Below are 48,043 nucleotides of genomic sequence, written 5' to 3' on the forward strand. Positions count from 1 at the left end.
CAATCAGGTGTTCTATAATATAATTTAGCGTTGCACTTGGTGTGTTAATCTAAGAAATAAAGCATAAAAATAAAAGCAAAATAAATATCAATAATTGCAAAAGCAATAACTATAAAAGACAATAACTATAAAAGAGAGGTATTTGATTTGGCTAAGTTAGCAAAATTACATCGCTCGCAGAATCATCGTATGATAGCAGGCGTGATGGGGGGCATAGCAGAATATGTCGGCTGGTCACCAACTTGGGTTAGAGTGCTATTCGTCATTATCTCCTCGTTGAGTGCGGCCGTACCCGGTATTTTAATCTATATCATCTTATGGATAATCATGCCAAAAGCAAGTAGCCAGTCTTATCAATGATAATAAATGATAAATTTATAGTAGTCTGTTCAGCAGTAGAGATTTACAAATTGCAGTACCTTAAAAAATAAAAAGCCTGATAAATCAGGATAATAGAGATATACTTTTCCTCCTGCCCAGATGCTCACGCATTTGGGTATTTTTTTATTCATGGCTTTGAACGCCTTTATCAATATAATACCATTCACAAAAATTAGAGTAGCAAGGAAAACGAGTGCAAGTACAACGCGTTGTAGACTAAACAAGTTTGACATAACTTATTAATGGAAGCTTCTTAATATAGCAGACTCACTTTACAGCTAGTAGCCGGTTATTATAACCGTATCGCTTTTATTCTGAACCGATGATAGCTAAGTCCCAAAGCCAAGCATTTCTATCTGCGACGTAAATTTAGTTACGGTAAATATAGATAAAATAGTCAATTTTTAGTAAGGTGAGCAGGCAAATAGCCTCGTTGCCAAATGGGCTATACGAGCGCTATCAAAGATTTATTTAATCATACTCATTCACAGTGGTTTTACTATGACAACCGAAGCAAAAAATTCGATGATACAAGACAAAGACCCTCAGCCGATGACTTTTCAGGATTTAATCCTAACCCTACAAAGCTATTGGGCTGATAAGGGCTGTGTCATCTTGCAGCCTTATGATATGGAAGTTGGCGCGGGTACCTTCCACACAGCGACTTTTCTACGTTCATTAGGTCCTGAGCGCTGGAATGCCGCTTACGTGCAGCCATCACGTCGTCCAACGGATGGCCGCTACGGTGACAACCCAAACCGCTTACAACATTATTATCAATTCCAAGTGGTGCTAAAACCCAATCCACCTAATATCCAAGAGTTGTATTTAGGCTCACTTAAAGCCATAGGTATCGATCCGCTGGTACATGATGTGCGTTTTGTTGAAGATAACTGGGAGTCACCAACGCTTGGCGCATGGGGACTGGGTTGGGAGATTTGGCTAAACGGTATGGAAGTGACGCAGTTTACCTACTTCCAGCAAGTGGGCGGTATCGAATGTTTTCCTGTCACGGGCGAGATTACCTACGGACTTGAGCGCTTGGCCATGTATGTGCAAGGTGTCGATAGCGTTTATGATTTGGTTTGGGCCGACGGTGAGTTTGGTCGTGTCACTTATGGCGATGTCTTTCATCAAAACGAAGTTGAGCAGTCGACCTATAATTTTGAACACGCCGATGTGCCGATGATGGGTCAGATGTTTGACTTTTACGAGCAACAAGCAGACAAATTAGCTGCTGAGGGTCTACCACTACCAGCATACGAGATGGTGTTAAAAGCTTCACATGCCTTCAATTTACTTGATGCGCGTGGTGCAATTTCCGTCACTGAACGTCAGCGTTTTATCCTACGGGTACGTACGCTGGCGCGCAAAGTTGCGTTGGGTTATGTTGAAGCACGCGCCAAGCTAGGCTTTCCACTGGCGGATGAGGCGCATCGTCAAGCAGCACTTGATAAGTTTTTGCCAAAAGAATTGGTTGAGAATACAGACACTGACCATTCTACCGATACTAACCAAACGACTAATAATAAATAGGAGCATCCCATGAGTACTATTCTATTTGAACTGGGGTGTGAAGAGCTGCCTCCAAAGAGCCTAAAACCTTTACGTGATGCGCTACAAAAAAGTGTCACTGAGCAATTAAATGAAGCTGATATTAGTTTCGATAGTATCAAAGCCTTTGCCGCACCGCGTCGTTTGGCGCTGCAAATTCAAGGTATTAGCGACAAGCAGCCGGACCGCAGCGAGCAGAAACGCGGCCCTGCGATTAAAGCGGCATTTGATGCGGATGGTAATCCAACGCGCGCCGCGATGGGTTTTGCCAAAGGCTTGGGGGTTGACGCTAGTGAGCTGATGACCATTAACACCGATAAAGGTGATTATGTTGGTTATGAGCAAACCATTCATGGTCAAGCGACGACTGAGCTGCTGCCGGCTATTTTTCAGACCGCGCTTGATAATCTACCGATTGCTAAGCGTATGCGTTCGGGTACGAGCCGCAATGAATTTGTGCGTCCGGTACAGTGGGTCGTATTGATGCAAGATAGTGCGGTGATTGATGCCACTATCCAAGGTCATCAAACTGGTATGCAAACCCGTGGTCATCGCTTCCATAGCCCTGATTACCATGACATTGCTCATGCCAATGATTATGAACAGCTGCTTGATGGTTTAAAAGTGGTGGCGGACTTTGACAAGCGTCAAATGCTGATTAAAAACCAAGTCAAGGCTTTAGCAGATGAAGTTAGTGCTGATGCAATCGTGCCGCAATATCTATTAGATGAAGTCACAGCATTGGTTGATTTCCCCATTGCATTGCGAGCAAGCTTTGAGCCGTGCTTTTTACAAGTACCGCAAGAAGCGCTTATCTCAACCATGCAAGCGGATCAAAAGTACTTTTGCTTGACCGATAAAGCAGGCACATTGCAGCCTTACTTCATTTTTATTACCAATATTGAGTCTAAAGATCCCAATCAAATCATAGAAGGTAATGAAAAGGTTGTGCGTCCACGCTTAGCGGATGCAGAGTTTTTCTTCTTACAAGACCAAAAGCAGCCATTATTTGCGCTAACAGAAAGCCTGAAAACCCGTGTATTCCAAGATACATTGGGTACGATTTGGGAGAAGTCTGAACGTATTGCCAAGCTTGCCGCTTTTATTGCTGCCTTAATGCAGCAACAAGGTCATGATATTAGTATTGATGAAACGGTACGGGCTGGTATTTTGTCTAAGGCAGACTTGGCAAGCTCACTGGTTGGTGAGTATCCTGAGTTGCAGGGTGTTGCTGGGACCTATTATGCTCGCTTAAATGACGAGCCAGAAGCGGTAGCAGCAAGTATAGAAGAGCAGTATCTACCCAAATTCAGTGGTGATATCTTGCCGAAGACAGCTGTCGGTATTTGCTTGGCGCTGGCCGATCGCTTAGATACGCTAGTGGGTATTTTCGCCATCGATCAAGCGCCAACGGGTTCAAAGGATCCGTTTAGCTTACGTCGTTCTGCCATTGGTATTTTGCGTATTTTAATCGAGAAGCAGTTGCCGATTAACTTGGTGGCTTTGGTTGAGCAAGCGATTAAAAACTATAGCACTGCCGATGATAGCAAGATTACCAAAATGGGTGATACCTTTACCCAAGTGATGGCGTTTTTAAATTCGCGCTATCGGGCCATGTATACTGAGCAAGGTGTCAGCGTCGATACCATTCAAGCAGTACAAGCGATTCATCCGCATATGCCACTCGATTTTGATCAGCGTATTCGTGCGGTACAAACGTTTAGTGAGTTGCCACAAGCCGAAAAACTGTCTGATTCTAACAAGCGTGTTGCCAATATTTTAGCTAAGTCTGAAGTGAGTGTCGCTGATGAGGTCAATGAGGCGATATTGTCTGAGCCTGCTGAGAAAAACCTGTATAGCAGCGTTCTGCAAGCACAAACCGCTGTTGAGCCTTTACTCGAACAGGCTGACTATACGCAAGTATTGCAAACCTTGGTCAGTTTAGATGAACCATTGACAGCGTTTTTCGCTGATGTAATGGTTAATAGTGAAGACGCAGCACTCAAAGCCAATCGCTTGGCGCTACTTAAACAGGTTCGTGCTTTATTCTTGACCGTCGCTGATATTAGTGAGCTACAGTTATAGTGCTATCAGCATCAATAATTTACTGCCAATTTGATTGTTAAGTAATTTTGGTTTTTAGATAATAAGACTGGCTCACCGTAGCCAGTTTTTTATGTGCGTATTATGAATGGTTCAGTTTATAATGTCTTAAGTCATATTAGAGGGAGCACTGCCGTGTTAGCTGTTATCATTATAATTATCATTATTTGGATTGTGATGTGGGGGTTTTATAAGTTTATGTACCCGCGCGCGCCAAAAAGTATGATGCCAAAAAAAGGTGATGTGATCACACCGCGCCAGTGTGATTTTTGTGGCAATAGCCTGGCTGAGTATCGCGGTGTGCTTGAGACTAATCCTAGCTTAGCGACAGAGGCAGAGAGTGAAAGCAATAGCAACATTAACGCCAATAAAGAGCTGTTCTTTTGCAATTATGAGCATCAAGCAGATTTTCATGCAGGCGAGACGTATAAACCAGACCTCTAAATACATTATGTATTATTGATGCTTAAAAATAAGCGCTTAGTTCTGGTGAGCTAAGCGTTTATCTGTTCCATACGCCATAATAACGGAGCGGGTCTATTTTATTTGGTATCGACTAAGTCATTATTGATTTATAAAATAGACTGGGCGTCTTTCATAATTTTACTTAGCAAAGCCCCAGATTGCTTATCTTGCTGCAAACGATCTTCTTCGCTTATTTGGTTGGTATGAATTTTTTCGTATAAATTCAAGCAGCATAGGACAAGGATGCTTTCTTGGCTGAGGCTGGGCGCGTCTTTTCTTAGGGCTAAAGCCTTGTCATTGATATAAGAAACCGCTGAAAGCAGCTCTTCTTGCTCATGCACTGGGCAATAGATCGGGTAGGTGATGCCAGCAATCGCGATATCGACCTTTTTAATTTGTGGTTCAGTGGTTTTATCATCAGGTTTCGCAGCGGTGATTGGTGTGTACGAACCATTTGATGCTGCCTGTTGCGGCTTAGGTCCAGTATTTTTTGCTTGGCTGTTTTCTATTTGAGTGCTGTTTTGTGGCTGTTTTTCTACAGATTTTTTATGGTCATCGGTCATGATAAATCCTACAATATATGTTATTAAAGAGAATAATATAAAATATCACTGCTATAAATTTGCTGGCTTCATAAGTAAAAAAATAAGCATTAAACGTTATCAGTGGCAATGATTGATTAACTTTCTGCCTGATCAATACGCGTCAAGCGCTGCAATACCACTTGGGTACGCTCAGCGGCCAATTCGTTTTTCTTTTTCAAATCACTATTTTGCTGTTTAATATCGCTATACTGCTGCTTTAATTCATTGTTATGCTGCTGCAGCTCGCTGTTTTGCTGTTGTAATTGCTCAATCTGTTTGTTTAATTTGTCTTGCTCTTCACCGATCATATGATGCGCTTCAGCAAGACTTTGATAACGTTTATCAAGATCATTTAATTGTTTTTTCGCACCATCGCGCTCTGTATGGCTGCTATCGAGCTTAGTCTTAAGAGCCGCAAGTTCTTTTGGATCGGTCTCAGGTTGTTTTTTGAGGCTGCTAAGTTCAGCACTGACAAGCTGATATTGCTTTTTGATGTCGAGTACCATTTTTTCTAATATTCTAAGTTGGTCATACATAGTCAGTTTTTATCCTTAACAAGTAAGCGTGAATGAATTTTGTTCTCTGCGTTTAATAATGCCATAGGTGACCGCATAATATCTATATCAACAAAGTAATTGTATGACGCTTTATGACACTTTGTTTCTATTAACTATTAACTATTACTAATCAATGACTAGGACATCTATTATGAATGACAATATCTCGGGCTGGAATACATGGCTGACGGCGTTTGATGACTGGACTGACGTATCTATTAGTGAGGTACACGGCTTGATGACAGGGCTGATAACTGCCTGTAATGCACCCGATGAGCAAGTGTGGGCAAAGGTGTTTGAGGAGCTAAGTTTTGCGCCATTGCCTGATCAGGCGTTGACCTTACTGACTGAAGAAGCAGAAGATACGGTATTCCAGCTAAAAGACAAAGATGATGCTTATTCTTATACGCCATTAGTGCCAGATGATGAACATGACTTGTACGAGCGCGTGATGGCATTGAAACAGTGGGCAAATGGTTTTATGACCGGTTTTGGTATTACCGATTGCGGTCTAAGTAGCGAAGAAAACGAGATGCTGTCAGATTTGGCAAAGATTGGTGGCATTCGGCTAGAAGACGATGAAGATTTTGAAGGCGGCGAAGAGTCTTATTTGTATATCTATGAGTTTGCGCGCATGGTGCCAGTGAGCTTTGCTACCCGTAAGCGTAAACCAGTTAAAGATATTGCACTGATTGCTGGCTTGTCTATCGATGCCAAAACTACCAAAGAATTACAAGCAGAAGGTAAATTACCCAAACCAATGCCGCCAGTCGTTGATGCGATGAATCAAAATAACCCATCGTAAATGATATAGTTGGGTTTATATAAAAATATGCAGCGGGACTGGGATGGATTTTTCGTAGCTTCTGTCGGCGTAAGCACAGCAAGCGAGAAAAATCTATCCTAGGGCATGTCCTCAATCTGAACAAAATCAACTAAATGGGCTAAAAAATGGCTAAATCTTGCCAAACTGCGTTAAATAGCTGGCTAATATCTTGATATTATCTGTGCTACTTTCCTTGTTTGACAGCAATTAAAGAATAATAAAAGGGAGACTATGATGACAACTGATAATGATATGATTCATTTGCGTCGCTGTGTGGAGCTGGCAGCTGAAGCTTTAGAAGCGGGCGATGAACCGTTTGGCAGTGTGCTGGTTGATGCCGATGGACAAGTGCTACGAGAAGATCGTAACCGTGCCAATTCGGTCGATGCCACTTATCATCCAGAAATCGCCGTCGCCAAATGGGCCGCAGAAAATATGACAGCGGATGCGCGCACTAAAGCCGTGGTTTATACCTCAGGCGAGCATTGTGCTATGTGCTCAGCAGCTCATGCATGGGCAGGGCTTGGTCGTATTGTTTATGTCAGCTCATCAAAACAGTTGGGTGAGTGGATGGATGAGATGGGGGTGAAGTCTTCATCGCCTATCAATTCATTAAGTATCCAAGAAGTCGCCCCTGATGTAGCCGTCGAAGGTCCGATTGCAGGCTTAGATGAAGAAGTCAAAGCGCTACAACAGCGTTCATTCCAAAAAGGCTGAGGTCTTTTTATCTCATATCGTGATAAGGATATCTTATGACTGTGATAAATCATAATAAAGGTGAAAAACAAGCAACGCCTACAGCCAATTACCCCAATGATAGTATTGACTGGCTGACGCGGTTGATGGCGTTTGATACGGTTAGTCGCCATTCAAATTTGGCGTTAATCGACGATGTGAAAGGATATTGCGAGAAGTTAGGGTTGAGCGTAGATTTAACCTTCAATGAGGTTAAAAATAAAGCCAATCTATTTGTGACGGTGCCAGCTGGAGAAAAAGCTGATATTGTGAATAATGGTCTGGTGTTATCTGGACATACTGATGTGGTGCCAGTTGATGGTCAAGAGTGGACGTCTGAGCCATTTACTGCAACGATTCGTGGTGACAAGCTATATGGACGCGGCTCTTGCGATATGAAAGGCTTTATCGCTTGTGCGTTAACGCTGTTACCGCAAGCCGTAGAGTTATCTAGTTCAGGCAAACTACGTCGACCGCTACATTTGGCTTTATCATTTGATGAGGAGGTGGGCTGTTTGGGCGCGCCATTGATATTAGCCGACTTAAAAGCACGCGGTATCACACCTGATTATTGCATCGTTGGTGAGCCAACTAACATGGCCATGGTCGTTGCTCATAAAGGTATTGCTGTTTATCGCTGCCGCGTCCATGGCAAGTCTGCGCATTCATCATTAACGGCGCAAGGGGTTAATGCCATTAGCTATGCCAGCCAATTGATTGGTTATGTTGATACTTTGGCTGAAGAAATCAGTCATCGTGATGATAATGATCCTATATTTGATGTGCCTTATTCCACATTATCTGTAGGCACCATACAAGGCGGCACAGCGACCAATATTGTGCCAAATCTGTGTGAGTTTACCTTTGATTACCGGAACTTGCCACACATGACGCAAGAGGATATTGTCGCGCCAATTCAAGAAAAAGTTGCGGAATTAACCGCTCAGATGCAAGCACGAGCACCAGAAACGGGCATTGAGCTGATGCAAGAAGAAAGCGTACCGGCTATGACTGATAGCGACAGTGCCGAGCTACAACAATTAATCGTAGCGCTGACAGGTGATGATCAACGTCATAAAGTAGCGTATGCGACTGAAGGCGGGCAGTTTACCAATAGCGGTATTCCAACGATTATCTGTGGGCCTGGCAGTATCGAGCAGGCGCATAAAGCCGACGAATATGTTGCATTAAGTGAGATTGAGCGCTGTGACAGTTTCTTGCAGCGTCTCTTAGAGAGTTGTACTGCTAATACTAGCAAATAAACCGCGCAACCTAAGTAGTGATTGGTATAAAATACACCGTCTTTATGGCGGTGTTTATTTTTTTACGCATATTAGTTGAATTTTAAATAAGACAGTAGGGGTTAGTTGATGTCTTGGCATCTGTTTGCGGTATTCTTTGCAAGTACCTTTTTTATCTCAGCGACTCCCGGTCCGAATATGCTCTTGGCATTTCAGTACGGTCTAAATTATGGCGTGAAGCGCACTTTATGGACGCTGGCAGGTCTTAGTCTTGGACTTTTCGTTTTGTTGCTCTCGACATTACTGGGACTCGATGTCATTAGTCGTCAATCACCATGGTTATTGACGGTGATTAAGGCCGTTGGTGCAGCGTATTTAATTTATCTGGGTGTCAGCTCGTGGCGTGATGCTAGTGATAGTAGCTTGATTAGTGATGCCAGTACACTGAGTGCAGAAGTTCATGCAGATCTGACAACGACTGATAACGTATTAAATAAACCTCAGCCACGCTCGCTCTCTAGTGCCGCTGTCAAAGCGCCGCCTAGTGAATGGTTGCTATTTCGAACTGGTATGTGGGTATCTTTATCGAACCCCAAAGCGATTTTATTTTTTGCCGCCTTTTTCCCTAAATTTATCAATTTTAGCGCGCCATTATGGCCGCAATATATCATGCTGACGTTAGGGCTATTTTTGAGCGAAACGATTTGGCAGGTGGTATATACGCTAGGTGGTAAAAAGCTGGCAGGTTGGCTTGATGTGGGTGAGCGGTTAGCGTGGCTCAATCGTGGTTGCGGCGTTATCTTTATTTTAATTGCCGCGGCTCTATTGGCTGAAGTGTTGAATGGTTTTCTAACTTAGATATTATATAGTTAAAATACTTTAAAAACGCTACGATACTGCTGGTATAGTTTTTTTGTAGCCTCTGTCTGCGTAGGCACAGCAAGCAAGAAAAAACGGTACCTGCAGTACGTGATGTATCGATTTTATTTTTCACTGACTATAGTTAACTCGTTGTCTACCATAGCCCCAAAAATTAATATTTACTCATAAAAAAGCCGTTCGTTATTGATAGCGAACGGCTTTCTTTATTGAATTAAAGTTATTTTATAACCTGTTAAGCCAGTACTTCGATTAGCTCACCTTTGACCATATGCGGACTAACAAAATCGGTCACACGTACGCTAACGATTTTACCGAGTAACTCATCCATTTTATCAGTGTCATAAGGGAACATAACGGTGCGGGTATTATCCGCTGTACCAATTAAGCAGTCAGGGTGACGATTGGCGACTTGCTCAACCAAAACCCGAGTCGTGGTACCAACCATTTCATGGGTTTTAGCAAGGGTTGAATCAATAATAACTTTTTGAAACTCTGCCAGTCGAGCTTTTTTGGTGCTAAAGCTGACATCATCGGGCAATTCTGCGGCTGGTGTACCCGGACGTTTGGAATAAATGAAACTGTACGAGTGGTCAAAGTTTAACTCTTTTGCCAAATTCAATGTATCTTGAAAGTCTTGGTCAGTCTCGCCCGGGAAGCCAATAATAAAGTCGCTTGATAAGTAAATATCTGGGCGAATGGCTTTGAGTTTATTAATCTGATTGATATAAACATCAATGGTATGGTTGCGTTTCATCGCTGCCAATATTGCATTTGAGCCACTTTGAACCGGCAGATGCAAGTGAGATACCAACTCTGGCAATTGCGCATAAGCATCGATGATGTCATCGGTGAACTCTAACGGGTGGCTGGTGGTATAACGAATACGCTCAACGCCATCGACGTGGGAGACATAATGCAATAATTCAGCGAAACGGCAAATACTGCCGTCGTCTTTTTCACCACGATAGCCGTTGACGTTTTGCCCTAATAGATTGATTTCACGGATACCTTGCGCGGCTAGGCTATCAATTTCAGCCAATACATCGTCAAGTGGGCGGGACAGTTCTTCACCGCGGGTATAAGGCACCACACAAAATGAGCAATATTTTGAGCAGCCTTCCATGATAGACACAAAGGCTTTGTAACCTTCTACTCTTGGCTCTGGTAAAAAATCAAATTTTTCGATACTCGGGAACGAGACATCAATCGTGCCAATACGATTTTTGGGCGAGATATCACGTTGTTCATGAGATTGATCGTATAGTTCTGGCAAACGGTGCAAAGTTTGTGGACCAAAGACCATATCCACATAAGGGGCGCGTTTTTGGATATTGTCGCCTTCTTGTGAGGCCACGCAGCCACCCACACCAATAACTAAGTCAGGGCGTTTTTCTTTTAGTTTGCGCCAGCGACCCAATTCTGAAAAGACCTTTTCTTGCGCTTTTTCACGAATCGAGCAGGTATTCATTAATAGCACATCGGCTTCGTCAATATCGTGTGTCACTTCCATGCCGTGTGAGTCGCCGAGTACATCGAGCATTTTGCCAGAATCATAGACGTTCATCTGACAGCCTTGAGTGGTCACAAACACCTTTTTAGTCGCCGATTTTACAGGGGCTTGAGCGGAACTTGGCTCTTTGAGTGCAATAGCAGTAGGCGCAGTAACCGCGGTGTCAGTGACAGCAGCGTCATCGATGCGGGGATTAAATACAGTAACACTCATAAGGATAAGTCCATGATTGACTAAAAATATAGCGGGGTAGCGGATTAACAGGTGGCATATTTTATCACAACCTCACGCCAATGTGAAAAGTTAGCGTGTGCTTGGGATGTTAATTATGCTAGATTATTTATAATAGTATCAATTGCTTAACAGTTATTATTAAACCGATGTTATTAGAATCAATAGGATTTACCAATGATTGGTGCTTAATAACACCTTTGTGTTACACCCTGCTATCCAATTTATTAACGAAAAGTAAAGCTTATGGTTGAAAGTGCAACGAGTATAGTATGATAAGCGCCATAAGCTTAGCGGTACTTGGCACATCGCTGTTCACACATTCGTAAAGACATAATAAAGAGAGTCAGTATGACAAAATTGCGTGTTGCTCATAGTACCAAGGATCGAAAAGCTATTCATCAAAATGATGGCTCAAAGCGGTTTAAAGAAAATAGACTACGAATCAGTGTGCTGAGTCTAGCAACGGCGGTGGGTACGTTAGGATTGTCACAAGTTGCTTGTGCAGATCTGACGTGGGGCGATAATGAAAGCTATCAAACCGAAAGCTACGAATCGGGAAGCTATCAGCAAAATACTGGCTATCAGTCAGATAATGGTGCGAGCTCATTCACCGCGGCGGCTATCGCGGCAGATCGCGGTGATATCAATGCGCTTTATGAGTATGAGCAAGCGATGAGTGGTGGTTTGTTTGCCATGTATCCAACTTACTGGCGCATGAATCTGGATTTGAACTCGCAAAGCTCAGCGGCTGTGTCACAGTTTGTCCGTCAATATCCAGATACAGTCATGGCAGAAAAGCTGGTTGCTGATTTTGCTGAAGCCAAAGCGGGTTCGAATGATTATGCGTCAGTACGACAAGTGGCCAACTTGATTACCAATGCTGATGCCAGTGAGCGCTGTGCGGTGGCGCTTGGGTTTAATAATGGCGGTGACACCATGCGCGCCATGGCAGCAAAGTCTGATGTTTGGCTGGTGACCAAAAAGCAGCCAGCCTTGTGTGACCAATTAGCGATGGAGATGAATAATAACGCGCTGATTAGTAATCAAGATAGAGTGTCGCGACTGAAACGCATGCTGCGTAAAGGCAAGACTGGCGACATCATGGCGTTGTCCTCACGTTTGGGCGCCTCTATTCCTTATTCGTCATTGAGCGAAACTCAGCTAAATCCGTCGTCGTTTTTTAGTCGTTTTTCTCGCGAGCCTGCCACTCAAACCAATCAATATTTATATCAATATGCCATAGGGCGCTTAGCAGAGAAGTCTTATCGTGAAGCCGCTCTGCAACTAGATTTTGATATTAAGCAAGACAACCAGCGCGCCTCTAAATTGTTAAATGAAGATACCCGCCGAGCAGCCTATCGTACGCTTGGGGTGCAGCGCATGAATCATAACACCGATGATGGTTTTAATGCTGAGGCAGTTGATTGGTTCCGCAAGAGCTTGGATGATGATTTTAGCTTTGAAGAAGCAGAATATTATGCCATAGCCGCGATCCGTTTTAGCCGCTGGGATGACGTGGTTGAGGCGATCTCCCAAATGGATAGCGAGATACAAAGAGAAAATCAGTGGCAGTATTGGTTGGCACGTGCGTATGAGCAATCAAGCGATGCTAACAAACGTAATACCGCTAAAAAGATGTATAAAAACTTGGCAAAAAGTAATGAGTACTATGGTTTGATGGCAAAAGATAAGGTTGGGCAGCGTTTTGATGCCAGTCGTTTGGGTGGTAATAATTTACCAAACGTCAGTAATGCAGACCGTGCTCGCGTTATGCAAAACCCACACTTTGCCCGAGCATTTGCTTTATACAATGCCGATGCCAGTCGTGCTTATGCCAACCGTGAATGGAACTGGGCGGTGAAAAAAGCGCGTGATAATCGTGATGATAAGTTAATTGTTGCTGCTGCTCGTCAAGCTCATGATATGGGCTGGCTCGATCGTGCCATTTATGCTGTGGATAACACTGATTCGGTCAATCACTTAGCGATATCACATCCGATGCCACACCAATCGGCGGTAGTACGTCATAGTCAGTCCGCAGGTATCGATCCGGCGTGGGCTTATGGCATCATGCGCCAAGAAAGCCGTTTTGTGACTTCGGCACGCTCTAATGTTGGTGCCAGTGGCCTAATGCAAGTCATGCCGGCTACGGCAAAATATATTGCCCGAAATCTGGGTGAGACTTATAGTGCCAGCCGCGCTAATAGTGGCGATACCAATATCCGCTATGGTACCTGGTATATGGGTGATATCTTTGGCAAGCTACACAGTCAGCCGGTATTGGCAACAGCAGGCTATAATGCCGGGCCTAACAACGCCAAACGTTGGCAGCCTGTTTATGGCTCATTGGCTGCGGACCAATATGTCGAATCGTTTGCCTTTCCTGAAACGCGCAATTACGTCAAACACGTGATGGAAAACGCCACTATTTATAGCAGTCTATTAGGTCGTGGTCAGCCGATTAGTCAGCGCATGGGTGCTGTACCTGCCGCTTTTTAAGGCAATCATTTTTAAGACTAACAAACCATTAGCGAGCAATCGTTAATGGTTTGCTTTTATAAATGGGGCTCAGATATTTTTACGTCACTTCTGCAATCATTAGCCTGTGTTTACGTTTCTGCTATATATTAAAAAAAGTGTTTTGCTACCATTACCATAGGGTTTGTTTAGCTATCGGCAATTCTAAAAGAAATCGGTATGTTGGTAGCCACGTGCTACTGTTATAAAATTTTCTTGCTTGCTGTTCGCAAGCGTGACAGAGGCGACGAAAAATTTACTCCAGTAGCACTCGTATCGATTTTAAAGTGAATTAACTATATCGGCAGTCCTAATATTTGAATGTTTAACTATTTAAATGTTCAACAAACCTTAATCAATACCCATATTTTTTAGCTCTATTCTTGGTTCGATGAGTGTTTATGTTTTGTGCACCTTGAGCTAAGCGATAGCCCATGTTTTATCATTGCTAGATGCCTTTTGCCCTTATGATTAAAAAATATTTTAACCTATCCATGGTGCCGAAAACGTCATCAAAAACGAAGCATCAGCCCATTATGCAGATGCTTTCTTTATCGAATCCGATGTTGTCATCGAGCCTGATGTCAAATTTGAGCCAATCGAAAACAAAGCTAAGCGCGCAACCAAAAATAAAAGCGTTTAAGCTTTTAGATCAGTATCGTGTCAGCTTGATAGGTAAATGTTATATAAATAAGGCTAATGCTGCGACGAGTATCGGGGCTTTATTGATACTACAAGGTATGATGCTGACCCCAGCCCATGCCGCCAGTGCTGCCAAAACTGGACAGCGTGTGTTGATGATCGAGATGACGCCAGCATTATGTAGCATGCAACCGACACGTGCTCGCATGCGTCAATGTCTAGAAGGCTATTCATTGACAGTATCAGGTTTGGATATGGGCTATGGTGAGCGCTGTGGGCGAGGTAGTGAGCCACGGCTGACACCGCTACAGCTCAAAGTCGTCAACCGTATCATGCCCGACACGACAGTACGTAGCCAAGCATGGCAGCGCTATGGAGACTGTAGCCCACTCAGTGCGAGCAGTTATTTCCGTCAGATTACCAATTATGCAGGGGCACTGAAACTACCGAACGAGCTGAATACCGGTAATAGTTATACGGTTTCTAAGTCGCGATTTATCAGTCAAATGACCCAGCTTAATAGTGGCATGTCCTCAAGCAGTATTGACCTGATTTGCCAAGCAGGTAGCCGCCGTCAATCAACTTTGACCGATGTCCATGTTTGCTATGAAGGTAGCGAATTTGGTACGTGTCATAATATTGTAGATAACTGTGGTACTAAATTTATTATTTCAGGCGGCAAATAACCCTTTCTATTTTAGCTCTTTTTATCATGTTCTCTGGCTTGCTGTGCCTACGCAGACAGAGGCAGCAAAAATTATATTTGAACGAAAGCAGAGCTGTATTGTTTTAACATTGGCTCAATTATATAACTATTCAGCCTGTCATAAACGTCTCTTTATACCGCTCTAGCGCTTTACTTATAAGCCTTTTATGGGTTTAGAAACCTTGTCGTATAAAATGTAACAATATAGTCGTGATTAGCCTTCTCGCTTTCTCTAGACGGTGAATAGGCTGAGGTGCTACACTAACCTTCGGTTTATGGCTGCTGCTATGTAGCAAGCAAGTCGATATCTACAACGATAACCATCAATTACAATCATGAATTATCTAATCAATAATTAGGGAGTATTCAATGTCAATGAAACAGCCTTTACGTGTTGCCGTTACTGGTGCCGCTGGAAATATCAGCTACGCGATGCTATTTCGTATTGCCTCTGGTGAAATGCTAGGTAAAGATCAGCCAGTTATTTTGCAATTGCTTGAAATCGCCCCAGCGCTAGACGCTCTAAAGGGTGTGGTCATGGAATTAGAAGACTGCGCATTCCCTTTATTAGCTGGTATTGTGCAGACTGATGATGCGACGGTTGCATTTAAAGATGTCGACTATGCTTTGCTAGTAGGTTCACGTCCTCGTGGCCCAGGTATGGAACGTAAAGATTTGCTAGAAGCCAATGCAGCGATTTTCTCAGCACAAGGTAAAGCATTGAATGACGTTGCAAGCCGTGACGTAAAAGTCTTGGTTGTGGGTAACCCTGCGAACACCAACGCGCTTATCGCTCAGCGTAATGCACCAGATCTTGATCCGCGCAACTTCACGGCAATGACTCGTTTAGATCACAACCGCGCCATGGCGCAGTTGGCTGGCAAAACGGACAGCACTGTCAACGACGTGAAAAAAATGACCATCTGGGGCAACCATTCATCAACTCAGTATCCTGATCTGACTGCTTGCACTGTAAACGGCAAGCCAGCATTAGACTTGGTCGATCGTGACTGGTACGAAGGTACTTATATCCCAGAAGTACAACAACGCGGTGCCGCTATTATTAAAGCTCGCGGTGCATCATCTGCCGCTTCTGCTGCTAATGCTGCTATTGCACATATGCGCACGTGGGTACTTGGTAGCGATGAGAATGATTGGGTATCAATGGGTGTTTACTCAAACGGCGAGTACGGTATTACAGAAGGCTTAATCTACTCATTCCCATGCACGTGCACGAACGGCGACTGGGCTATCGTAGACGGCGTTGATGTGTCATCAGACTTCTCAAAAGAGAAAATGGCGGCAACTGAGCAAGAGCTTAGCGAAGAGCGTGATGCAGTCGCACATTTACTACCATAAGTGATTAACTTGCTAACGCTGTTATATAACAAGTAGTATAAAAAAGCCCTCCTAAAGTGTGAGGGCTTTTTTGTCTGAAAGATATATTATCTGTCATTTATCGCTGTAAGCCTAAATCATACCAAACCCAAAAAGTACGATTAGCTGTGTCAAAGCCGTTTAGTCTACAGTACGTAGCACTTGTTCTCGTTTTCCTTGCTACGCTAATTTTTGTGAATGGTATCAGTTATCACTTGAGCGTTAATACAATTGATAACGTTAGATAAACGTTGGTTAACAGCTATTAAAAAAAAGCTTGCTACAATAAAGTGGAAAGTTTAAATAATAAGCAGAATAAAATCTGCGTCATTTAAGGAGAAGTTTTATGTTGGGTGAACCTGAATACAATATGAATGAGCTGTTTGCTCAGTTAGGACTTGATAGCTCTGATGAAGCCATTGATCAATTTATTGACAAGAATAAACTGTCAAAAGAAGAAAAATTAATAGAAGCTGACGTTTGGAGCGATAACCAACGCGCTTTTTTACAGGAAGAATGGAATAAAGATGCAGCATGGGTCGAAATTATTGATGATTTAAATGTGCGTATGCATCCAGATGCATAGAGAAGAGAAAAACTAGCATATAGGCAGTTCTAAATAAAAGCGATACGTTGGTAGCACTCGTATCGGTTTGAAAGTGAATTAACTATAGAATAAAAACCCACAAACGTTATAAACGCTGTGGGTTTTTTTGTAAATCATAAATATCGACGCTCGCATGTAAGTTGATTGGCAATCTAATTAGGTTGCTGCGCTCGCCACTCAACCAATGCTTTTACGTCATTATGGATACCAGTTTTCAGCGCTTCTAAACTTTCATAATGCCGCTCACCATGTAAATAATGCAAAAAGCGTACCTGTAAAGTCAATCCATATAGATTGGCGTGCAGTTCTGGAAAATGTACTTCCAAGCGCCAATCATGCTCTTTATCCACAGAGGGTCTGATGCCCAGATTGGCCGTACCAAATAAGCTGTGCGGACGCAAACCTGCGATACCTTTATTTGCGCTATCCGTGAGAGCCGTTAAGCCGTTCGGTACCACATTGCCTTCATCATCGAGGATGACTACATCAACGGCAAAGATGCCATGTAAAGCAGGTTTTAAGCGTTTTAAGTCAATATTAGCAGTGGGAAAGTCCATGGTGCGACCAATTTTATCGCCGCCAATCACCATGCCAGTCATCGTATAATCGCGACCAAGTAACGTATTAGCGGCATCAATGTCACCGGCTAATAATAAATCACGGATACGAGTCGAGCTAATACGTGCGGCTTTATTACTATCGTCTTTGATCGTATGTAAATTGGTCACATGCAAACCATAATCTCGTAAAAACTGGCTGTCTCCAGTGCGATCATGACCAAATTTAAAATCATCACCCAATACCAACGCTTGCACATTTAAACGCTGCGCTAAGATATCTGCAAATGCTTGTGCAGACAATGAGCGAAATTCAGCATCAAAGCCTGCGACAATCAATGTCTCAACACCGTAATCTGTGAGCAAGGCTTGTTTTTCAGCAAGATTGGTTAGGCGAGCAGGCGCCGTATCTGGAGCGAAGAACTCACGTGGCTGTGGCTCAAATATCATTACCGCAGGGCTAAGCTCACGTGCTTGGGCAAGTTCGCGAACTTGAGCGAGCATCGCTTGATGACCCAAATGCACACCATCGAAGTTACCGATAGTCAGCACGCAGGGTGCTAAATCTACTGGGTTAGTATTGGCTGGCGAAGTGCTTGGAGACGCCATCAGTTGCTCAAGAAAATAGGTGTTCATAAATTTCAGCTATGATAGATAAAAAACAAAAAACACTTCTATATTTAAAATCGAGGCGTTCAAAATCAGTCATTATAAAGTAAAATAACCATACTAACATCCTATAGTCTGCTGATAATCAAACAACAACACTATCAAGTTTAAAAACCCATGACTTTATCTGGCCTGCGCGAGTTTTCTTGCTTAGCCATTTATCTGTCCATAGATTGAAGTGATGACACGTCCAAGTCATTAATAAATTAATGCTCATTTTCTATTAATAATAAATAGCCATCATGGAGATGCTATGTTTGACGCTAGCTCTAATCCTGTTTTTAATGCTGATTTTAATGCGGCTTTTAATCTTAGGCACTCTGTTTTGGCAGTAGATACGCTCAACGATGGTTTTATGGTGCAGCGTGCAAGTGTAGAGGATTTGCCAAAAATCTTGGCAATTTACAATCAAAGTATCGCCGGCAAGCAAGCAACTGCCAATCTAACGCCAGTGACTTGTGAGGAGCGCACAGATTGGTTTGAGGAGCATTTAAACAATAAGGCGCGTCCTATCTATGTGGTCAAAGCTGTTATTCATGTTACGGTCGAAGCAACTCAAAGCACGCAGTACACAGAAGCGCCAATAATAGCGTGGGGCAGTTTTAGTGATTTATATGCGCGCACGGCTTATCATATCAGTACTGAGATTAGTATATATCTGCATAGAGATTATCATGGTCGAGGGCTAGGCAGCTTACTAACACGCTGGATGATCGCTCAAGCGCCAAGTTTGGGTATTCATAATGTGGTTGCACTTATCTTTGCTCATAATCAGCCAAGCTTAGGTTTATTCCGTAAGCTTGGTTTTGAGCAGTGGGGATATATGCCAAAAGTCTGTGATATGCAGGGTTTTATCGCTGATGTGGTGATGCTTGGCAAAGCAGTGACAACAAATCAGATGATATAGCCAAACTTAGATAAAATGGATACGGTATCAGGCTCGCTTAGCCCAATATTTTCCATTCATCATTGATTTTTTGTAGCTCGTAAATCAGTGGTGCAGGTTCACTTTGTTCTTTTAGCATCAGCTCACCAGTGATAGTGGCATGGGTTTTATCGTCATTATATGTGGTATCAGTGATAGTGACACTATCAACCGTTTGTTGAAAAGCAGACTGGGTCTTAGCAAGCTCTTCTTCGAAGTTTGCCATATCTACTTTGTAGTAGGTGGCGGCTTGCTTTACATCACCGTAATACAAACTATCCAGTGCTTGTTTGACGGTATCTTCAGGCGTGTTGGTTTGGGTTTTATTGGTCACTAGGCTTTTTTGCTTGGCTGAAGAAGTAACTGGATTAATATTATCGCTATCAATATCAGTTTTGTCTTTAGCATTATTAGCTGGTTGCTCACTGTCAGCATTGCTATCTAAGGCTTCTTTTTCTTGAGCAGTTGTGCTCTCTTCTGGAGTGTCAACGACGGCTGCCGTATCGTCGCTATTACCGGCCGTATCTGTGCTCTCTGTATCCATATCATTATTGCTACAACCGCTTAAGAGTAGCCCAGCGCTTAGCACACCAGCAGTAAATATGATTGGTAAGCGTGGTAATGTTGATTGTTTGGTTGTCATATTAGCCCTCAAAATTCAGTTATGTATTAACGACCAATTATGGCAACTATCAACAGCATTAGCTGTCAATTCTCATATTAGGCTTGTTTTGGTTTGGTAAGTTAAGGCTTATTTTTTATCCATGTCTTAGTTGGTGAGGGCGGAAACCTGTCGCCAGTAACACCACCCCATAAACCAGTGCCCCAACCGCACACATAATCAGCAAAGCCGCGACACGTCGCCACTGAGCACCATCGGTTGGGAAGTAGGGCAGCATGATATAAAGTACACCAACCATAGAAGCGGTAGAAACCGCAAACTGGGCGAACAGTTTTTTCCAATGACTCCCAAAACGGAAAATCTCGCGCTTATGCAAGAAGTAATATAGCAAGCCGGCATTCACAAAAGCTGCACCTGTGGTTGCAAGCGCTAAACCACCGTGCAATGGTATTTCTAAAAAATAGAATATACCGATAAAAATGACACTAAAAACCATATTGGCGAAAACTGAAATGATACCGATTTTTACCGGTGTTCTGGTGTCTTGGCGAGCAAAAAAAGCAGGGGCAAATATTTTAATCAACATAAAGCCTAATATACCACCGGCCATACTACGCAGTGCCAGCGAGCTCATTTGCGCATCACGCAAGGTAAATTCACCACGCAAAAATAGCGCCTGCATCAGGACATCGGCAAGGATAAATAGTGCCGCTGATGCTGGAACACCCACCAAAATAATTAAGCGTGCTGCCCAATCAATGGTCTTTTTAAAGCTAACATCGTCTTTTTGGGCTTCACTTTTTGACAAGCTTGGCAGGATAACGGTACCAATTGCTACACCAATCAGTCCTAACGGCAGCTCGCTCATACGCTCTGCGGCATAGAGCCAAGAAACCGAACCACCAATCATTAAAGACGCAAAAATAGTATTTAATAATAAATTAATCTGAGTGACAGAAACACCGAAGATAGCAGGCAGCATGAGTTTTAAAATACGGCGCACGCCTTCGTGTTGAAAGTCGACCTTTGGGGCGACCAGCAGCTTTTGTTGCCATAGCTGCGGCAGTTGTATCAAAAATTGTAGTAGACCGGCGATAGCGACCGCATAGCCAAGCGCCATAATAGGCGTATCAAACATAGGCGCAAAAATCAGCGCACCACCAATCATACACAAGTTTAATAACACGGGTGCAAAGGCAGGTGCTGCAAAACGTCCGTAGCTTTGCAAGATACCGCTGGCAAAAGCGGTCATAGAAATAAATAGCAAATAGGGGAAGGTCAGGCGTAGTAATTCGGCAGTGATGGCAAATTTATCAGGTTGGTCGGCAAACCCGGGAGCAAATAAGGTTACCACCCAAGGGGCAATTAAAATAACCACCAGCGTCAACATAGATAGCACTAGCAGCAGCGCGCCTGACGTGCGACTGACTAGAATCTGTACCTGCTGTAAACTGTACTTTTCTTTGTACTCAGACAGTACGGGTACAAATGCTTGGCTAAAAGCTCCCTCTGCAAACAGCCGGCGCAAAAAGTTGGGTATTTTAAAAGCGACTAAAAAGGCATCCATCAGGCCGCCTGCACCAAACACGCCTAACAAGACGACGTCGCGTACTAGACCTAAGATACGCGATAACATGGTCATGCTGCTGACCACCATGGTTGAACGAAATAACCGACTTTTTGCCATGATAACCTATTGTGCTAATTTGTTTAGGGATGGTTGTTTACTGATGGTTGTTTGCTGATTTGCTGGTATTAAAAAACTGACAGATTATAGCACTTTCATAATTGAGATAACTAAACTAGATAAATGAATTGGTTATGCAAATGCTCTGTTGTATGAATACGACTCAGTGGCTGAGGTTGTCGGCGACCTTTTCACGCAATTTTGTCCATTCAAAATAATCACCGGGGTCAGTTTTGCGACCGGGAGCAATATCACTATGACCAGTCAAATGACGACGAGTTTTAGGGTAGGCCGTGTATATTGCAGCGATGACTTTTGCCAGCGTGTCATATTGTGCGGCGCTGAAGGACACAAAATCTGACCCTTCAAGCTCGATGCCAATGCTATAATCATTACATTCACGTCGGCCCAAATAGCTAGAGCGTCCGGCATGCCAAGCACGCTCATCAAAATTGACAAACTGTGTAATATTACCGTCACGCTCGATAAGTAAATGCGCTGACACCTCTGCGCCTTTAATCGTCTGAAAATAAGGATGGGCATCCCAGTCAAGTTGGTTGGTAAATAATGCTTTTACGTAATGCACACCGTCATTAGCACATACGCCAAACTCATTGGGCGGCAGGCTGATGTTATGAATAACAATCGTGTCAATAATAGTGTTTTCAGGTCGTTCATTATAGTTCGGTGATGCCAGCCATGTAGCCGCTGATAATCGACCGTCGTTAATAATCATTGGCGATGCTATGGACATAATACTCTCTTTTATAATGTTATTAGGGCGCGCCCTAATAAGCGGGCAATAAATGTTTTTTATCATTAATTTTATACAATCAGGTCTAAATAAAAACGATACTAGCAGAGTGCTATTTTGAATGTAGCGCTTTTAATGGACCTCTTTTATCGTAGGTTGGCTATAAATGGCAAACAGACCTACAAAAAGATGATCGTTCAGAATATACATTCTGCTAATTTAACAGACTTAATCACGCGATAAGCGTATGGTTTCCACAGTGCGAGATTTTACTTCATGTTTATAAACTCAAGCCTTATGGCAGTATATGGTCGGCCCACAAAGATAAGCAAACGCGCGCGTCTGCCATTGACGATTGCAGGGTTACTGTTGACTGCACAGGCGCAGGCATTTTTACCCACGCCAGCATCGCTAATGGCTACAGGCGACTTAGCACTAGACGCTGATGCTAAAGCTCAAATAGGCGCTAAGCAACAGAGCTCTGATACGGATTTGACTGAGCCTGTTGCGCTAAATAGTAACATCAAGTCAAATAATGCCTCAAATAAAGATGTCACTAATCGTACGCCCGCTAATCAAAATATTAATAATACCAGTAACGCCAATATTGATAATGGCAATGTTAATAATGCTAAGGCCGATCAGCTATTAACAGCATGGCGCAAGCAAGCAAAGACAGGAAACCTTGCTCAGCATGCGACATGGCGACGGATGCTCTACTTCATTGATGATAAAAAAGGCTTGTTTGGAAAAAACAAGGGGAAAAGTCTGGTTGATGACCAAGATTTCTTTTTGAGTGACAACGGTCAACAGGACTCAGCAGCAGAGCTGGATGCGCTATTAGCCGCGCTTGCACAGGAAATGACGCAAGGAGCCCCGCCAGCCGCTGACGAATCTAATAACGAAGCCAAAAGTCATGACAGTACGGCTCAGACCACCTCAAGTAGTGCCATCTCAAATAGCCCTGTTTTAAGCAGTTCTGTATTGTGCCGTTTCCCTGCGCGAGTTAAGTGGCTCACCGACAGTTTGAATGTGGATATCTCAGCGCTGAACGCCAGTTGCCCAGAGCTTGATGGTTGGATGAAAGAGTTGGCTCCCGAGCAGCTGTCAGTTATGTTCGCTCAAGAGTACTTGGACAATCCTATTTCTGCTTTTGGTCATACTTTATTACGTATCGACTCAAAAGCCAGCGCCGCAGATTTTAGCCAGATTCATCATGCTTATGCGCTTAATGATACGGTCGATGGCGACAGTGATGATAGCTTTTTAATTTATGCCATCAAGGCGACAAGCGGCGGCTACGATAATGCTATCGAAATTGACCCTTATCCCAAAAAGCTGGCCGATTATTTAAAAAAGGATGAGCGCGATACGTGGACGTATCAATTAGACCTGACCCCAGAAGAAGTACAGCAAATCATGCTACACGTTTGGGAAACCAAGGATCTGGCATTACCGTATTACTTTACAACGGACAACTGTGCGTCTGAGATTTTACGCCTTATCGACGTGGTGCGTCCAGAGCAGCATTTACTAAGTCAGCTGCCTTATGTGGTTATTCCATCGGATGTGATCAACTTGCTCAAAGATGAAAAGTTGCTGACAAGTACGCGTTATACACCTGCAGATAGTACGGTGCGGCAAGCGCAATTGAATGAGGCGCAGCAGGCAGCAAAGCTTGGTTATCAAGATTTGAGCAAACAAGACGCTCAGCAGCTTAAAGCCGCTGATAGCAATATGGCGTCTAGTATGTCAGCAGATGGTAAGTTATTACAGCCACCAGTGATTGGCGCTTCTGATAATAATCCGCTAGATCGCCACCCTTTACAGCGTGCTCATATTGGCATCGGTCAGCACGGTGATAATAACTATATTGATGTTGGATTGCGTGCAGGCTTCCATGGCACGCTAGATCGCCCATCAGGTTTTCCGCAGTTTTTTGATTTGGAAGGCATCAAGGCAACGCTGCGTTTCTATGACAAAGATGACAATAATGGCAAGCCTAATCAGCCAAGCAGTGTCGAGCTACAGAACTTTACCCTCATTCGTGGGCGCTCTTTTAATCCAGTGAACTCTGCCAAAAAAGATCAAACATGGGGAGCAAGTATTGAGGCCACCCGTATCAATGACGGCTCACAGCAGGATGGCACTGACCATCTGGTTGGCAGCACCGCATTTGAATATGGTAAGTCATGGGCATTTGGTACACCGCGTAGTGATTCATCAGGCGTAGTCAGCGGAGAGATGCCGCCGCAGCTTTGTTATACCTTTGCCACAGGTGCGGTGCAAGCAGGACGCGGTATCAACAAAGGCTTTCGTGTTGGCGCAGGCGTGAATGCGGGCTGCCTGTATCAGATTAACAATCAGTTACGCGCGCAGGCTGAATTGCAACTGCCATATTGGTATCATGGCCGCAGTGATGAGTCTAATGCTCGCGGCCATTATTGGCAGCCAATATCGACGTTAGGTCTACAATACGACATCGATAAAAAACAAGCCTTACGTATCAATGCCAGTTACGATTGGCAAGATCGTGTTGACGCCAACGAAGACATACAGTTGTCATATATGCGTTACTTTTAAAGCCAGTTTTTAAATAGTCGGCTTTAAATAATGGCTCTTAGACGATGGACAATGGGCAACAGCAAGGAGATATGATGGGTATGCAAAATTTATTAATTATTGGACAAGGCGATATTGGTTTACCAGTCGCCAATAAACTTGCGCATGATGGTTTAAGTGTCACTGGGCTGGCACGTCATGAGCGTCATCATTATCCCTTAGACGATAAGGTCAAGTTTGTGCAAGCCGATGCGTTGACCCTGACCGCTGAACAGCTGCAAGGCTTTACTCGTATAGCGATTGTTGTCACTCCCGATGAGTATTCTACCAGCGGCTATCATGATAGCTATTTGGCTATTAATCAGCATTTGGCAAAACTCGCTGACAAATTAACCTCACTTGAGCGCGTTGTTTTTATCTCATCAACGGGTGTGTATGGGCAAGATAATGGTGAATGGATTGATGAGGCCACGACGCCAGTCATTCCTGATCGCGAAGCATCGCAGGTTATATTACAGGCAGAGCAGGCATTACAACAGGGCTTTGGTGATAAAGCCGTCATCATTCGTCCTAGTGGTATTTATGGGCGTGAACGCTTAATGCGTTTGCGTAAAGCCCGTGAGCAAGATAAAGACCCTGTGGCCGCTGCTCATTGGAGCAATCGTATTATGGATCGCGATTTGGTCAATATTATTGCAAACGTTCTGACGATAGATGCACCCAAGCCAATTTATATAGCGACCGATTATTTACCGGTGACGACCTTTGAGCTAAGCGTTTGGTTGAGTGAGCAAATCAATGAGACGCCACCTACTATCGATAATAAAAAAACAGCGGTGACGGGAAAACGCTTGCACAGCAATATTCCGTTAGCTTGGCTGGACTATCCTGATTGGCAAGCAGGCTATCAAGATATTTTACAGCATCAACAGTAAGACAGCCGTTTATCCGATCAGCTTTATAGCTCCTTATCTTTTACTATGGCTATCGGGCTTAGTCTGGTTTTTTATCTTGTTTTACACATTGTTCTTCATGTTGTTTTTCATATTGTCCCTTATATTTTTCGAAGTGAGTTTCTGATTTACTCTCAACTTGCTAGCTTACGGAGTTTTCATGACCCAGCCTTCTACTTCTGATGACCGTTTATTCAGTGCTGACTTCATAGCAGCAGAGGGGCAGTTTGCAGAAGTTCATGCTGAGCAGTCAGCTGTTTTAGCAAACAGTAACCAACCGGCGATTGTGCATCCTAATTTTGATCCCAATCAATCGCCACTTGACCCTGCAAGACCATTGAGTGATATTCCTGAGCCTGCCCGCCGTTTAGACAATCAATTACGCCGACTATACGGAAGCTCTACGCGGTTTTATCAGCCTAACAAAGATAACTTGTCGAAGTGGGCTGTGATTGCGACAGAAGCTTTAGCTGAGCATCTGTCATTACTGCGAGCGGCTAAGCTGGTCGAGTTTCCTGATAGCTTTTATCACAATCATAGCGAGCAGCCATTACTATCACCATTGAGTGAGATGACGTTGCTCGATATGTCAGATATCCAGCAAGTACTGCGTGCTTATCCTAAACTGACTCGTTATGGTTTTGGCGGTATTGATAACCCAATAAAGGCTGATGGTGCTACTGATGAGCATGCTAAGAATCCACATAACTCTTTGCGTGCATTGACCAAACGTTATAATCCAGATGAGTTACTCAGTAGTCTCTACGCCGATGACTGGCAAGTGGTTTTGCAACCGCAGCAGTTCGAGACAGGTGAGGGCAGCTTGGCCACTGACATTATGGCGTGTAGCGTTGCTGTTCATGCTCTAAAGCAATGCAGTAGGCGCAAGAGTATCAACCATAGCTATAGCGCTGACCAAATTTGCCAGTATGTACGCAGCTATCTGCTCAGCCAAATCACCCTTGACCCAGCACAGCGCCATGCATACCGTCAAGTTCGAGTTTTTGCGGGGCATATTATTGTGGCTGCTTATCATTTGGGCTGGGACATACAGGTTAGTCAGGATAAACAGTGTTATTTTAATCTCTCATCGCGTTGCGGTCTATTGAGCCGCTATCCTAATATGCAAGATTATAATATCAATGGTTGGTCAAGCTGATTAATAATGCGTACAATAATGCAGTTTTTTAATCCTTCTTTTCGCTAATAGGAATGCTTCCATGCTCAATGCTCCAGTGTCTAATGCTGCATCTGCCCAGCACCCTTCTTTTGCCTCTCATCAATTTATTCAGTTGGCTTTGGACAATCAAGTACTAAAATTTGGTGAGTTTGTACTCAAGTCTGGTCGTATCAGTCCGTATTTTTTTAATGCAGGGCTGCTTGCTTCGGGTGAGATGTTATCGTTATTAGCACGTGGTTATGCGGATGCTCTCGCTGAAAAAGTGGCTGCTGTCAATAATGGCGAAGAGAAGCAGGAGTTGGTCATCTTTGGTGCCGCTTATAAAGGCATTCCTTTTGTGGCGGCAACCGCACAAGCTTTATGGCTGCATCATGGCATCAATGCCAAATGGGGCTATAACCGCAAAGAAGCCAAAACTCATGGCGAAGGCGGTAATTTGGTTGGCGCTGATGTCAATGGTAAGGCAGTTTGGGTGCTTGATGATGTCATTACCGCTGGCACGGCGATGCGTGAAGTGGTAGAGATTTTAGAGCAAGCAGGCGCAAGCGTTGCTGGCATTATCGTGGCCCTTGACCGTAAAGAAAAAGGTTTGGCTGAGCATTCTGCTATCCAAGAGCTTGCCTCAACACTAGAGGTGCCAGTACATGCATTGGTTGATATCGATGACTTAATCAGTTATTTGGCAGAAGATAGCAGCCCACACAAAGACGCTACTCAACTTGCAAAAATGCAGCATTACCGCGCGCAGTACGGCGTATAATTTATCGCATTCGCTGCCATGTAATCGTAATGCTAGCGTGTCATTTTTATATATAAATAATATTACGTAAATGAGCCTTATTATGAGTCAAGAAAAGCCAAAAAAATCTTTAAATATACTCGTCATTATGGACCCTATCGAACAGGTCAATTATAAAAAAGACACCAGTCTTGCGATGATGTGGTCGGCGCAAGATCGTGGCCATCACCTTGGCTATTGCCAGATTCATGACTTATGGTTGGATCATGGACAATTAATGGTCGATACACAGTCAGTGACGGTAAAGCGTGACCCTGAGGATTTTTATACGTTGGGCGAAAAAGCAACAGGTTCAATCAGCGATTATGATGTGGTTTTGATGCGTAAAGACCCACCGTTCGACATGCGCTTTATTTATGCAACTTATATGCTCGACCATGCCAAAGCCGCAGGTGTACTTGTGGTCAATGACCCACAAGCGATTCGTGACTGTAATGAAAAATTATTTGCCACCTGGTTTAGTGCGCATATGAGCCCAACCATTGTGACCAGTAAACAGGCACATATTCGTCAATTTATCGCTGAGCAGCAAGACGTCATCGTCAAACCTTTAGATGGTATGGGCGGTACTGGCATTTTCCGTTTAACCGCTGACAGCCCAAACATTGGCGTCACACTTGAGATTCTGACTGAACTTGAAACTTTGCCGATTATGGCGCAGCGCTATTTGCCAGAGATTAAGGAAGGCGATAAACGGGTATTGATCGTTGATGGCATCGTCGTCGATTATAGCTTGGCGCGTATTCCGGTAAAAGGTGAAACGCGTGGTAATCTTGCTGCTGGCGGTAGCGGCGTGGCCATGGCATTGACTGATATCGAACGCCAAGTAGCAGAAGTGGTCGCACCTATTGTCAAAGAAAAAGGGCTAATGTTCGTCGGTTTGGACTTAATTGGTGGGCGCATTACGGAAATTAATGTCACCAGTCCAACGTGTGTCCGTGAGATTGACGATCAGTGCGGTACCGATATCGCGACTGACCTTATCATCGCTATCGAAAATAAATTGGCGATTTGAGATACACAGCAATGATAGGGTGATTTAACACTAATCTATGGGCACAATGATGAAAAATAGTTGTGCTAAGATGTGTCGTCGATACATCGTTAAAGCCCTATTAATAACGATGCTTCGGTCATTGTTTCGTGGTATTTATCAAAACCAAGTCGCGATTGCTCACGGCTTGGATTTTTATTATTAACGATGCATAAAGTACTATATATTAATCAACGATTTACACTATACTATGCGAGTTTTTATAGGTCATTATTTGTCGATGACTGAGATAATCTTGGATAGTAAGTCCTTCATATAAATAAAGAAAAGATAGGCAAGCGTTTATGAAAACACCGCATATATTGATGATGGCAGCTGGTACTGGCGGTCATGTGTTCCCGGCGCTGGCAGTGGCTGAGGAATTAACCCAGCGCGGTGCGGTCATTCACTGGCTAGGAACACCAAATGGTATGGAAAACGGTTTGGTTGAACCGACTGGTTATAAGTTTCATGCGATTGATATGCAAGGGCTACGCGGTAAGGGTGTCGGACGTTTATTAAAATTGCCAGTGACTTTACTGTCGGCGACGATGGCTGCTGTCAAGGTCATTCGTAGTAATAATATTGATATGGTCGTTGGTTTTGGTGGTTACGTGAGTGCGCCTGGCGGTATAGCGGCACGTCTGACCAAAAAACCGCTGATTATCCATGAGCAAAACGCCATCGCTGGCATGAGTAATCGCTATTTGTCTAAAATGGCCACCAAAGTATTGCAAGCATTTGAACATACTTTTGCTGATAGTGAACAGGATGTAAAGCTCGAAACGGTGGGCAATCCTGTGCGTAATGCTATTACGGGTGTCGCCGAACCTACTGTGCGTTATGATGTTAATGACAGCTCAGCACTTAAACTGTTGGTGGTTGGTGGTTCGCTAGGTGCAGAAGTATTGAATGACACAGTACCAAAGGCACTGGCTTTGATCGACCGTCCTTTTGAAGTACGTCATCAATGTGGCCGCAATAACGAAGCAGCCACGCAAGCGGCGTATGATAGTGAAGATTTAAGCGCGCATCAATTTACTGTCCAGCCCTTTATCGATGATATGGCCGCGGCTTATAATTGGGCAGATATTATCGTTTGCCGAGCAGGTGCTTTAACGGTCACTGAAATTCAAAATGTCGGTATCGCTGCTATTTTTGTGCCGCTGCCCCACGCAGTTGATGACCATCAGACGGCTAATGCTCGCACCTTAACGTCGCATGAAGCCGCGATTTTATTACCGCAGTCTGAGCTAACACCACAGCGTTTGAGCCATGAGCTTACTGCACTTGACCGCGGTAATTGCTTAGCGATGGCAAAAAAAGCCCATGCGCTTGCCAACCGAAGTGCCAGCAAACAGGTTGCCGATATCATTTGGCAAGCGTAATAGCTTGTATTTCTGTAACCGATTATTTTTATCTTCATTTATTTTGATTCATTAAATTTTACTAGTATTTAATAAAGAGAAACCCTTATGTCTACCTCTGCGAAAGCTCTACCCAAGCGTTTGATTGAAATACCAGAGATGCGCCGTATTCAGCATTTGCATTTTATTGGTATTGGTGGCTCGGGGATGTGTGGGATCGCAGAGGTGATGAAAAACCAGGGTTATCAAGTCAGTGGTTCTGATATTGCTGAGAGTTTAATCACTAAGCGTTTAGCACAAATTGGTATCGCTATCGCTATCGGTCATGACTCCAAAAATATCGCCGATGCCGATGTGATCGTGGTATCGTCAGCGATTGATCGTAGCAACCCTGAAGTAAAAGCAGCCCTCGAAGCGCGTTTACCCGTGGTACGCCGTGCTGATATGCTCGGCGAGTTGATGCGTTATCGTCATGGTATCGCCGTTGCTGGCGCTCATGGTAAGACCACAACGACCAGCTTATTGACCACTATGATGGCGGAAGGACAGCTCGATCCTACCTATGTTATTGGCGGAAAATTAAACGCTTCTGGTAAAAATGCGGCGCTTGGTAGCAGTCGTTTCTTGGTGGCTGAAGCGGATGAATCTGATGCATCGTTTTTATCCTTGCATCCGATGGCGGCGATTGTGACCAACATCGATCAAGACCATATGGAAACTTACGAAAACAGCTTCGATAAGTTAAAAGCGGCCTATATTCAGTTTTTACAAAACATGCCGTTTTATGGTTTGGCAGTGGTTTGTGGTGATGATCCTGAATTATATGCGATGATTGATGATATTGGTCGCCCAGTACTGACCTTTGGTCTTGAGCCTTTTAACGATGTACAGGCTGTTGATTTGGTGAGCGAAGGCACAAAAACTCACTTTACCGTACTGCGCCGTGACCGTGAGCCACTACATCTGACCCTTAATATCCCTGGTACTCACAATGTTTATAATGCCCTTGCCGCCATCACGATGGCGACCGATGAAGGCGTAGATGATGAAGCCATTAAGCGTGCCTTACAAAAATTTGAGGGCGTTGGGCGTCGTTTTGAACAACACGCCTCTGTCGATATCGATGATGGTAATGTGTTACTTATCGATGATTATGGTCATCATCCAAAAGAAGTCGATGCTACTATCAAAGCCGCCCGTCAAAGCTTCCCCGATCGCCGTTTAGTAATGTTATTTCAGCCGCATCGTTATAGCCGCACACGTGACTGCTACGATGAGTTTGTTGAAGTGCTTTCAAGCGTCGATGAGCTATTGTTATTAGAGGTATATTCAGCAGGTGAAAGTCCCATTGCAGGCGCTGATACCAAGTCATTAGCACGTAGTATTCGCCTGCGCGGTGCCGTTGAACCGACGATTATTGATAAAGACAATCTCGCACCCGTGATGCAGCGCTTATTAAAAGCCAATGACATGCTTATCACTCAAGGTGCTGGTAATATAGGGCAGATTGCTGTCGATTTGGCCGCAAATAATCTTTATATCAAATAGCTTTTATATCGGTTTTATATTGAATAATTTAGAAAGAATTTTAGGAATGATCTTTATTAGGAACGAGCGCTATGTCGACGAATCACAATCAAGAAAACGTAAACAACCATAATAGTATTAATGCTACCGATGACGCTGAAGATAAGTCTGTAATTGTCAATCCAGAGCCAGCTCTAGCGGCTGCTGCACAAATAGAACAGGATAATGTGGCGAATGAAACGGTTGAAAATGACAAGGCGACTCACAAAGAAGCTTTAGGCACTATGACCAGTAAAGTAACAGATGCTAGTGATTTTGGTAAGGTGGCCGTGGTCTATGGCGGTAGCAGTAATGAGCGTAGCGTCTCTTTAGACAGTGGGGCAGCAGTATTGCAGGCGCTGCAAAATCAAGGCGTCGACGCGACTCACTTTGACCCTAAGCACCAAGATATTATTGAAATACGCGAGTATGACCGCGTCTTTAATGTGTTACATGGTCGCGGCGGCGAGGATGGTTTGTTACAAGGCGTGCTGCAATGGCTTGATATTCCGCAGACGGGTTCAGGTATTTTGGCATCTGCGCTGGGCATGGACAAAGTTCGTACCAAACAGTTATGGCAAGGATGCGGCTTATCGACCGCGCCATTTTCATTGCTCACTGCGGATACCGACTGGCAGCAAGTAGTCAATATGCTAGGACTGCCGCTTATCATCAAGCCTGTTCACGAAGGGTCCAGCATTGGCATGACTAAGGTAAATCATCTTGATGAGCTGCCGGCTGCCTATGCCACAGCAGTGCAGTGCGGCGATGCAGTAATGGCCGAGCGCTGGATAACGGGTCGCGAATTTACCATTGCTATTGTCGACGACGAGGCCTATCCGGTCATTCGTCTGGAGCCTGCCGATATCACTAACTTCTACGACTTTGAAGCCAAGTATAACCGTAACGACACCAGTTATTATATTCCGTGCGGTCTAAATGCCAATGATGAGAAGCATCTACAAGCATTAAGTCTGGCCGCTTTTCGTGCGGTTGATGCTAAAGGCTGGGGACGTGTTGATGCCATGCAAGACGAAGCGGGCAACTTTTGGTTACTCGAAATTAACACCGTACCAGGGATGACCAGTCATAGCTTGGTGCCGGTGGCTGCCAAGGCTCGAGGTATGGATTTTGATACGCTATGCTGGCATATATTAGCGCAGACCGTTTAATTATCATTTGAACGGTAGTTATAGTAGTTATATTTACGTCTAATACCGCAGCGCAACCGTGATTTCGCTATTTTCCAATAGTGTTTATCACGGTATTTATAATAAAAAGGGTATTTATAGAGAACGAGTTTTGTTAAATAAATACCAGCTAATGTATCGCTAGAGCTGCTATAGCACAGCATCATGTAAACTTGTGTAAATTCGTTGTCACTAGTAGGGGTTAGGCTATTGTTTAACCATAAAATACGTTAATATTGTAAGTATAGGTCTGTTTTAGTGAGGTTTATAGTTTTTATAGGTATAACCCACTATTAATTTATAACCTATCAAATCCATAAAGTTCTGCAAGAAAATATGCAGGTTCATATCCATAAATAGCATGAACAGTTTTATGCAAATATAGGGACATAGGTCGTCATGGCTCAAACTGTCAACGGGGTAACTGACTTGATGAGTGATAAAGGTAGTCGGCCAATATCTAAGTTCCAAGTACCAACATCGGTTAAGTATCTATTTATGGTGTTGGTATTAGGTTTGCTAGTGCTAATATTGATAATGGGTGGAAAAGCGTTACGTGATGCCCCTCCTGCTGCTATTCATGTCAACAACCAAGGTTTGACGGTTGCGCAATACAGCTCATTGCAACAGGTTATGAATCAACGAAAAATTAGCAGTTTTTTTACCTCTGATCTGCAAGCACTAAGAGACATTACGACGGGTTTGGCTTGGGTTGACCAAGTGAGTATCTCGCGTGACTGGCAACGCGGCATCGTGGTTACTGCCTTGCCCAAACAAGCAGTCGCCAATTTTGGTACAGAGCGTTTGGTCGATGCAAAAGGGGCAGTTTTTGTGCCTGCTGATAGTAGAGATTTAACGCAAGAACGCTTTGCTACCTTGCAAGGTGAGATAACACAAGCGCCGGTCATTATGCAGCAGATGCAGCAAGTCAATGATTGGTATGCGCCACTTGGTATACAAGTTGCAGATATTATTTTATCACCCAGAATGACATGGTTGATTCGCTTTGATAGTGGGTTACGTGTCATCGTTGATAATGAAGATACTGCGCAAAAGCTGCTGAATTTAAGTCAGCTGCTCGGCAATCAGTTAAAGGAACGCCGAGATGAGATACAGTCGGTAGATTTGCGTTATAAGAACGGTTTTACTATCGCTTGGGATATGTCCCAACCCCAAAATGGCGAAGCACAGTAGCCATAGATAGATTTATAGATAATGGTTTTAAAAACTAATGAGCATTTAAAGTTTTAACTTGACTGCTTTTATAGTATAAATAATGAATATAATATTTCATCGCGTCTTGATAGCGCTTTTTTTAATGATTTAATGGGCGATCACTTGGTCTTCCGTTTAGCGATAATTTGTCTGGTAACATGAAAAATACTGAAAATCTGGTTGTTGTCCATTTAAGTGCCACGGCAGTGTATGTCGTCATTGGCAATGTTGTCTCTGCAAAAGACATTCGTATTCTAGGTGTAGGGCAAGTCAAAAACAGCGATTTTTATCAAGGTCAAATAAAGCATCGTGAACGTTTGCAAGGCGCTATCAAACAAGCTATTCAAGAAGCAGAAGATATAGCCAATTGCCGTGTGCATAGTGTGTGGCTGACCTTAGCAACGCCTGAACTATCTAGTAAGAACAGCGCCGGCGAAGTACGAGTAGAAGATGATGTTGTACGTGCCAAAGATATGGTGCAGGCTTTGTCCAATGCCAAGTCACGCGACCTTTCATCAGATTACTACTTAATGCATTGCTGTCAGCAGGGCATTTATGTTGATGAACAAGACTTTATGGTCGACGATGCCATTGAAACAATGGCGCACAATATCACCGTGATGTATCATATGATGATGCTGCCTGTCGCTAGCCGTCAGAACATCCAAAAGCTATTGCAAAGCTGTGATGTGGGTATCGATCATATCGTATTCGATGCGGTGACCAGTGCTGAATATAGTCTAATGAGCGATGAGCGTCAGCAAGGTGTTTGTTTGGTAGACATCGGTGCTAGTACGACGAGTATCTGTGTTTATAAGGAAAATAAACTGATCTTTACCCATTGTATTGCAACGGGTAGTCATGAAGTCACCATGGATATTTCAGCAGATTTTGGAATTTCAATGATCGAAGCTGAAAAACTCAAAAAGACTCATGGTACTGTTGATGTCAATAGTGTCGATCCCAGCTCGTTTTTTATCTTTAAGCCACAAGGCTCAGGAGATGAAATTAATGTCGGTATTTATAATCTAGCCCGTATTATTGAGGCTCGCTACATCCAAATCTTTACCGAAGTGGCTCGTCAATTACATGAAGCAGATTTAATCAGTTATATTGATAAAGGCATCGTACTGACTGGTGGCGGTAGTGTGATAAAAGGTATGATACCCTTCACCAAAAAACTGCTTAAAATGCCAGTAGTGCTCACCAATACACATCCTGCTATTAGTGCATATAACCATTTCGATAATGATGAGTCATTTAAGCAACTGAATATTCAGGTCAATGATCGTGCTTATCAAACCGCATTTGGTACATTACTATATAGTCAAAGCGAGCAGTTCCGCCGAAGTGAAAAAAGTGAGCCTGAAGCGATTCAAAAGAACCGAGTGACAGGCGTTTTTCAAAGCGCAGGGCAACGTTTTGCTAGTGTGCTAAAAAAGATATTATAGGTTTGCTTTCTAGAGTGCCTAGAACCTAGCGTGCTTAATAAAAGGCCCTTAAACTATTTAAGAAAAAATACAGTTAAGTGAGCTCAAGCCACTTAAAATAAAGTCACGTAAAAAGCAATGCCCTGTGTGATGATGACCTATTGTTGTCTGCACATAAACTATTTAAGCCATAGCCCTGTTTTATTTAAATACATTTATATATAGTATGTCGATAGTGCGCCATATGAGTGCGTTACCACGTATCAATCATCACGCTATCTGCAACTGGAGAATCTTTTTTATGTCAAAATACACCATGCCAGATGATAACCAGCTTCAAAATAATGGCCAAGCGAGCTTCACTGTATTCGGTGTTGGCGGCGGCGGCGGTAATGCGGTTGAGCATATGGTACAACAAGGGATTAGAGGTGTAACATTTGTCTGTGCAAACACGGACAAACAAGCGCTCGATCGTCTGACGGCCCCTCATAAATTACAACTTGGCGCAAAAACAAACCGCGGCCTAGGCGCGGGTGCAAACCCAGAAGTGGGGCGTGAAGCGGCAGAAAGTGAAGAAGAAGCCATCCGCCAACTACTCGAACACTCAGATATGGTATTTATTACCGCTGGTATGGGTGGTGGTACGGGTACGGGTGCAGCACCAGTGGTTGCGCGTATTGCTAAAGAAATGGAAGTATTGACCGTGGCTGTCGTGACCACACCCTTCAAATTTGAAGGCGGTAAACGTATCAAAGCTGCCAAAGCGGGCATTGAGCAACTAACCAACTTCGTTGACTCTATCATCACCATTCCAAATGACAAGCTGATGAGTGTCTACGGCAATATCTCTATGCAAGATGCCTTTAAAAAGGCCGATGATGTTTTACTACACGCTGTTCAAGGTATTGCTGAAACCATCGCCAGTGAAGGTATGATCAATATTGACTTTAACGATATTCGTACCGCTATGACCGCCAAAGGTCATGCGATGATGGGTATTGGCCGTGCCAGTGGTGATGATCGTGCGCGTCAAGCGACCGAAAAAGCCATTAGATCTCCACTCTTGGATGATTTACGTTTAGAGAATGCCAAAGGCTTACTGGTCAACGTGATTTCTTCTGAATCTTTATCATTAGATGAAATGAGCAAAATTAGTACGATAGTCGAAGAAATTACCGATATCGATGATGCGCACATTTTCTATGGTTCTGTCATTGATGAAAAAATGGGTGATGACTTGCATGTAACCGTCATTGCAACAGGTCTGACTCTAGATGAGCACGCTGGCGAAGAGGCTGAAGTAGTAGAGACGCCAGTTCCTTCTGTTAACAGCACACAGCCTGTCGATCCAAACTTACATACCAGTGCTTTAAACAGTCAAAAACAATCTCAAGCGCAAATGTATCAGGATACTGCAGCGCGCTCAAATGCGCCACAAGAGCAGCCTAAAACCAAAACAAATAGTATTCAGGACTATTTGAAGCGTCAACAAAATAGATAGGCGTCTTGACTGTTTGAGATGCTCTGAGTGTTTTAAATATTTGAAATTAAGGAAAGCCAGCATCAATTGCTGGCTTTTTTGTGCTTATAAATTAGCGTTATTTGCCCAGAGAGAAGTATTTATAGTCAGTGAGAAGTAATATCGCTACATCACGTACTGCAGGTACCGTTTTTTCTTGCTTGCTGTGCCTACGCAGACAGAGGCTGCAAAAAAACTATACCCGCAGTATCGTAGCGTTTTTAAAGTATTTTAACTATATATCAAAAATTGATGAGGTAGACGAATGAATGAGGCTTTATTTTCATAACAACTGATGGGTTTGTGACTATTTATAGAATTTTTAATAAGTGGTTTAGAGAAAGGAATAATCAATAAAATATCGACGATAAGTGTTATCAATCAAGGAGATAAGAAAATTAGCCGTTTTTAATTGTGGCGAACTGGGGGTGTGTAATGATACACTATGGCAATTGTAACAAAATATGTGAGAAGACAGTCATGAACCAAAGAACCATAAAAACTGCGATAGCCGTTACGGGTACTGGTCTCCACAGTGGTCAGCCTGTTGACTTAGAGTTTCATCCGCAACCAATTGATACCGGCATTGTTTTCGAGCGTTCCGATATTGAAGGCAGCCAACCGATTCCAGCGAGTGCATTTTTGGTACAAGATACCATGATGTCATCCAATCTCGTATTTGGCGGCACACGTGTCGGTACGGTTGAGCATCTGCTCAGTGCGATTGCTGGCTTAGGGGTAGACAACCTGTTGATTCGTGTTTCGGCGTCTGAGATACCGATTATGGATGGTAGTGCTGCACCTTTTGTTGGGTTGTTACTTGATGCGGGTTTCTGTGAACAGGATGCCCTAAAGAAGTTTATTAAGATTGTGCGGCCTGTACGCGTCAAGGTCGATGATAAATGGGCAGAACTACGTCCTTATCAGGGGTTTGAGTTAAACTTTGAGATTGATTTTGATCACCCTGCCATTGATAAAGACTTTCAGCACGCACAGCTACAGTTTTCGACACAAAACTTCATCGAACAATTGAGTTCAGCACGTACTTTTGGCTTTTTACGCGATATCGAAGCGTTACGTCAGAACAACTTGGCTTTGGGTGGCAGCATGGACAATGCTATCGTCATTGATGAGGCCAGTGTGCTTAATGAAGGCGGTTTACGATTCAATGATGAGTTTGTCCGTCATAAGATTTTGGATGCTTTAGGAGATTTATATCTGATTGGTTATCCAATTTTGGGTCGTTTTAATGCTTATAAATCTGGTCACGCGTTAAATAATTTATTGGTACGTGAGATATTATCTGACCATGATAACTTTGAAATTGTAACATTTGATGACAATGTAACTTGTCCTATCGAGTATTTCCCTTTGAGCGGCCTGACGGTTGAAGGATGAATACAGGAATATACACGAAGTATCGAAACATTTACGCAATATTACATAGTTAGGCTCTAGTTACACTCATATAATATGCTGATATTTGGATATATTGTTTAGATTACTTTAACAATTCTGCTCTAGGGTAGAGACCATAAAAGCTGTGGATAATTTCTAAATCATCTGTTGGTGACTTTCACATTTTGAAAGTCACCAACAGATGATTTTTTTTGTTCGCGTCATTACAAACTTGCTGTGTTACTACCCTCATTTTACGATTTTATTTACATAACTTTACGTTTGGGCACACCGTTTTTTAGTGATTTACCAAGCGCAAAAGTGCTTTTTTGAGGTTTTCATCAGTGGTGACATGGTCTGCGGCCTGTGATATAGTCCGCTTTGTGTTTTGGCTAAGAGCCTGATTTCCATTGGCTTTACCAGGTTTTGAAATGGGCACTGAAGAAGCTGATGATGATTTAGAATAATGATTATTGGCAGATGTCTTAGCTACTACGACGCGAATTTGCTTGAGTTGTTTAAATGTAATTGACTGCTCTGTTAACACTTGCAAGTAAGCGCTTTGTAAATAGCGAATATGGTTGGCAGCGGTCATCGAGCCAACACTGAGTATCAATTGCTCAGTAGTTAAGCCCACGACCCAGCAGCTATTGAGGATTTCCTCAGGTAGACAATCTACCAAAAGGGTTTTTACTTCAGTGGTTGCTTGTATATATAAACGCATATTGTCAGCAAGAGTTTGAGGTAGCGCACTACCAGCAAAAGCTTGATGGTCGATAAGCTGGGCAAGTCGGTTAGGTTGTTTTTTTGACATCGTAATAACTCATCTAATAGGTGACAGAATCGATGTTTATTATAAACAGCGCGCTGTTGTAACAAGGATTTTATCATGTTTATTTCATGACTATATCCGCTAAATTAATTCATGCTTTGTCACGGATGACGAGCAATCCTGTATTCACAATAGGTAGTAAATTTATGAAACAAGCTTTATTAATTTTGTCAGTATTGGGAATGGGTGTAGCACAGACGAGTGGTGCTGCCGAAACGACCTTTCAATCAAATAATACCTTGAGTCATACCATCACAAATATCTCTACTTCTGCGAACTACGGTTCTAGTCGCAATATCTATAGCACTAATAATGGTGCACATGTATATAGTAACGATGAGATCAGTCAAGCGATTGATAACTTAAGTGCTCATGCTAAGCAAAAAGAATATCAGCTTGCCTCATTGACCAGCCGTTTGTCTTACGAACAGCGCCAGCAGCAAGCAAGTCGTGTCCCTGATAGTAACTCTGCCCCTGCTATCGCAGCATCACGCGCATCACGTGTGGCATTATCTAGAAGCTCAGGCTACTGCGCTCGCTATGTGCGTAAAGCATTACAATCAGCTGGTTATGAGTTTACGCCTAATCCTTCAGCCTATCAGTACGCCTCTCGTGGTACGCTTGCCAATGCAGGCTTTACCAAAATCAGTAATGATATGCAGCCTCAAGTGGGTGATGTCGTAGTCTATGATCGTACATCTAGACGACCACATGGTCATATTCAGATATTTGATGGTAATGGTTGGGTATCTGACTTCCGTCAAAACAGCATCAGTCCATATGGCGGTCATCATAACTATACAACGTGGCGTGATTCACAATATGTTGATGATGCATCAAACAGTGGTATCTACCTAGCGATGGCTGATAAGTAATATTGAGCTCAGCTTAAGCGAACCCTTTTCTCCAAACCCAGTAATGCTCTTTACGACATTGCTGGTTTTTTTTGTGTTTTTAAATGCTGAGGTTTAAGAAGGGTGAAGGTTTTTTTATTGGCTTGAGTTATCTTGAATAGCTAAGGTATAAATCTCGACCAGTAGCGCTGATCGTGAAAATCAGGCGGAGAAGCATGTTTGGGAGCAAAATATAGCGCAGTCGCTCCAAACCATAAAATGACGCATGGATGTATATACTCAATAATAGTACTATTAATAGCGTATTGCGGCTTGGAGTTAGCGTTAGAAGGGCGTAGTTGCTTCAATGGCACCCGAAAACTGCGCTCATAATGATAGGCTATAGCAGAGGTAGGTTTCGTTAACGCTAAGGGGAGCTTGGAGCTTTCAAGCCAATCAATAGAGGCATAAGTCTGTTTATCTGCATGCAAAAGGGGATTGGGCGGCAGCGTTGCAGGGTTTCGATAACGCTGAAATTGATAAAGTGCATAGCGGCCATCTGGATTGGCATTGATTTCAATATAAGACGCTGTATTGTCAGTGTCAAAAGCTTCATAATCACCGACAGAACGACCAGTGATAAAACATTCAAGGCAGGTCTCTTCCCATAAATAATCAAAAAACCCTACTTGCTCTGCTTGCCATGCCGTCCAATCTAATTGAGCAGCCAAGGATTCAAGCGGCAGGGTCACGTGATACTGCAGTTGTAAATAAGCTTTTGGCTGCTGTATAAGGGTTGCGCTTATCTGTACCTGAATCCGTTGTAAATCTTCTATAGCAACACCGAGTTGGTATGCATCATTTGCTAGCGTTTCGTTTGCTAGGCATAAATCAAAAAATTGGCTCATAGCGTGCGCGCCCCAAAAGTAATTTATATCTTAAAAAGTCATATTTGCGATAGATAACGCATGATATTAAATATTGAATCATAGCAATTATTTAAGCCTAGATAACATAAAAGCCGCGAGCAAAGTTGCATCGCGGCTTTTATCATTTACTGTATTGATTAGCCTCTATAAAGTAAATCAACACCATATATTTGTTCTTACATCAACGATTACGCATTACGTGCAAGATTTGACAACTTAGGATTGGCATTCGGATTTTTACGTAGCAAAAGCGCCATACGACCAATAGTATGAACCAAAGAAGCATTAGCAGCCGCAGCAAGTTCAGCACCGATGACTTCACGTTCTTCTTTGGTGCCAGCAGGCAATTTAATTTTAATAAGTTCATGATCTGATAAAGCGCGATCAATCTCTTCAGTAATGGTCGGCGTGATACCTTTATTACCAATCATAACGATAGGTTTAAGATCGTGGCCAATGCCTCTTAGGCGTTTAATTGTAGCGTTATCGAGTTCCATAGAATTCCTAAGTGTGGGTAAAAATAAATGATAGTGCTATTAAGCGTAGTTAATGACCATTATAAATAATCTATGGTCATCTTGCATAAGATCAGCAGGATTTTGCACGATTTTACGTGATGAAAATGTTAAACTGAATATTTGGTCACATTATAAACGCTACTGTCTGATAAATCAGTGTTTTAACCAATAGAATTTAGCCAGTCTGCTACTGCGAATGAATAAAAAGCCTGATTGATAGTATATCCGAATGAGTTCGGCTCATCTCAAAAGTGCTTTATAAATATTTTGGCTGCTTCGGCAGTATGTATAGCCAATAGTACTGTCTCGTTTTTAAAGTGAACCCACTATATTAATGTTTTGCAAAGCAATAGGAGCAGGTATTTTGGCCACGCGTATCGAAAACAAAAAACTGTCAAAGAGTAGTAGTGCTTGGATGAAAGAGCATATTGACGATCATTATGTGCAAAAGGCTCAAAAAGACGGCTATCGTGCCCGTGCTGCTTATAAGTTACTTGAGATTAATGAAAAAACCAATCTTATTAAAAAAGGCATGACGGTTGTAGATTTAGGCAGTGCGCCCGGTAGTTGGTCACAAGTAGCTGGCCAGCTGGTAGGTGAAAAAGGCATTCTAATAGCCTCTGATATCTTACCTATGGACACCTTGCCTGACGTTACTTTTATTCAGGGCGACTTTCGTGAAGCGGAAGCATTCGATGCTATCATGGCGGAGGTGGGCGATAGACAGGTCAATGTGGTGTTGTCTGATATGGCGCCCAATACTGCTGGCAATAGTGCCATCGATCAACCACGCATGATGTATTTATGCGAGCTGGCAGTAGACTTTGCTTTGGCCACCTTACCAGAAGGTGGCGCGCTTATTATGAAAGTGTTTCAGGGCGAAGGTACACAAGAATTACGCAAGCAAATGCAGCATGATTTTAGTAAAATCCGTAGTATTAAACCTGGTGCTTCACGACCGCGCTCAAAAGAGATGTTTTGGATTGCGATTAAATAATCATCATTTCAATAAGTTGTTGTCATTGTAGCGGGTTTAATACGTCACTATAAACGGTGTTTATCGGCGTATTAAATCCGCTACAATCGTTAACTGAATAATAGTGAAATCGGCTTGAATTATGCAGGGTAACACCACATATCATGGTATATTAACTTTGTTTTAAACATATTTTTTAGACAAAGTCGTCTGATAGTAAGCGCTTGATAGGCTCACCTAAGATAGACTCTTGATATCCATGACTTGTTAAAAGTTAAAAACAGTCCTCATGCGACATTTGAAAAGCATAGGCTTGAATCGCAAGTTTTCGATATCGATGTGTTTATCAAAAATGAGCAATACGTTTATAGACGTCACGTGTCAAGTTGACACACCAATAAGTAAGGGATGGGAATAACTAGTGAGCGACATGGTAAAAAATACCTTATTGTGGCTGGTGGTAATCGGCGTTTTGGTGCTGGTGTTTAGCGGCTTTGACCAATCATCTGAGCCGGATAACCTTAACTACTCTGAGTTTGTGACCGCGGTGTCAGAAAATCAAGTAGCCAGTGTCGAGATCGATGGCGAGCAGATCACCGGCGAAAAGAAAAATGGCTCATCTTTTGAGACCATTAGACCAGCTGTGTCAGATGACGAGCTGATGCCAATGCTGCGTGAGAACCAAGTCGAAGTTCAAGGAACAGCGCCGAAGCGTCAAAGCGTCTTGATGCAGTTACTAATAGCCAGTTTCCCAATTCTATTGATTATTGGTCTGTTTTTATTCTTTATGCGTAACATGCAAGGCGGCGCTGGCGGTAAAGGCGGCGGCCCTATGAGCTTTGGTAAATCAAAGGCCAAAATGCTGACTGAAGACCAAATCAAGGTCAACTTTGAAGACGTTGCTGGCTGTGAAGAGGCCAAAGAAGAAGTCGTTGAAGTGGTCGAGTTCTTACGTGATCCTGATAAATTTACCAAACTGGGTGCGACGATTCCACGTGGTATTTTGATGGTAGGTCCACCAGGTACGGGTAAAACGCTATTGGCAAGAGCCATTGCTGGCGAAGCAAAAGTGCCTTTCTTTTCAATTTCAGGTTCTGATTTTGTTGAAATGTTCGTGGGTGTCGGTGCCTCACGGGTACGTGATATGTTCGAGCAAGCGAAGAAAAGCGCTCCTTGTATCATCTTTATCGATGAGATTGATGCGGTCGGTCGCCATCGTGGCTCAGGTACGGGCGGCGGTAATGATGAACGCGAGCAAACGCTTAACCAATTATTAGTCGAGATGGATGGTTTTGAAGGTAATGAAGGCGTCATCGTCATTGCTGCTACTAACCGCGCCGATGTTCTTGATAAAGCCCTGCTGCGCCCTGGTCGTTTTGACCGTCAGGTACAAGTGGGCTTGCCAGACATCAAAGGTCGTGAGCAAATTCTAAAAGTGCATTTGAAAAAACTACCGAATACAACGAGTGTCGATGCTCATTCACTTGCTCGTGGCACTCCTGGATTCACAGGTGCGCAATTGGCCAACCTTGTCAACGAAGCGGCGCTATTTGCCGCACGCCGTAACAAGAAAAGCGTCGATATGAATGACTTCGAGGACGCGAAAGATAAGCTATACATGGGACCTGAACGTAAATCAATGGTGATACGTGAAGAAGAACGCCGTGCTACTGCTTACCATGAATCTGGCCATGCGTTAGTTGCTGAACTGCTACCGGGTACCGATCCGGTGCATAAAGTGACGATTATGCCGCGCGGATTTGCCCTCGGGGTGACGTGGCAGTTGCCGGAGCACGATCAAACCAGCATGTATAAGTCGAAAATGCTGAGTGATCTCGCCATCTTATTTGGTGGACGTATCGCTGAAGAAGTCTTTATTAATCAAATGTCGACGGGTGCTTCTAACGATTTTGAACGAGCGACTAAGATGGCACGCGCTATGGTGACCAAATATGGTATGTCCGACGCGCTTGGCATCATGGTCTACGAAGACGATGATAGCTCACAAGGTTACTTTGGCGGTAGCCGCACTATTTCAGAAGCGACTCAGCAAAAGGTCGATGAAGAAGTTCGCCGTATGCTAGAAGAGCAATATGATATCGCCCGTGAGTTGATCGAAGGCAACCAAGAAAAAGTGCATGCCATGGTTGATGCATTGATGAAATGGGAAACCATTGACCGTGATCAGCTGCAGGATATTTTAGCAGGCGAAGAGCCACGTCCGCCAAAAGTGTATCAGCATAACGAAGTCAACTTAGCAAAAAATGATATCACCACAACGAATTCAACACCGCCACCATTACCAGCGATGTAGTTGTTAATTGATTAACCTTCAATAAAAAAAGCCCTTTTTGATAAAGGGCTTTTTTGTGGCTATCATTCTATGAACGCTTTAGGACAGAATAAGATTTACTGGTATCATAAGCACAGCTATAGTTAAAATACTTTAAAAACGCTACGATACTGCGGGTATAGTTTTTTTGCAGCCTCTGTCTGCGTAGGCACAGCAAGCAAGAAGAAACGGTACCTGCAGTACGTGATGTAGCGATATTACTTCTCACTGACTATAGCAATCATTAGAATGTTTCTTATGCCAAACCCAAGAATTACGATTAGCCGTGTCAAACTCGTTTAGTCTACAGTGCATAGCACTTGCACTCGTTTTCCTTGCTACTCTAATTTTTGTGAATGGTATTATAATAAATGGATTATTTATGTCCTTATTCCAGCTTTTACCCCAACAAAAAATATCGAGTCGTGATAAAACCTTAGATTTATCACAACCTCATGTTATGGGTATTCTCAATGTCACGCCAGATTCGTTTTCAGACGGCGGGCAGTTCAATGGGGTAGACAAGGCCGTTGCTCATTGTCAGAAAATGATAAAGGAGGGCGCTACAATCATCGATATTGGCGGCGAATCTACTCGTCCCAATGCAGATGTAGTAGCCACTAGCGATGAGGTACAGCGTGTCGTGCCAGTTGTTCAAGCGATTAGGCAGCACTGCGGAGATGAGATTTGGCTGTCCATTGACACCAGTAACCCAGCGGTGATGCAGGCAAGTTTTGATTCAGGTGCTGATATTTGGAATGATGTACGAGCGCTGAAACGCGAGGGTGCAGCGGCACTAGCAGCTGAGCTTGATATACCTGTGATGCTGATGCATATGCGCGGTGAGCCAACGACGATGAATAATCTGGCACAATATGACGATATAATAAGCGACGTGAGTACCGAGTTGTCAATGCGCATTGATGAAGTAATGAGCCTTGGTGTTAAGCGTGAAAACATCATTATTGACCCAGGCTTTGGCTTTGCTAAAAACTATGAGCATCATTGCGCACTATTAAGCCAGCTTGAAAGTTTAAAAGCACTTGGGTTACCAATCATGTTTGGTATTTCACGCAAGCGTTTTTTAGCGGAAGTGTTAAGCAAGAGCAGGGTTACAGCGGTTGCAACGACTCAAGCGTTAGATCGTGATGCGGTAGGCACGACGGCTGGCATTTTTGCGCTACAGCAAGGAGCAAGTATCATTCGTACGCATAATGTGGCTATGATGCAGCAAGCGGTGGCATTATGGAATCAATTATCTGCGTATAATCATCCTGAATCTTAAACATCATTTAAAATAGTGAGAGTATCTCTATGACCAGCACCATTCAGCCAGAACCAACCAATGAACAGCGCCGTATAATTTATCAAGCGCGTCGCGGATTAAAAGAGTTAGACTTTTATATCGATCCTTATGTCAAAGAGCTGTATTTAACGGCAGCGCCTGCTGAACAAGAGGTATTTGCAGAAATGCTCACTCATGAAGACCCTGATTTACTGGATTATTTCACCAATCAAAATCGCCCAGAAGATGAGGCAATATGGGCGTTGGTCAATAAAATAAAAACCTGGCGCCATACTAAAGAGTTGACTTAATAAATCTTATTAGCAGCTTATGTGCTTTAACTTGGAATAGCAGTTCACCATTTTTTGGGAGTACACTATGAGCTTGGCAACCCCATTACGTATTGACACTGCTATCCAGCCTACCAGCTACTTACGAGTATTGTTTTATATAGGTTTATCTGTTGTCATGGTTGTGCTTGCATGGCTTGCGGCTCTAGCCTTCTGGCAATATGTACTTATCTCGATAGTTGCGGCAGCGGTCAGCATTTATTTGATATTATCACGCCCGATATTACTACATCTTAGCCAGCCGCCCCTCAGTCAGCGTCTTGATCAACAGTGGCAACTATTGATGCGCACGGGGCGTGGTGATGAGCTATGGCAGGCACAATTAAAAGCGGTCCATCGTTATCAATGGGTGATGAGTTTTGAGTTCATAGTCATAGAGCCTTATCAGCGGCCATTATCAGTGACGGTGTTTCGCGATCAAGTAAACCCTGAGCAATGGCGAGAATTAAATATTTTAGCCCATGTAAGTTCTACTAAAACACGGTAATCCATTACTCTCTCGACTCCTATCAACCCTGCCTTTGTTCTATAGATTTACGAACACCTACATGTCATAACAAAATACCTATCTCTGTGCCGAAAAAGATTTGTTATATTGCAAGATAACAATAAATACTATGACAAAAAAGTGAGTAGATGATGAGTTTATTAGGGAATTTAGTGAGCCAAGTGGCCCGTAATGCGATGGATCCAGAAGATGCCCAACGCAATCCAGTCAACCAACATACTAGTCCGCGTCGTACAGGTGGCCTTGGCGATATACTGGGCGGTGTATTAGGCGGCAGCGGTGGTCAAGCGGATGGCTATAATCCTCGCCAATATGACCGTCAAACCGATAATGGTTTTGGTTTAGATGACATTCTCGGTGGACTAACAGGTGGTGGTTTAACAGGAAGTAGTCAGCGTGGTGATATGAGCTCAGGTGCGGGCGGGCTTGGCGACATATTAGGTAGCGTATTGGGTGGACAGACTATGGGTGGTCAAACTAGACAGTCTGGCTTCGGCGGTAAAGGGATGCTAATTGCTGCATTGATGCCGATGGTATTAAACTGGATCAAACGTAACGGCGGTTTGAGTGGTGCATTATCAAAAATTACTGGCATGGGCTATGAAAACCAAGCGAAGTCGTGGATGAGTAATCAACAAGACAATGACAACCTTGATCCAAACGAAATCAGTCGCTTATTTGACGACAGTGAAATCCAGCAAGTCGCTGCTCATACAGGTGCTAACGATACAGAAGTACGTCAAGGATTGGCTGAGTTACTGCCCGAGATCATGAACCAACTAACGCCGAATGGTAACTTGGATAATGAGACTGAGGCTAACCAAGAAGTTGATCAAATTATTAGTCAGCTATCAAGCCGATTGGGTGCATTAAAGTAGGATAATTCTTTCTATTCATTATTTTAAAGTGATAAAAATAAAAAAGAGTACATATCTATGTGCTCTTTTTTTGTTTTTTTAATGCTATAAAACAAGCTCATAGAAATGTATGGAACGGTAAAAGCACCCAGGAAATGGGGTGCATTTTTCATATTCAAGCACCATCAAACCTATATTTATTCATTTTGAACAGAGTATAAATATCTTAGATTAACACATGAAGTGCAATATCAAAGAGCAGGTGAAAAAGAGGCC

At 43.3% G+C, this 48,043-nt stretch carries 42 protein-coding genes; 32 read left to right on the forward strand and 10 right to left on the reverse strand.

Annotated features, from left to right (window positions below; translation table 11 throughout):
* Window positions 1-147 precede the first annotated feature (147 nt).
* From EI162_RS03430 to EI162_RS03445, 4 genes are all read left to right on the forward strand, one after another.
* Window positions 148-360: a PspC domain-containing protein gene (locus EI162_RS03430; protein WP_192523033.1), complete on the forward strand. Its 213-nt coding sequence runs from the start codon at window positions 148-150 to the stop codon at window positions 358-360.
* A 573-nt stretch (window positions 361-933) separates the two neighbouring features.
* On the forward strand, window positions 934-1,917 hold the full coding sequence (gene glyQ / locus EI162_RS03435; protein ID WP_192523068.1) for a glycine--tRNA ligase subunit alpha: 984 nt from the start codon (window positions 934-936) through the stop codon (window positions 1,915-1,917).
* A 9-nt stretch (window positions 1,918-1,926) separates the two neighbouring features.
* Window positions 1,927-4,020: a glycine--tRNA ligase subunit beta gene (gene glyS, locus EI162_RS03440; RefSeq protein WP_192523034.1), complete on the forward strand. Its 2,094-nt coding sequence runs from the start codon at window positions 1,927-1,929 to the stop codon at window positions 4,018-4,020.
* Window positions 4,021-4,173: 153 nt separating this feature from the next.
* On the forward strand, window positions 4,174-4,482 hold the full coding sequence (locus EI162_RS03445; RefSeq protein ID WP_413038370.1) for a hypothetical protein: 309 nt from the start codon (window positions 4,174-4,176) through the stop codon (window positions 4,480-4,482).
* A gap of 128 nt (window positions 4,483-4,610) precedes the next feature.
* Here the strand turns inward: EI162_RS03445 and EI162_RS03450 are convergent, their stop codons facing one another.
* Together EI162_RS03450 and EI162_RS03455 are read right to left on the reverse strand one after the other, a co-directional pair.
* Complete coding sequence (locus EI162_RS03450) at window positions 4,611-5,066, reverse strand: cell division protein ZapA (protein WP_192523035.1); 456 nt, start codon at window positions 5,064-5,066, stop codon at window positions 4,611-4,613.
* Between the two features lie 116 nt (window positions 5,067-5,182).
* Window positions 5,183-5,623, reverse strand: coding sequence for a hypothetical protein (locus EI162_RS03455; RefSeq protein ID WP_192523036.1), 441 nt, complete (start codon window positions 5,621-5,623; stop codon window positions 5,183-5,185).
* 172 nt (window positions 5,624-5,795) lie between these two features.
* Here EI162_RS03455 and EI162_RS03460 point away from each other — a divergent pair, with 172 nt between their 5' ends.
* From EI162_RS03460 to EI162_RS03475, 4 genes are all read left to right on the forward strand, one after another.
* Window positions 5,796-6,449, forward strand: a complete 654-nt coding sequence (locus tag EI162_RS03460) for a UPF0149 family protein (protein WP_192523037.1) — start codon at window positions 5,796-5,798, stop codon at window positions 6,447-6,449.
* Between the two features lie 255 nt (window positions 6,450-6,704).
* The gene (locus EI162_RS03465; RefSeq protein WP_192523038.1) at window positions 6,705-7,187 is read left to right on the forward strand and encodes a nucleoside deaminase; all 483 of its coding nucleotides are present in this window, start codon (window positions 6,705-6,707) and stop codon (window positions 7,185-7,187) included.
* Window positions 7,188-7,222: 35 nt separating this feature from the next.
* Entirely contained in the window at window positions 7,223-8,467 is a 1,245-nt protein-coding gene (gene argE / locus EI162_RS03470) for an acetylornithine deacetylase (RefSeq protein WP_192523039.1), read from the forward strand.
* A 108-nt stretch (window positions 8,468-8,575) separates the two neighbouring features.
* Entirely contained in the window at window positions 8,576-9,304 is a 729-nt protein-coding gene (locus EI162_RS03475) for a LysE family translocator (protein WP_192523040.1), read from the forward strand.
* 256 nt (window positions 9,305-9,560) lie between these two features.
* Here the strand turns inward: EI162_RS03475 and miaB are convergent, their stop codons facing one another.
* A complete protein-coding gene (gene miaB / locus EI162_RS03480) occupies window positions 9,561-11,051 on the reverse strand; it encodes a tRNA (N6-isopentenyl adenosine(37)-C2)-methylthiotransferase MiaB (RefSeq protein ID WP_192523041.1) in 1,491 nt (496 codons plus the stop codon).
* A gap of 369 nt (window positions 11,052-11,420) precedes the next feature.
* Here miaB and EI162_RS03485 point away from each other — a divergent pair, with 369 nt between their 5' ends.
* The 4 genes from EI162_RS03485 (at window position 11,421) to EI162_RS03500 (ending at window position 16,900) form a co-directional block, all read left to right on the forward strand.
* Complete coding sequence (locus EI162_RS03485; RefSeq protein WP_192523042.1) at window positions 11,421-13,571, forward strand: lytic transglycosylase domain-containing protein; 2,151 nt, start codon at window positions 11,421-11,423, stop codon at window positions 13,569-13,571.
* 554 nt (window positions 13,572-14,125) lie between these two features.
* Window positions 14,126-14,917: a hypothetical protein gene (locus tag EI162_RS03490; RefSeq protein ID WP_225735287.1), complete on the forward strand. Its 792-nt coding sequence runs from the start codon at window positions 14,126-14,128 to the stop codon at window positions 14,915-14,917.
* 395 nt (window positions 14,918-15,312) lie between these two features.
* Entirely contained in the window at window positions 15,313-16,296 is a 984-nt protein-coding gene (locus tag EI162_RS03495) for a malate dehydrogenase (protein ID WP_263972251.1), read from the forward strand.
* 364 nt (window positions 16,297-16,660) lie between these two features.
* Window positions 16,661-16,900, forward strand: coding sequence for a DUF2789 family protein (locus EI162_RS03500; RefSeq protein WP_192523044.1), 240 nt, complete (start codon window positions 16,661-16,663; stop codon window positions 16,898-16,900).
* Window positions 16,901-17,073: 173 nt separating this feature from the next.
* Here the strand turns inward: EI162_RS03500 and ribF are convergent, their stop codons facing one another.
* Complete coding sequence (gene ribF / locus EI162_RS03505; protein ID WP_225735289.1) at window positions 17,074-18,087, reverse strand: riboflavin biosynthesis protein RibF; 1,014 nt, start codon at window positions 18,085-18,087, stop codon at window positions 17,074-17,076.
* A 313-nt stretch (window positions 18,088-18,400) separates the two neighbouring features.
* Here ribF and EI162_RS03510 point away from each other — a divergent pair, with 313 nt between their 5' ends.
* A complete protein-coding gene (locus tag EI162_RS03510) occupies window positions 18,401-19,054 on the forward strand; it encodes a GNAT family N-acetyltransferase (protein WP_192523046.1) in 654 nt (217 codons plus the stop codon).
* 37 nt (window positions 19,055-19,091) lie between these two features.
* Here the strand turns inward: EI162_RS03510 and EI162_RS03515 are convergent, their stop codons facing one another.
* The 3 genes from EI162_RS03515 to ampD form a co-directional block, all read right to left on the reverse strand.
* A complete protein-coding gene (locus tag EI162_RS03515; protein ID WP_192523047.1) occupies window positions 19,092-19,715 on the reverse strand; it encodes a DUF4878 domain-containing protein in 624 nt (207 codons plus the stop codon).
* A gap of 115 nt (window positions 19,716-19,830) precedes the next feature.
* A complete protein-coding gene (murJ, locus tag EI162_RS03520) occupies window positions 19,831-21,381 on the reverse strand; it encodes a murein biosynthesis integral membrane protein MurJ (RefSeq protein ID WP_192523048.1) in 1,551 nt (516 codons plus the stop codon).
* A gap of 163 nt (window positions 21,382-21,544) precedes the next feature.
* A complete protein-coding gene (gene ampD / locus EI162_RS03525) occupies window positions 21,545-22,135 on the reverse strand; it encodes a 1,6-anhydro-N-acetylmuramyl-L-alanine amidase AmpD (protein ID WP_192523049.1) in 591 nt (196 codons plus the stop codon).
* Between the two features lie 276 nt (window positions 22,136-22,411).
* Between ampD and EI162_RS03530 the strand changes: the two genes are divergently transcribed.
* The 12 genes from EI162_RS03530 (at window position 22,412) to lpxC (ending at window position 38,347) form a co-directional block, all read left to right on the forward strand.
* Complete coding sequence (locus EI162_RS03530) at window positions 22,412-24,718, forward strand: DUF4105 domain-containing protein (RefSeq protein WP_225735288.1); 2,307 nt, start codon at window positions 22,412-22,414, stop codon at window positions 24,716-24,718.
* 74 nt (window positions 24,719-24,792) lie between these two features.
* On the forward strand, window positions 24,793-25,632 hold the full coding sequence (locus EI162_RS03535; RefSeq protein WP_192523050.1) for an SDR family oxidoreductase: 840 nt from the start codon (window positions 24,793-24,795) through the stop codon (window positions 25,630-25,632).
* Between the two features lie 178 nt (window positions 25,633-25,810).
* Complete coding sequence (locus tag EI162_RS03540) at window positions 25,811-26,809, forward strand: hypothetical protein (RefSeq protein ID WP_192523051.1); 999 nt, start codon at window positions 25,811-25,813, stop codon at window positions 26,807-26,809.
* A gap of 61 nt (window positions 26,810-26,870) precedes the next feature.
* The gene (gene pyrE, locus EI162_RS03545; protein WP_192523052.1) at window positions 26,871-27,590 is read left to right on the forward strand and encodes an orotate phosphoribosyltransferase; all 720 of its coding nucleotides are present in this window, start codon (window positions 26,871-26,873) and stop codon (window positions 27,588-27,590) included.
* An 82-nt stretch (window positions 27,591-27,672) separates the two neighbouring features.
* Window positions 27,673-28,644 (forward strand): glutathione synthase, encoded by a 972-nt coding sequence (gshB, locus tag EI162_RS03550; RefSeq protein WP_192523053.1) that lies wholly within the window; start codon window positions 27,673-27,675, stop codon window positions 28,642-28,644.
* Window positions 28,645-28,967: 323 nt separating this feature from the next.
* Complete coding sequence (gene murG / locus EI162_RS03555; RefSeq protein WP_192523054.1) at window positions 28,968-30,050, forward strand: undecaprenyldiphospho-muramoylpentapeptide beta-N-acetylglucosaminyltransferase; 1,083 nt, start codon at window positions 28,968-28,970, stop codon at window positions 30,048-30,050.
* A gap of 87 nt (window positions 30,051-30,137) precedes the next feature.
* The gene (gene murC / locus EI162_RS03560; protein ID WP_192523055.1) at window positions 30,138-31,577 is read left to right on the forward strand and encodes a UDP-N-acetylmuramate--L-alanine ligase; all 1,440 of its coding nucleotides are present in this window, start codon (window positions 30,138-30,140) and stop codon (window positions 31,575-31,577) included.
* Between the two features lie 71 nt (window positions 31,578-31,648).
* Window positions 31,649-32,767, forward strand: coding sequence for a D-alanine--D-alanine ligase (locus tag EI162_RS03565; RefSeq protein WP_318779285.1), 1,119 nt, complete (start codon window positions 31,649-31,651; stop codon window positions 32,765-32,767).
* Between the two features lie 417 nt (window positions 32,768-33,184).
* The gene (locus EI162_RS03570; protein ID WP_192523056.1) at window positions 33,185-33,979 is read left to right on the forward strand and encodes a cell division protein FtsQ/DivIB; all 795 of its coding nucleotides are present in this window, start codon (window positions 33,185-33,187) and stop codon (window positions 33,977-33,979) included.
* Between the two features lie 179 nt (window positions 33,980-34,158).
* Window positions 34,159-35,451 carry a cell division protein FtsA gene (gene ftsA / locus EI162_RS03575; RefSeq protein WP_192523057.1) on the forward strand — a complete coding sequence of 431 codons (1,293 nt, stop codon included), beginning with the start codon at window positions 34,159-34,161 and terminating at the stop codon, window positions 35,449-35,451.
* A 280-nt stretch (window positions 35,452-35,731) separates the two neighbouring features.
* On the forward strand, window positions 35,732-36,931 hold the full coding sequence (ftsZ, locus tag EI162_RS03580) for a cell division protein FtsZ (RefSeq protein ID WP_192523058.1): 1,200 nt from the start codon (window positions 35,732-35,734) through the stop codon (window positions 36,929-36,931).
* Window positions 36,932-37,429: 498 nt separating this feature from the next.
* A complete protein-coding gene (lpxC, locus tag EI162_RS03585; RefSeq protein WP_192523059.1) occupies window positions 37,430-38,347 on the forward strand; it encodes a UDP-3-O-acyl-N-acetylglucosamine deacetylase in 918 nt (305 codons plus the stop codon).
* Between the two features lie 298 nt (window positions 38,348-38,645).
* On the opposite strand, the gene EI162_RS03590 is transcribed toward lpxC, so the two are convergent.
* On the reverse strand, window positions 38,646-39,161 hold the full coding sequence (locus EI162_RS03590) for a hypothetical protein (RefSeq protein WP_192523060.1): 516 nt from the start codon (window positions 39,159-39,161) through the stop codon (window positions 38,646-38,648).
* Window positions 39,162-39,325: 164 nt separating this feature from the next.
* Between EI162_RS03590 and EI162_RS03595 the strand changes: the two genes are divergently transcribed.
* Entirely contained in the window at window positions 39,326-40,054 is a 729-nt protein-coding gene (locus tag EI162_RS03595; RefSeq protein ID WP_192523061.1) for a CHAP domain-containing protein, read from the forward strand.
* Between the two features lie 140 nt (window positions 40,055-40,194).
* Here the strand turns inward: EI162_RS03595 and EI162_RS03600 are convergent, their stop codons facing one another.
* Both EI162_RS03600 and EI162_RS03605 read right to left on the reverse strand, forming a co-directional pair.
* Window positions 40,195-40,920, reverse strand: coding sequence for a hypothetical protein (locus tag EI162_RS03600; RefSeq protein ID WP_192523062.1), 726 nt, complete (start codon window positions 40,918-40,920; stop codon window positions 40,195-40,197).
* Window positions 40,921-41,129: 209 nt separating this feature from the next.
* Entirely contained in the window at window positions 41,130-41,438 is a 309-nt protein-coding gene (locus EI162_RS03605) for a YhbY family RNA-binding protein (RefSeq protein ID WP_192523063.1), read from the reverse strand.
* Window positions 41,439-41,823: 385 nt separating this feature from the next.
* On the opposite strand from EI162_RS03605, the gene EI162_RS03610 reads away from it, so the two are divergent.
* From EI162_RS03610 to EI162_RS03635, 6 genes are all read left to right on the forward strand, one after another.
* Window positions 41,824-42,456 carry an RlmE family RNA methyltransferase gene (locus EI162_RS03610; RefSeq protein WP_192523064.1) on the forward strand — a complete coding sequence of 211 codons (633 nt, stop codon included), beginning with the start codon at window positions 41,824-41,826 and terminating at the stop codon, window positions 42,454-42,456.
* Between the two features lie 400 nt (window positions 42,457-42,856).
* Window positions 42,857-44,749: an ATP-dependent zinc metalloprotease FtsH gene (gene ftsH, locus EI162_RS03615; RefSeq protein WP_318779286.1), complete on the forward strand. Its 1,893-nt coding sequence runs from the start codon at window positions 42,857-42,859 to the stop codon at window positions 44,747-44,749.
* Between the two features lie 400 nt (window positions 44,750-45,149).
* Window positions 45,150-46,052, forward strand: coding sequence for a dihydropteroate synthase (folP, locus tag EI162_RS03620; protein WP_192523065.1), 903 nt, complete (start codon window positions 45,150-45,152; stop codon window positions 46,050-46,052).
* Window positions 46,053-46,081: 29 nt separating this feature from the next.
* Window positions 46,082-46,363 (forward strand): succinate dehydrogenase assembly factor 2, encoded by a 282-nt coding sequence (locus EI162_RS03625; RefSeq protein ID WP_192523066.1) that lies wholly within the window; start codon window positions 46,082-46,084, stop codon window positions 46,361-46,363.
* Window positions 46,364-46,430: 67 nt separating this feature from the next.
* Entirely contained in the window at window positions 46,431-46,889 is a 459-nt protein-coding gene (locus EI162_RS03630) for a hypothetical protein (protein WP_192523067.1), read from the forward strand.
* Between the two features lie 152 nt (window positions 46,890-47,041).
* Entirely contained in the window at window positions 47,042-47,788 is a 747-nt protein-coding gene (locus tag EI162_RS03635) for a YidB family protein (protein WP_192523074.1), read from the forward strand.
* The last annotated feature ends 255 nt before the right edge of the window (window positions 47,789-48,043 follow it).

The organism is Psychrobacter sp. FME6 (assembly GCF_014861365.1).
Lineage (GTDB): Bacteria > Pseudomonadota > Gammaproteobacteria > Pseudomonadales > Moraxellaceae > Psychrobacter.

Coding starts and splice junctions, on each gene's coding strand:
- glyQ (WP_192523068.1), top strand. CDS start 934: ATGACTTTTCAGGATTTAATCCTAACCCTACAAAGCTATTGGGCTGAT.
- glyS (WP_192523034.1), top strand. CDS start 1,927: ATGAGTACTATTCTATTTGAACTGGGGTGTGAAGAGCTGCCTCCAAAG.
- EI162_RS03450 (WP_192523035.1), bottom strand. CDS start 5,066: ATGACCGATGACCATAAAAAATCTGTAGAAAAACAGCCACAAAACAGC.
- EI162_RS03455 (WP_192523036.1), bottom strand. CDS start 5,623: ATGTATGACCAACTTAGAATATTAGAAAAAATGGTACTCGACATCAAA.
- EI162_RS03460 (WP_192523037.1), top strand. CDS start 5,796: ATGAATGACAATATCTCGGGCTGGAATACATGGCTGACGGCGTTTGAT.
- EI162_RS03465 (WP_192523038.1), top strand. CDS start 6,705: ATGACAACTGATAATGATATGATTCATTTGCGTCGCTGTGTGGAGCTG.
- argE (WP_192523039.1), top strand. CDS start 7,223: ATGACTGTGATAAATCATAATAAAGGTGAAAAACAAGCAACGCCTACA.
- EI162_RS03475 (WP_192523040.1), top strand. CDS start 8,576: ATGTCTTGGCATCTGTTTGCGGTATTCTTTGCAAGTACCTTTTTTATC.
- miaB (WP_192523041.1), bottom strand. CDS start 11,051: ATGAGTGTTACTGTATTTAATCCCCGCATCGATGACGCTGCTGTCACT.
- EI162_RS03485 (WP_192523042.1), top strand. CDS start 11,421: ATGACAAAATTGCGTGTTGCTCATAGTACCAAGGATCGAAAAGCTATT.
- EI162_RS03490 (WP_225735287.1), top strand. CDS start 14,126: ATGCAGATGCTTTCTTTATCGAATCCGATGTTGTCATCGAGCCTGATG.
- EI162_RS03495 (WP_263972251.1), top strand. CDS start 15,313: ATGAAACAGCCTTTACGTGTTGCCGTTACTGGTGCCGCTGGAAATATC.
- EI162_RS03500 (WP_192523044.1), top strand. CDS start 16,661: ATGTTGGGTGAACCTGAATACAATATGAATGAGCTGTTTGCTCAGTTA.
- ribF (WP_225735289.1), bottom strand. CDS start 18,087: ATGGCGTCTCCAAGCACTTCGCCAGCCAATACTAACCCAGTAGATTTA.
- EI162_RS03510 (WP_192523046.1), top strand. CDS start 18,401: ATGTTTGACGCTAGCTCTAATCCTGTTTTTAATGCTGATTTTAATGCG.
- EI162_RS03515 (WP_192523047.1), bottom strand. CDS start 19,715: ATGACAACCAAACAATCAACATTACCACGCTTACCAATCATATTTACT.
- murJ (WP_192523048.1), bottom strand. CDS start 21,381: ATGGCAAAAAGTCGGTTATTTCGTTCAACCATGGTGGTCAGCAGCATG.
- ampD (WP_192523049.1), bottom strand. CDS start 22,135: ATGTCCATAGCATCGCCAATGATTATTAACGACGGTCGATTATCAGCG.
- EI162_RS03530 (WP_225735288.1), top strand. CDS start 22,412: ATGTTTATAAACTCAAGCCTTATGGCAGTATATGGTCGGCCCACAAAG.
- EI162_RS03535 (WP_192523050.1), top strand. CDS start 24,793: ATGGGTATGCAAAATTTATTAATTATTGGACAAGGCGATATTGGTTTA.
- EI162_RS03540 (WP_192523051.1), top strand. CDS start 25,811: ATGACCCAGCCTTCTACTTCTGATGACCGTTTATTCAGTGCTGACTTC.
- pyrE (WP_192523052.1), top strand. CDS start 26,871: ATGCTCAATGCTCCAGTGTCTAATGCTGCATCTGCCCAGCACCCTTCT.
- gshB (WP_192523053.1), top strand. CDS start 27,673: ATGAGTCAAGAAAAGCCAAAAAAATCTTTAAATATACTCGTCATTATG.
- murG (WP_192523054.1), top strand. CDS start 28,968: ATGAAAACACCGCATATATTGATGATGGCAGCTGGTACTGGCGGTCAT.
- murC (WP_192523055.1), top strand. CDS start 30,138: ATGTCTACCTCTGCGAAAGCTCTACCCAAGCGTTTGATTGAAATACCA.
- EI162_RS03565 (WP_318779285.1), top strand. CDS start 31,649: ATGTCGACGAATCACAATCAAGAAAACGTAAACAACCATAATAGTATT.
- EI162_RS03570 (WP_192523056.1), top strand. CDS start 33,185: ATGGCTCAAACTGTCAACGGGGTAACTGACTTGATGAGTGATAAAGGT.
- ftsA (WP_192523057.1), top strand. CDS start 34,159: ATGAAAAATACTGAAAATCTGGTTGTTGTCCATTTAAGTGCCACGGCA.
- ftsZ (WP_192523058.1), top strand. CDS start 35,732: ATGTCAAAATACACCATGCCAGATGATAACCAGCTTCAAAATAATGGC.
- lpxC (WP_192523059.1), top strand. CDS start 37,430: ATGAACCAAAGAACCATAAAAACTGCGATAGCCGTTACGGGTACTGGT.
- EI162_RS03590 (WP_192523060.1), bottom strand. CDS start 39,161: ATGTCAAAAAAACAACCTAACCGACTTGCCCAGCTTATCGACCATCAA.
- EI162_RS03595 (WP_192523061.1), top strand. CDS start 39,326: ATGAAACAAGCTTTATTAATTTTGTCAGTATTGGGAATGGGTGTAGCA.
- EI162_RS03600 (WP_192523062.1), bottom strand. CDS start 40,920: ATGAGCCAATTTTTTGATTTATGCCTAGCAAACGAAACGCTAGCAAAT.
- EI162_RS03605 (WP_192523063.1), bottom strand. CDS start 41,438: ATGGAACTCGATAACGCTACAATTAAACGCCTAAGAGGCATTGGCCAC.
- folP (WP_192523065.1), top strand. CDS start 45,150: ATGTCCTTATTCCAGCTTTTACCCCAACAAAAAATATCGAGTCGTGAT.
- EI162_RS03625 (WP_192523066.1), top strand. CDS start 46,082: ATGACCAGCACCATTCAGCCAGAACCAACCAATGAACAGCGCCGTATA.
- EI162_RS03630 (WP_192523067.1), top strand. CDS start 46,431: ATGAGCTTGGCAACCCCATTACGTATTGACACTGCTATCCAGCCTACC.
- EI162_RS03635 (WP_192523074.1), top strand. CDS start 47,042: ATGAGTTTATTAGGGAATTTAGTGAGCCAAGTGGCCCGTAATGCGATG.